Below are 57,671 nucleotides of genomic sequence, written 5' to 3' on the forward strand. Positions count from 1 at the left end.
TGGCGAGCACAATGTTCGGGTGAACTGCATCGCACCGGGCCTGATCAAGACGGATTTTGCTAAGGCGCTATGGAGCGATGCGGACAATCTGAAGGCGTCAACGTCGCGTTCACCCCTGTTACGCATTGGAACTCCGGACGAAATCGCTGGAGCGGCGGTGTTTTTAGGATCGCCGGCGGGCAATTTCGTGACCGGCCAGACCGTGGTGATCGACGGTGGCGCCACGATCAGTTGACGCTTGCTCAAGCACGAAAACGGAGGTGATCCTGGCGCCCGTGCGACGCGAGTCCTCCAGTTCACACAAGGCAATCTAAGACAGCAAGTGAGGCGTGCGGCAAAAATGGAGTCTTCCATGCTCGAGAAACCCTCTGATACATTGCAGACCGGTACCCACCGCAATTTCTTGCTGGAGCGGGTCGTGCATGGACGGCCGGCGGCAGAGGTCATCGTCCAGGAGGCCGAGAAGCTCGGCAAATCCCGCATTTTTATTACCACCAGCGGCTCGCTTAGCGCTGACGATGCGTTGCCGCGAGAGATCGGCCGCGCTTTGGGCGAAAAATTCGTTGGCCTGTATTCCGGCATCACGGCCCATACGCCACGCCAATGTGTGATCGAAGGCGCTGCCGCTGCACGTGCTGCGCAGGCTGATCTTCTGGTTGCAGTCGGCGGCGGCTCGGTTATCGACGGGACCAAGGCGATGCTGCTATGCCTGTGGCACGATCTGAAAGATCCGAAGGAGATGGACGCCCATCGCGGCGAAATGAGCCAGGATCCCAGCGTTTGGCCCGCAAACGCGGCGAGCCGCATCCGCATGCTTGCAGTGCCGACGATGTTTTCGGCTGCCGAGTTCACCTGGTTTGCCGGGGTTAGCGAGCCGGCGCATCATGTGAAGGAACCCTTCGCCCATCCGCTGCTGGTGCCGCAAGTGGTGGTGCTCGACCCAGTTGCCACCCTGGCGACGCCAATACCGCTCCTGCTTGCGACCGGCATGAAGGCCGTCGACCACGCCGTCGAGCGGCTTTGCGGGCTTGATCCGCCGCCGCTCGCGGACGCCGCTGCATCATCCGCTCTGAAACTCCTGTACACGTCGTTGCCGCAGCTCGGTGGTCCAAATGACAATCTGAAGATGCGGATGGATTGCCAGTTCGGCATGTGGCTATCGATTTTTGGCGCTGGCAGTGGCTCTCCAGCGGGAGCGAGCCATGCCATCGGACACGTGATCGGTGGCTATGGCGTGCCACACGGACATACGACAGGAATCTGCCTGCCCTCCGTACTGCGATGGAACTATGATGCAAATGCCGCCCGGCAGGCACATACGGGCCGGGTCATCGGTGTGACCGGTGACAAGCTCGCGGACGCGGTGCGCGCGTTCGCGACGAAGCTCGGTGTGCCTACGCGGCTGCGCGATGCCGGTATCAAGCGCGACCAGCTCGATGATATCGCGCTTAAGTCTCTGCATGATGGGCCCATGAAAACCAACCCGAAACCGGTTACGTGCACGGCGCAGGTCATGGAGATATTGGAAATGGCATGGTGACCCTCACCTCCGTCGTGACGCATCGCCGCGCGCGTCACCGGCCGTCATGAGGGAGCTGTGAGCGACGTCATTGGAGAGAGCATGATAGTCGGCCGCGACCGTGGCCAGTTTGACGAAATCCGAGCCTAGGGCTGCAATGCTCTGTTGATCTGACGAGTTGTCGGAGCTGGGTCGGACGCAGGCAATCCAAGGCAAACACTACTATCGGTTGGGTTCGGCTTTCCCGGGTACTGGACTGCCTGACAGCAATGATCGAGGATGTATGAACCAAAGGATCTCAGAATACGCAGCTCTGGTCACTGCGTTGGTGGGGCTTCTCATTTCCGAGCCCGCACGAGCCCAATCGTATCCAGCCCATTTTGTCACTTTCGTCGTCCCATCCCCGCCGGGTGGCGTCACGGATATTGACGCGCGCATAATTGCGAAAGTGCTATCCGTTAAAATAGGGCGCCCGGTCATTGTTGAACCCCGGCCTGGGGCGGGAGGCATGATTGCGACGGAATTCGTCGCGAACGCGAAACCCGATGGATACACATTATTGTGGGCATCGTCAGGAGCGATTGCCACCAGTCCGTGGATCTACAAGAAAAAACTCGCCTACGATCCCTTCAAGTCGTTTACCCCAATCCATACGCTACAGGAGGCTTCTCCAATTCTTCTGGTTTCGGCATCGAGCCCCTTCAAGAGTACAGCGGATCTTGTGAAGTATGCAAAGGAGAATCCAGGTAAGCTCAATTTCGGATCAGCGGGGAACGGCACCGGCCAACACATTGCATTGGAGCTGTTCAAGCTTGCTGCCGGCTTCGAGGCGACCCATGTCCCGTATCGTGCCTCTACGCAGGCGATGACCGATCTGCTCGCTGGTGTCATCGACGCTACGTTTGACTACTACAGCCCTGCAAAGTCGCAGCTTGAGTCCGGCAAGCTACGGGCGCTATCAGTGACAGCTTCGTGGCGCCTTCCGGTGTTGAACGATGTCCCCACCCTCTCTGAACTTGGCTATCCGGTGGAATGGACAGGCTGGTCTACGGTCGTCGCGCCGGCCGGCACACCGCCTCAGATTGTGGATTTTCTGGCAACGGCGTTTGCTGAAGCATTGGCTGCTCCGGAAGTGATCTCGCACCTAGAGGCGACGGGTACACGAGTGTTACCGCCAAAGGCGAAAGAAGGAGTTGAAGCCTTTCATCGTAGCGAAAGTGAAAAGGTGCGTCGCTTGGTTCAAGACTCGGGCATAAGCGTCGAGTGAGTGAAGAAGACACTTTCCGGATCATTCGCCTATTTGGTTCTATCGGCGGTCAAACCGTCGCATTTATTGGCCTAACCGGGTAAGGCTGGATGACGAACCCCGAACAGATTGTGGGCTATGATCGCACCACGCTGGCCAACAGCTATGCGGTGCGAACCGGCCGAGACCTGTCGCATATCGCTTATTCGATTGGCTTCAACCTTGGAAGAGCGCGGTGATCTTGCATGCGTCTACGCCCGCTACATGGTGGGACGAAGAGCGCGGATGGGATCGACCTGGACCAAACACGCAAAAGGATCATCGAACGCCGCGACTTGGCCGAACAAGCGGTAGGAGCAGCGGTCTTTCCTCGTAACCCCGGCAAACGCACCTGGCCAAGTAGTCCGACGGAATGCTTGTGTGTCAGTCGGCAATCACGGCAAGCCAATGCGTCGGGGCATCGAATTGAGTTGGGCCATGCCCACGCTCGAGGATATCCAACACCATGACAAATGTGAAATGTAGGGCGACCGATGCGTGTGTGCGAATATGCGGTTGAAGAGGATAGGAAGCAAAAAAAGGCCGGAATCCTTCTGAGGATCCCGGCCAAGTCTAGGGAGAACCCGATTGGCTTGCTGCCACTCGCTTAGAAAGCTCCATTCTGCGCCCGAGCCGACGTTACCTCCGACCACATCGGCATTACGCTGCATCAAACTGGAAGGGACGCACTGTGGTTTGGGACGACAGGGTGACGGTCGGTGACCGGCCCTAAGCTAGCAGCACCGTATCCGCGCAGGTTATCGCGTCGGCACCTTCCATCACTGTCAGTTCCAGCGAGCCGGCCTGCACCGCGATGTTCTCCGCGAAGAACCGCGCAAGGGCTACGTAACGCCGAGACTCACCGTCACCCTGCCCTTTCACGGCAAGCGCTTCGCCGGCCAGCAAGCAGCCGCCGAGTGTCACACCGAACAAGCGCAGATAAGGTGTTGCCCCCGCCAGTGCGTCGTCCGATGCAGTCGAAATCCGCGCCAACAGCCACCTGCTTGAGCGGTCGAGCGAGCCGATTGCCTCGCGCAGTTTTCGGCCAGCGGTGCCAAAGGCGGGGTGGTTGGAAGCCTCCACCTGATCAACGATCTCGGAGAGATCGTTGATCACTTCCCAAACCGACGCGCCGCCGTTTGCACCGAGCTTGCGCATAACAAGATCGATCGACTGAATGCCGTTGGTGCCTTCATAGATCGAGGTGATGCGAGCATCGCGATAATGCTGCGCGGCGCCGGTTTCCTCGATGAAACCCATACCGCCATGGATCTGCACGCCGAGATAAGCTACTTCATTGGCGATATCGGTGGAGAAGGCCTTTGCGATTGGCGTCAATAGTGCACCGCGCGCAGCCGCCTCGGCCCGTACTTTTGGCTCTCTTGCACGAGTGGCGATATCAAGTGCAACTGCCGTTGAGTAGCAGACGGTTCGAGCGGCTGCCGTCAGCGCTCGCATCTGCATCAGCATTCGCTTCACGTCGGGATGCACGATGATCGGATTGGAACAATTGCCATTGTTCCCGACGGCACGGCCCTGACGGCGCTCTTGCGCGAACGCCAGAGCGAGTTGATAGGCGCGTTCTGCAATGCCGACGCCCTGGAGGCCAACCCCGAGCCGGGCCTGATTCATCATCGTAAACATGCTGAACATGCCGCGATTTTCTTCGCCGATGAGATAGCCGATGGCACCACCATGGTCGCCCATGGTCATGGTGCAGGTGGGAGAAGCGTGGAGGCCGAGCTTGTGCTCGACGCCAGTTGGATAGATGTCATTGCGCGCGCCAAGTGTGCCATCCGGGTTGACCAGGTATTTCGGAACCAGAAACAGTGAAATGCCTTTGCTACCGGCTGGGGCGTCCGGCAGCCGGCCGAGCACGAAGTGCACGATATTGTCGGTCATATCGTGATCGCCGTAGGTGATGAAGATTTTAGTGCCCGTAATGCGATAGCTTCCATCGGCAGCGCGTTCGGCGCGGGTGCGCAAAGCGCCCACGTCCGAGCCAGCCTGCGATTCAGTGAGTTGCATGGCGCCAGTCCATTCGCCCGACACCAGTTTTCCGAGATAGATCCGCTTCAATTGCTCGCTGCCATGGGCATGGAGCGCGTCGATCGCGGAGAGCGTCAACAGCGGGCAAAGGCCGAAGGAGACGTTGGCTGCGCTCCAGATCTCCGTGCAAACAGCGTTGATCGCCAGCGGCAAGCCTTGGCCACCGAACGCTTCCGGTCCGGACACTGCGCTCCAGCCCGCTTCACTCCATCGCTTATAGGCATCCCGCCAACCTGGTGCGGTCGTGATCTTGCCGTTCTCCAGCCTAATTCCGTGCTTGTCGCCGACGCGGTTCAGCGGCGCCAGCACGCCCGCCGCGAACTTTCCGGCTTCTTCCAGCACGTCTGCAACGGCGGCGCCGTCGAAATCGCCGTAATTGCCGGCCTTTATCGCCGCCAGGAGCCCGGCACCATGGTTGAGCGCAAGCAGGATGTCGCTAATCGGCGCGCGGTAAGTCATGCGAAACCTCGTCTAAGGGGGTGCCAGGGGAAGTGGCCTTATTCACATGGAAATCGTATGTCTTCAAGATTTATTTGTTATATGATCAACAAATTAGCTCGCTTTCGAGTTTTTCAGACAATTGGGGGGCCGCTGCGGAATCCCGGGTGATTCCTGCAAAACGCCCAGAATGGGGACCCGGCTTGCTCGTCGATTCTCGCGATCTCGAAAAACCACGCCACGTTCCACCTTCGTCGCAACCAACGATCCGCGGCATCGACGTGCAGTGGCGATCCGGCTGAGAAAACTGCCACCGTCTGACATTCGCCTGCTCGCCGGATTGGGTGACGCAGCCTACGACCACGCCGCCGACCGTGACGGGGTCTAGCTCATTTCGACTGATCAGCGCCTTTGGAAACAGTCGCGAACAGATCAACTGGGTGAATGTTCGAAAGAAATCCGTCCTCCCTTCCCCTGCCCATTGGGTTCGGACGGCGTCAAGGATCCTGCGTTACGTCGTCGAAGGCCACTCCATCAATTACAAGCTGCCATGTTCAAGCTCGGAGTTTTAAGTGGTCTATCTGCATTGTCAGCCTGCAACCATGTGTTTCCTCACCGGGTCCTGTCAAAGACCTTCGAAGCGCAATATTCGTGAGTCGGCCGCGGCGTGGCGGTACTTGACGAGCTCTCGATACTCTGGGCTATTCCAGAAACGCTCTGCGGCCTCCCGGTCAGAAAACTCGAGGAGGACTAGACGCTCGCCATTCGCTTTGCCTTCGAGAGTTACTGGGGCATCGTCGACTGCAAGAACCCGGCCGCCAAACTTGGCGAACACGGCGGGAAAGCCCGACGTGTACTTCTCATAGAGCTCAGGGTCTGAGAATCTGACTTCGCCAAGGATATAGGTAGCCATGCGATGATGCCTCTCAAACTTGTACGCGAATAAAGAGTGAGTTCGGTCAGCAAGCGATGCTATCGCCGACGTCCGATGCGATCAACATCCGGCAGTCCCCCGCCTCCAGCTAAAGTGAGGCGCTTGCTGACATGCCGCAGGTACCTTTAACAACACTTGTTATGTGAAAAGCAAGTCCTATTTTAACCGGACCTCAAGATTGCACGACTGACGTGTCCGTCGGAATATTTGGCCTGTGCGTCGCGGGCGACGTGCAGCGCCCGCTGCGCTCCGACCCCGCTGCGACGGCCAGGACAGCAATCAAGGCGACAACTGGCGTCGGGGGCCGTTCAGACTTGTTCATCATCAGTGGAACATCCGCACGGTTGTCGGTTGATAACCTCGCCCTTGGGTCAGGAAGCGCCGCAGCTTGTCACGATCGGATACGAAGCCAATGCATATTTCTGCTCTTGCGGCAGGTAGATCAATTGACCGATCCGCGGTGAAGGTGAACGTGAGGCGAGAGACCGTCGATCGAGGAAGGCCACAGCGGTCGGCGAATTCCCGATTGCCCAGGCGCATGCTTGGACGCTCAAAGCAGCGCAGGATGTCGAAAGCGCGCGATATGACTTGGATCACCTGCGCGCTTTCAATAGCGGCCGCAGTCCCCTCTTGCGTCATCAGCTTCTCAGATCGGCGTCCCATCGCTTGCATCCCACAAAACCAAGTCCTGGTTGCAGAACGGTGAACAAATGCCTCGCTGCCGACCTGCGAGGAAGCGATTCAGCTTGTCGTCAGCCGGCTGCGCACGACGCCTCCGAGGAGCTCATGATGTGCTCGCGCCCCGCTTCTTGCGCAACCTTCAATTCTGACACCGCGGTGAGGTGCGCGGCGGCAGGCGACGCCGAGGATGTGGACGTCGTTCTTGACCGCCCGGCGCGCCACCTCCTCCGCGGTGGCGAACAGCGGCCCGTCGGATGGGTTCATCTCAGCCTCTTATAAACTCTTCGTCGAAAGCTGCGAACTTCGTCCCCTCGGCGAGCTTGCCAGATCGACCCGACGGCTTCTCTCTAGTTAAACTCCACAATCAGCGCGTCCACCGCCAGCGTGGCGCCGGCACTGGCGTGGACCTTCTTCACGATGCCGCGATGTACCATCATTTAGCGCTTGCTTATTGACTAGCAAGTGATACCCTGCACGTACTCTTGCTCGGGTGCAGTTCGTTCGTGCCCGGCTCGTCAGCGTAAAGAGGTTTGCAATGCCGGCCTACTTCATCGTTCAAAGCACAATCACGGACGAAGCGCAGTACCAGAAATATGTGCAGTCCGTTGTGCCGCTTATAACCAAATTTGGCGGAAAACTTGGAGCTAGAGGGGCGAAGGTGGAAGTGTTGGAAGGCCAACATGACCAGCGCCAGGTCGTCATGTTTGAGTTTCCAGACATAAAGGCCATCGAAGGGTTCTGGAATTCGCCGGACTATGTTCCTATTAAGAAGCTGCGCCAAGGCATAGCCACCATGAACATCTGGGCGTTTCCGGGCGTCTAGACGGCTGAGCGATGCATATGAGGGTCTACCACTCGTGTGGTCCGTCCTTAAAGTTCCTCGCAGCTGCCGCTCAATGGGCCCGTCAGAGTTTGATCAGGGCGGTGCGAGATCGGCTCGAGGAAGCGCCATCGGAATGAGACCATCTGGATCCTTGTCCCTGCCATCAGGGTCACAGTGTTAATGACTACTGATCGGAGGGTAAGGGCCGCCTATCTAGCACTTTTCCGGGCGCTGATCTTGTGGCTGAACCGCGCCCGGGAATTATTGAGTGCACGGCCTTGCGCTCGGTCTCCGACTAGGGCGTGTACTCTTAAAGACCGAGATGCCAGAGCGTATCCCGCTTTTTTGGGCAAACGCTCATAAACTCAGCCGGCCGGAAAAAGTGGCTCGCTGCATCATCTTGGAGTGGCGCCTCCGGCCGACAGCGCCAATCGTACTCACCGCCCAGTAGAGGAGCGCGCTATGTCCTGGAAATCGAAGGCGAGTTGTTACCCCGTGGAGGGTGAAGGGTCTATGGAGACCCCGGCGGAATTTGTACGCTCCTATGGTGCCATCGTGGACGCGCTCACAGCGACAATCCTTAATGCAGAGGCCGGGATAAACTGGCTAAGAGTTCAACCGCCAGATCTGGAACAAGTCCGGCGAGTTCTCAATGGCATTGCCGACGACGGTATGCGAGTGGGCGAAATCGTCGTTCGACTTCGAGCGTCCATGAAACGGTTCCCCAGAGCGGATAACGCCGTTGATCCTGGAGCTGATATCTCCGACGTGGCCTGAGCGACCCTCCACAAAGCGGACATCAAGCGCGCGCTTATCCGCAGCGTCCCGACTATGAATACATGCCCTAACGTTCGTTGAACCGCGGCGGGATTCCGCCCCCGTACAATGCGTTGCCGAAGATGACGGCGTCGATCCCCTCCGGCGCGATGCCGGTGTCGGCCAGCACGGCCCGAATTGGCGCCGCGCCAAGTTCGTCGACCTCTACCGTCTTGAACGCGCCGCCCCGAGGCGCGACCGCCGTCCGGCGTGCGGCGACGAGATAGGCGGCGCTCATCGCAGCACTTCGCAGGCGTCGGATTCCCAGAGCCGGCGCAGTGCATGGAAATCGGTCTTGCCGGAGGAGGTCATCGGCCAGTGCGGTGGCACGGCAAACCGGCGCGGGATCTTGTAGAGCGGCGGGCTCAGGCGGGCATGCCTAATCAGATCGGAAGACGCTATGCACCCACCCGGACCCGGCCTCAGCAAAGCCACCAGCCGCTCGCCCCAACGTTCGTCGACGGCGCCAAGAACCCCGCCTCGGCTAGGCGATACTCCCTCGAGTACACGCTCGATCTCCTCGCGATGGGCGTTCTTGCCGGCCGTGATGATCATGCGGCTGGCGCGGCCGGCGGCCTGCAGGAAGCCACGCTCGTCGAGCATGGCAATCACCGCCAACACGCCCGCCAGAAGTCGCCAGTCGCCGACCGGCACACGGTGCAACCAGGTCGGTGGCGCGGTCATCCTGACGTCAGGGAGTCCCCTGCCCCAACGATCGTTGCATGGGCCCGGTAGGCAGGCAGCACTTCGGCGGGCCGGCCATCGAGGCGGATGTAGCCCTGATCCAGCCAGATGATGCGATCGAATTCCGCGAGCAGCTCGAAATCATGACTAGCCATCACCGCCCGCTCCGGAAGCGCCATGATCCTGCGGTATGTCGGCAAGTCCAGACAGGAGAACGGCTCGTCCATCAGCAGAAATGACGGCTCCGTTGCGAGCAGTGCCAGAACGCAGACCAGCTGCTTCTGGCCGCCGGACTGCTCGTTGACGTTGCGTTCCGCACATTGAGTGCAGCCGTGCCGCTCCAGCAGTGCCGCGCCCGTTGGCGTGCCTGCAGCGCCGTAGTCCCCGCTCCGCAGGTCCAAAAGCGACCTCCTCGACAACCGTGGGGAAGATGAGCTGGTGGTGGTCGGGATTCTGAAACAGAAAGCCGACCCTGGCTGGAAGGTCCTTGCGATCCCGCACCGTATCGAGGCCCACCACCTCGACGCGACCGCGTGTTGGCAGGAGCAACCCGTTCACGAACCGCAACATCGTGCCCTTGCCTGAACCATTGTCCCAATCAGGCCGATCTGGCGCTCAGCTCGGGAATGGCAAGAACCTGAGGTCCGCAGCCCGAAACTGTTCGAAGATGACCCTTCAGCCGCCCCACGGAGGTGAGGACGGCTTGCCGGAGCGCTTCGCGTCGGAGCAGCATCAATCAAGACGATTCTTTCGCCCCAGTCGCGCTACGGAGTTGGCTGAAGTACGACGTTGTCGATTAGCCGCGTCGACCCGACATAGGCCGCCACGCACAGTGCCGCGGGGCGATGCAGCGGACTTGCGGCGGGCTTGAGCGTGTCGCCGTCAACAAGCTCAAGGTACTGCAGACTATCGACCGTTTCCAAATGCCTCCGGGCGATTGCAATCAGCAGGTCCACGTTCCGCTCTCCCAAGCCGAACTCCTCTGCTGCGGCGAAGAGCCCACGACTGATGGCGAGGGCTTGCCTCCGGTCTTCCTCGCTGAGATACCGGTTGCGGCTGCTCATTGCGAGACGGTCCCATTCCCGAACGGTCGGCACGACAACGATCTCGATCGGCAGATTCAGATCAATGGTCATGCGACGCACGACCGCACACTGCTGAAAATCCTTTTGCCCGAAGAACGCTACGTCCGGCTGCACCATGTTGAACAGCTTGCTTACGACCGTCGCGACCCCGCGAAAATGTCCCGGCCTGAACGCGCCGCAAAGCGGTTTCGCGAGTTCGCCCGGTTCGACGAAGGTCTCGAATTGAGCAGGATAAATTTCCTCTGCGCCCGGAGCGAAGATGATCGCAACGCCCGCATCGCGGCAAAGTTTTTCATCGCGCGCGAAGTCGCGTGGATAGGTGCTGAGATCCTCGTTTGGCCCGAACTGAGTGGGGTTGACGAAGATGCTAACCACGGTGAAGTCGCATTGCGCCCGGCTGGCCTCGATCAGCGCCAGGTGGCCGTCGTGCAAATAGCCCATTGTCGGTACAAATCCGACACGCTTATCTGCTCTGCGAGCCGCCGCGAGAACGCCGCGAAGCTCGGCGACAGTCGTGATTGTCTTCATTGTTGCGCTTCACATCGGGTTGGGTTTGAAGGCGTCCAGTTTGCGATCGTCTCACCGATGCCTTCGGGAAGCCGATAAGACTCCTGCGGTGCCGGAAAGGCACCGTCACGGACATCGGCAACCCAACGCGACAGCGCCTCCTGCAACACGCGAAAGCCGTCGGCGTAGGTGCGAACGAATTTTGGGACATGGCCTTCGATCAAGCCAAGCACGTCGTGGAACACCAACACTTGCCCCGAACAGCCAGGACCTGCGCCAATCCCGATGGTAGGTATGGTCAGCGTTTCTGTCGCTCGCGCAGCGAGCTCGGCCGGAATGCCTTCCAGGACCAGAGCGAAACAGCCGGCCTCCTGCAAACGATGGGCGTCGTCGAGCAGACGCACGGCGTCATCGGCCTTGCGGCCCTGCACCTTGAATCCACCCATCGCATTGACGCTCTGCGGGGTCAGGCCGAGATGACCCATCACCGGGATCTCGCACTGGACCAGGGCACGTATCATTTCGACGCGTTTGAATCCGCCCTCGAGCTTTACGGCGTCGGCGCCACGCTGCAAAAAGCCTCCGGCGTTGCGGATCGTGTCCTCCGGGCTGAGGTGAAAGCTCAGAAATGGCATATCGGCCACGAGCATGGCGCGAGGTTTCACACGCGCAACCGCTTCAAGATGGTGATTCATCATCGCGATGCTGACCGGCAGCGTATTGTCGAATCCGAGGCACACGTTGCCAACGCTGTCTCCGACAAGGATCATATCCACCATCGGATCCGCAATGCGGGCAGTAACCGCATCATAGGCGGTCGTCATCACGAGACGCCGCCCCTCCTCCTTCCACCGTTGCAGCCTGGGAAGCGTGACCCGCTCGCCTGCGGCTTTTGAGGTGTGGCTCATTCCCGCCCCCTGTCTCGTCAGCCGACCCAGTTCGATTCCGCGGATCGAAGTGGTACAGTTTTCACGTCCCCTGCCTTACCTAATATCTCGAAGCCATAACGCCCAGTTGCATCGCGAGTGACTGAGTAGGTCATGCGATCGGAAATGTGATTGTGGCGATCGAACGTAAGGATTCGTGGCCTCAGCCGAGCGAGTTCCCTCTCATCTACGTAGGTCGAACTGCAGACGATGATTTGATCACCTGCCTGGCAGGTGCGCGCGGCGGCGCCGTTGAGGACACAGCAACGCGAGCCGCCCGCGCCGAAAATGACGTAAGTCGAAATTCGCGCCCCGGAGTTCTTGTTCCAGATATCCACGAATTCCATCGGCAGGATCCCGGCCTCATGGCACTGATCCGGATCGAGCGTGATCGAGCCGTGATAGTGAAGATTGGCTTCCGTAACGTGGATGCCATGCAGCTTTGCAGCCAGCACTTTTCTCATCTGAAAGTTCCTTTGAGCCTGCCTCGCGTCCCTAAAACCGACTCTCCTATGGAGCACGAGATGAAACTGTCAACTCAGAGATACAAAAAGAAAAATCTCTCTCAAAACCAACAGCTAGACGCGAAGGAACGACCAATGGTCGCGCGATCATCGCGCAAGAACTTCCCAACTATTAGTCATACGAAAGGCTGCGTTGCCACACGCCAGGCGCCGATATTTCGAACACATTCAGGCGCTCCACTTGTTCAATCGAGGAAGTTGGATCTTGTTGGACCACACGGACCGTCAGACAACTCGTTTTTTGAAGTGGACAGCCATTTCGAAACCCCGATAGGTCGCCTGGCAACACTCATCGCGCACAGCCAGGGCCGCCATGAGTCGTCACATCGTTTTCCTCACTGCAAACAGCAACGCCTATATCGATCGGATAATCGATGGCACCACAATCCCGCATGCGCGCCGGCTCGAGGTCGCCCGCAACCCCAAGACTGACGAACTCGGGAACGACATCGACATCGTAGTTTGTGGTCAATTCGACAATGAAGCTGAGCTCGCAACTTACAAAGGCTCGATCAGGCGGCTGCGACCACTGAGAGAACTGGGTTTCGATCGTCTATAGTTTGGCTGATGTCCCCCCGTAAGTCCGATGCAGGTCACAGAGCTGCCCTGATGGAGCCGACCGCGGCGAGGCAATGTCTCGCGGGTCGACCATAGGAGGGAACTTTGCCACGTATTCCGGCAGAGCTATGGACGAAGGGCTGGCACTGCAATCTCGACTGCGCCAGCTCTCGGAGTCACCATTTCCGATGACCGACCCGACCCTTTGTCGGACTCGGCTGCATCTTTCTCAGCTCATCTCTTTCAGAGCATAATTCTTGAAGTCTCGCCTGTATCTTGCCGATGAGCACTTCCGTTGCGCCCACGTCTATTCCTGCATGTCGCAGTCGAGATGCGTCCCTACGGTGACGTCCGATCTGAACGCGCATGTGATCTATCTCATGACGAATTCGGTCTAGAGTCGACATGATTGCTGCCTGCTAGTCATATTCGGACGAGCGTTCGGGTGAGCTTTGTATTCAGGCGATGCCGCCCCGTTGTGCCCGAGCCGGGCATTCAGCTTGCGGATCAGCTCTTCGGCGGCGTCCGCGATCACGGTGCCAGGCGGGAAGATCGCCTCGGCGCCGGCGGCATAGAGCGCATCGTAATCCTGCGGCGGCACCACGCCGCCGACGATGATCATGATGTCGCCGCGGCCCTGCTTCTTGAGCGCGGCCTTCAGCTCCGGTACGGCGGTGAGGTGAGCGGCCGCCAGGGAAGAGACGCCGAGGATGTGGACGTCGTTCTCGACGGCCTGCCGCGCGGCCTCGTCGGCGGTGGCAAACAGCGGCCCGATGTCGACGTCGAAGCCGATATCGGCAAACGCCGAGGCGATCACTTTCTGGCCGCGGTCGTGGCCGTCCTGGCCGATCTTGGCGACCAGGATGCGCGGGCGGCGGCCTTCCGCCTCCTCGAAGGCGTCGATCAGCGCCTGAACCTTCTCGACCTGGGTGCCCATGCTAGACGCCTCCCGCTTGTAGACGCCGGTGATGGACTTGATCTCGGCGCGGTGCCGGCCGAACACCTTCTCCATCGCGTCCGAGATCTCGCCGACGGTCGCCTTGGCGCGTGCCGCGTCGATCGCGAGCGCCAGCAGATTGCCGTTGCCTTCGCCGGCCGAGCGCGTGATCGCGGCGAGCGCAGCATCGACGTCCTTCTGGTTGCGCTCGGATTTCAGCCGCGCCAGCTTGTCGATCTGCAGGCGACGAACATTGCTGTTGTCGACCTTCAGGATCTCGATTCTGTCCTCGTCGGTCGGCTTGTACTTGTTGACGCCGATCACCGCCTGCCTGCCGGCATCGATGCGCGCTTGTGTCTTCGCCGAAGCTTCCTCGATGCGCAGCTTCGGCACGCCAGCCTCGATGGCTTTCGCCATGCCGCCGAGCTCCTCGACCTCCTGGATGTGGCCCCAGGCCTTGGCCGCGAGGTCGCGCGTGAGCCGCTCGACGTAATAGGAGCCGCCCCAGGGATCGATGATCCTCGTGGTGCCGCTCTCCTGCTGGAGGAAGAGCTGGGTGTTGCGCGCGATGCGCGCCGAGAAATCGGTCGGCAGCGCCAGCGCCTCGTCGAGCGCGTTGGTGTGCAGCGATTGGGTGTGGCCCTGCGTCGCCGCCATCGCCTCCACCGTGGTGCGCATCACGTTGTTGAAGACGTCCTGCGCGGTCAGCGACCAGCCCGAGGTCTGGCTATGCGTGCGCAGCGACAGCGAGCGCGGATCTTTCGGATTGAACGGCTTCAGCAGCTTCGCCCAGAGCAGGCGCGCGGCGCGCAGCTTGGCGACTTCCATGAAGAAGTTCATGCCGATCGCCCAGAAGAACGACAGGCGCGGCGCGAAGCGGTCGACGTCGAGCCCCGCGGCAAGGCCGGCCCGCAGATATTCGACGCCGTCGGCGAGCGTATAGGCGAGCTCGAGGTCCTGCGTCGCGCCGGCCTCCTGCATGTGATAGCCGGAGATCGAGTTCGAATTGTATTTTGGCATCCTCGTGGAGGTGTAGGCGAAGATGTCCGAGATGATCCGCATCGAGGGCGCGGGCGGGTAGATATAGGTGTTGCGCACCATGAACTCTTTCAGAATGTCGTTCTGAATGGTGCCCGACAGCTTCTCCGGCGGCACGCCCTGTTCCTCGGCGGCGGCGACGTAGAGCGCGAGGATCGGCAGCACCGCGCCGTTCATGGTCATGGACACGCTCATCTGGTCGAGCGGAATCCCCGCGAACAGCGTGCGCATGTCGTAGATGGAATCGATGGCCACACCGGCCATGCCGACGTCGCCGCCGACGCGCGGATGATCGGAGTCGTAACCCCGATGGGTGGCAAGATCGAAGGCGACCGAGAGGCCCTTCTGTCCCGCCGCGAGGTTACGCCGGTAGAACGCATTGGAATCCTCCGCCGTGGAGAAGCCGGCATATTGCCTGACCGTCCAGGGCTGGTTGACATACATGGTCGGGTAGGGGCCGCGCAGGTAAGGCGCGATACCCGGATAGGTCTCGAGGAAATCGAGCCCGGCGATATCTGCTTCTCCGTATGCTGACTTGACCGGAATGCCCTCCGGAGTGACCCACGGATCGACGGGAACAGAAGAGGCGACGACCGAGCACCTTTCGAAAGTAACATCTGCAAAATGCGGGATACCGCCGATGGATGACATTTGAGTGCTCGCGTTTCGATTAGCGATTATCCGAAGGAAATCTTCGGGTTTTGGATCCAGTCGTAAGCGGCATTTAGCGTCGCCAAGGCGTCGCAACCGACGTGAATGAAGCTGCCGATGCCAGCCCGCCGAAACGCGGCCTCGAATTGAGGGGGAGGTCCCGCCAAATAGATGTGCCTAGCGCCGACTTGCTGAAGCGCTTGGGCGGAGATCTCGGCGCGTTCCGCATAGATCTTATCGCTGGAGCAAAGGCAGGCGAGTGCGGCACCAGAGCCCGTGAATGCGAGGGCGAGCTCGGCTGGGTCGGCGACGCCTGCGCCGTCGATAGCCTCAATTCCTCCGGCTTCGAAGAAGCTCCTCGCAAAGCTCGCGCGGGCCGTAAAGTCGGTCGGTGTGCCCAGACTAGCAAGAAACACTCGCGGCCGCACGCCGCATAGCTTCAGTATGGCATCGGACTTGTCGCGGAGCGCTTCAAATGGTTCTGAAAGCCGGATCGGCGGTAGTGCATCGAATACGAATCTCTGGCCAACCTCAGGCGGAAGAGCCACCGGTGTTACGTTCAGTACCGACGCTGCGCCTTCGCCAAGGGTTGCGAACTCGCTTACTCCAGTCAGCGGCTCGCGGCGCTTCGCGAGATTGGCATCGCGCGCTCTGCGCGTAGCTATGATCTTCGCCTGAAGCGTTCCCTGTTGGAGAGTGGCAAAGATGCCTCCGGCATCTTCAGTCTCCTGAAAGCTCCTCCAGGCCGCCTCGCAAAGCTCTATTGTTAGCGCCTCAATGCCGCCAGCACCTGCGGCAGGATCGCTAACCTTGGCCAGATTGCTTTCCTCCAACAGCAGAAGCTGCGTGTTACGCGCCACGCGCCGCGCAAACGCGTCCGGAAGGCCTAACGCCAACGTGTGCGGGAGAATCGTGATCGCATTGGCACCGGCGATTCCCGCACAGAATGTCGCCAAGGTAGCGCGCAACATGTTTACGTAGGGATCGCGCCTGGTCAACATGCGCCAGGAGCTGTCGGCCGCAATGAACAGCGGCTTTGGCTCAAGACCACACGCCGATTCGATGCGCGCCCAGAGTAGTCGTAAGGCGCGGAATTTGGCTATAGTCAAAAACTCGTCTGCGTCAGCAGCGAGCCGCGCATAAATCATACTTCGTGCTTGATCCAGCGGAATGCGCCCCGCTTCCATAGCGTGCAGATATGCCACCCCGCAGGCAAGCACGAAGGCAAGCTCCTGCACTTCCGAGCCGCCGGCATCGTGAACGATACTGCCATCGCTCACGGCGAACGGCCCCTTGAACCCCAGCGCTACAAGCCCTTTTATCGTGCTGGCAACGGTCCGCGCGATTTCGTCCCAAGTGTATGGACTGCGTCCGCGAAGGGCGCACGCGCCCAGCGGATCGAGCCCGAATCGAATGTCGCAGATGGCTGGATCGAGGCCGACCGACCTCACATATTCCGCGACATGGATCGCGGTCTTACGCCCTTGTGTACCAATCTGAAGTTCAATCCCAATGCCGGCATCAAGGTGGACGTCCTCTAAAGCTTTGGCGACGGCACCCGCCGTTTGATCTAGACCGAACCCGCGGCTGCAGTTAGCCCCGGCAAAGACGAGCGCCAGGCCCGTCGCTCCATTCTCCAGATCCTGAAGGGCTTGCCTGTTTGCCGTTGCCGCGTCTGGATGATCGATGCGCTGCATGATCTGCCAAGGGGCCGCGGGTGCCCGCCCCACGATCGGCGTGACGTCTTTCGCGCGGCGGTAAATCGGCTCGATTCTCAAGTCGTCGTACGTCTTGCCAATCAGCGTTTCGAACGGTGCTCCCTTTAGCACGCCATCGACCAGCTTGCGCCAGTCCTCGTGTGAAGCGGGCGCAAAGCCCGATGCCAATGCAAATAGTTCGGTATTCATCAACTCCACCCCGTCCCAAGTGAGCCGAGCCGCCCAACGTCACTTCTGTCTAGAGCTAACCGGAAGTCCTGCAGGCGGCTGCCCATCTCAGGTCGCGATCTTTGCGGTACTCAGGAAAACTCCAAAATCAGCGCGTCGACCGCAAGCGTCGCGCCGGCGCTGGCGTGAATCTTCTTCACGGTGCCGTCCTGCTCGGCGCGCAGCACGTTTTGCATCTTCATGGCTTCGACCACCGCCAGCGTCTCGCCGGCCTTGACCTCCTGCCCCTCGGTCACCGCGATCGAGACCACGAGGCCCGGCATCGGGCACAGCAGCTTCTTGCCGGTGTCGGAGGCCGTCGTCACCGGCATCAGTCGCGCCGAGGTCGCTTCGGTTTCGGTCCAGACATAGACCGGCACCTCGACGCCCTGATGCGCCAGACGAATGCCGTTCGGGATCGGCCGCGCCTGCACCGCGACGAAGTGGCCGTCGATGGTGCCCTGCCAGACCGGATCGCCCGGCTCCCACGGCGACTGCAACAGATGCGCAGCGCCGGCCTTGCCTTCGGCGTCGACGAAGCGGATCGCGATCGCCTCGCCTTCGCGGCCGACCTCGAGCAAGATCTCCTGGCGGTCGAGCCAGACTGCGCGATGCCGCTCGCGCTGCACGACGCGGCCGCCCATCTGGCCGGAGATCTGCCGCTTGCGCGCCCCCAGCACGTGATCGATCGCGGCGCCGACCGCGGCGATACGACGCGCAACCTCGCCTTCGGGCACGCGCACCGCAAAACCCTTGGGAAATTCCTCGGCGATGAAGCCGGTCGAGAGCCTTCCCTCGCGCCAGCGCGGATGATGCATCAGTGCCGACAGGAACGGGATGTTATGCCTGATCCCGTCGACATAAAACGAGTCCAGCGCGGTCGCCTGCGCCTCGATAGCGGCAGCGCGCGAGGGTGCATGCGTGACCAGCTTGGCGATCATCGGATCGTAGTGGATCGAGATCTCGCCACCCTCCTGCACGCCGGTGTCGTTGCGTATGGTGATGCCCTCGTGGCTCACTTCCGCCGGCGGACGATATTTCACGAGCCGTCCGATCGAGGGCAGGAAGTTGCGGAACGGATCTTCGGCGTAGAGTCGCGACTCGACGGCCCAGCCCGTCAGCGTGACGTCCTTCTGCGCGATGGCGAGCTTCTCGCCGGCGGCAACGCGAATCATCTGCTCGACCAGGTCGACGCCGGTGACGAGCTCGGTGACGGGATGCTCGACTTGGAGGCGCGTGTTCATCTCCAGGAAGTAGAAGCTCTTGTCCTGGCCGGCGACGAACTCGACCGTGCCGGCGGAATCGTAATTCACGGCCTTGGCCAGTGCGACCGCCTGCTCGCCCATCTTGCGGCGGGTGGCCTCGTCCAGCAGCGGCGACGGCGCTTCCTCGATGACCTTCTGGTTGCGGCGCTGGATCGAGCACTCGCGCTCGCCGAGATAGATCACGTTGCCATGCTTGTCGCCGAGCACCTGGATTTCGATGTGGCGGGGATCGACGATGAACTTCTCGACGAAGACGCGGTCATCGCCGAACGAGGCCTTGGCCTCGGCCTTGGCGAGGTTGAAGCCCTCGGCGACCTCGGCTTTCGAATGGGCGATGCGCATGCCCTTGCCGCCACCGCCGGCCGAGGCCTTGATCATGACGGGGTAGCCGATCTCGTCGGCGATGCGGACCGCGTGCTTGTCGTCCTCGATGACGCCGAGATAGCCCGGCACGGTCGAGACTTTTGCTTTTGCGGCGGCCTTCTTGGACTCGATCTTGTCGCCCATCGCCGCGATCGCGCCGGGGTTCGGGCCGATGAAGACGATGCCGGCGGCTTCCAGTGCGCGCGGAAACGCTTCGCGCTCGGACAGGAAGCCGTAGCCGGGATGCACGGCCTCGGCCCCGGTCTTGCGGCAGGCCTCCACGATCTTCTCGATCACCAGGTAGCTCTCGGCCGCGGCCGGGGGGCCGATCAGCACCGCCTCATCGGCCATCTCGACATGGAGGGCATCGCGGTCGGCCTCGGAATAGACCGCAACCGTCTCAATTTTCATCTTGCGGGCAGTCTTGATGACCCGGCAGGCGATTTCGCCGCGATTGGCGATCAGAATGCGTTTGAACATGCTTTTCACAGAGGCAGATTGTCGTGCTTCTTCGCCGGCGCTTCGACCTTCTTGTCCTTCAGCATCGCCAGCGCCCTTCCGATCCGCTTCCGCGTCGAGTGCGGCGTGATGACATCGTCGATATAGCCGCGCTCGGCGGCGATGAACGGCGACAGGAAACGGTCCTCGTATTCCTTGGTGCGCGCGGCGATCTTGTCGGGATCACCGATGTCGGAGCGGAAGATGATCTCGACCGCGCCCTTGGCGCCCATCACCGCGATCTGGGCGGTCGGCCAGGCGTAGTTCATGTCGGCGCCGATTTCCTTGGACGCCATGACGTCGAAGGCGCCGCCATAGGCCTTGCGGGTGATGACGGTGACCAGCGGCACGGTGCACTGCGAATAGGCGAACAAGAGCTTCGCGCCGTGCTTGATCAGGCCGCCATATTCCTGTGCGGTGCCGGGCAGGAAGCCCGGCACGTCGACGAAGGTGACGATCGGGATGTTGAAGGCGTCGCAGAAACGGACGAAGCGCGCCGCTTTCCGCGATGCGTCAGAGTCGAGCACGCCGGCCAGCACCATCGGCTGGTTGGCGACGAAGCCGACGGTGCGCCCCGCGATGCGGCCGAAGCCGGTGACGATGTTCTTGGCGAAGGCTTCCGCGATCTCGAAGAAGTCGCCCTCGTCCACGACCTTCAGGATCAGCTCCTTCATGTCGTAGGGCTTATTCGGATTGTCGGGGATCAGCGTATCGAGCGACATGTCGACGCGACCGATATCGTCGAAGCTCGGCCATTCCGGTACGCCGTCGGTGTTGTTGGACGGAAGGAAGTCGATCAGGCGCCGCATCTGCAAGAGCGTCTCGACGTCGTTCTCGAAGGCGCCGTCCGCGATCGAGGAGCGCGTGGCGTGCACCGAGGCGCCGCCGAGTTCTTCCGCCGTGACGACCTCGTTAGTGACGGTCTTCACGACGTCCGGGCCGGTGACGAACATGTAGCTGGTATTCTTCACCATGAAGATGAAGTCGGTCATCGCGGGCGAATAGACGTCGCCGCCGGCGCAGGGGCCCATGATGACTGAGATCTGCGGGATCACGCCGGAGGCGAGCACGTTGCGGCGGAACACGTAGGAATAGCCCGCGAGCGCGGCGACGCCCTCCTGGATGCGGGCGCCGCCCGCGTCATAGAGGCCGATGATGGGCGCCCTCGCCTTCATCGCCATGTCCTGGAGTTTCGTGATCTTCAGCGCGTGCGTTTCGGACAGCGAGCCGCCGAACACTGTGAAGTCCTTGGCAAAGACAAACGTCTTGCGGCCGTTGACGGTACCCCAGCCGGTGACGACGCCGTCGCCGGGGATCTTATTCTTCTCCATGCCGAACTCGGTGGAGCGGTGCTCGACGAACATGTCGAATTCCTCGAACGATCCCTTGTCGAGCAAGAGCTCGATGCGCTCGCGTGCGGTCAGCTTGCCGCGGGCATGCTGCGCCTCGATGCGCTTCTCCCCGCCGCCGAGCTTGGCACCGGCACGGCAATCTTCGAGCCTGTTGATCACAACGAACATTAATTTCGGCCTCTTCTGAGCAGTCTCGGAGAGCGCAGACGTGTGAAATGCCTTCGTGGCCTGCCAAAGTGCAGTGGTTGGATCGAGCTAAGCTCTGGGCCCCGGTCACTCATAATCTTCGGACTGAAAAGGCAGTCCGGGAGGGCTTGATTAGACACAATCGGTTTTCCCCATTGGAGATGTCGGGCCGCCGCGCGAGACGCTCCGACGCGTTCGATCCCGACGGCACCGGTGGACAATAATCCACATGACTTGCTGTTTGACAAGCAAATATCGTCACCTATGATCGGACCAACGGCGGTCAAAGACTGGGAGATAGGCCCGCATTGGGTCCAGGGAGCGAGATATGGATCTCGATAATGCCGTGGTGTTTGAAAGGCTTGTACGGACACGAAGAAGCATTCGCGGTTTCTACCGGAACCCGGTTCCGCTGCAACTGATCGATCGAGTCATTGCGTTAGCGAAACGCGCCCCTTCTTCGATGGACGGCCAGCTTTGGCATGTGCAGGTTCTGACAGGCGAACCATTGGCGCGCGTGCGCGCCAGCAACATGGGAGAGATGATGGCTGGCGCTCGGGCAAAGCGAGATACTTTCACCCATCATGAGTACGCAGGTCGCCACCGAGACCGTCAGATCGGCGTGGCGAAGAAGCAGTTCCGGGCGATGGGCATCGAGCGGGACGACAGGGCTCGACGTCAAGACTGGACGCTACGCGGTTTCAGGCAATTCGACGCTCCGGTGTCACCTACCGACAAGGTCCTTGATCCGGGCGCAACCTGTCACTTCGATCTCGGCGCCCTTTGCTATGGGATCGTACTTGCCGCCTGGGATCAGGGGCTCGGAACGGTTGTCAACGGTCAAGGGATTGCGCGCTCCGATATCATCCGAGAGATTGCCTTTATCCCGGAGGGCGAAGTCGTGCTGACCTAAATCGCGATGGGGTATCCAGACGATAGCTTTCCCGCAAATACGGTCGAGTCAGATCGCGAGCCGAACTCGAATTCGTTCGCTACATAGGATTTGCGACAAATTGACAACGCTGGGTCGTCGACGGGGCCTGGCGCCGACCTTCCCAGCATAGAACTGGCGGCCTGTTCGCACCGGAACAGCACATCCAGAACAAGATGAGGCTACCAATCATGACCAAACCACATATTATCGATATGAGCGGAAAGGTAGCGCTCATCACAGGGAGCAGCCGCGGTCTGGGCCGCGCGATGGCGCTGGGCTTTGCCTCGGCGGGAGCGGATATCGTCGTCACCAGCCGGAAACTGGATGCGTGCCAAGCGGTCGTGCGGGAGATCGAGGCGCTGGGACGGCGGGCGATGGCCGTCGACTGCCATGTCGGCCGATGGGACGAGTGCGATAGATTGGCAGACGCTGCGTACACGCGCTTTGGTAAGGTCGACGTGCTCATCAATAACGCCGGCAAATCGCCTACCTATGATCGTCCGGTAGATATTGACCAACGGCTTTACGACAGCGTCTTCGACGTTAACCTGAAGGGCCCCTTTCGCCTCTGCTCTCTGATCGGCCAGCGCATGGTGGACGATGGCAGCGGGGTAATCATCAACATTTCGAGCACCGCCTCGATCCGGCCGCGCAAAAGCGTCATCACCTATGCGGCTGCAAAGGCCGGCGTGAATGCAATGACAGAGGCATTCGCAAACGCCTATGGACCGACCGTACGCGTAAACTGCATCATGCCTGGCCCTTTTCTCACAGACATCTCAAAAGCATGGGACATGGACGCATTCGCCCAGCGCGCGAAGGATGCGATAGCGATGAAACGCGGCGGGCAGCCGGAGGAGATAGTCGCTGCGGCGCTCTATCTTGCGTCTGACCACGCTAGCTTCACGACGGGTGCGACGCTGCGCATCGATGGCGGCGCGCAGTGATGGCTTACCTTCGGGCGGTATCCGCACCGATCTGCATGATTGCGATGAGCGGCGACACGTTCGAACCCCTGTTCGTGTCTTGAAGCTTGCACCGGCCGCGGAAAATTTGCACTGCGTCGCGATCACATGGCCAAGCGCAGGCCCCCGCTTTTGACTTTGCTGTGAGTTGAAGACCGGACTCCAATCCACTCGCTCAAGAGGACATTTTGTATGCTCACGAACGGAAGAAGAACAAAGACTTTGACGAAAAAGGTCGCTTTCGTCACTGGCGGCACAAGCGGCGTCGGGTTGGCCGCCGCAAGTGCTTTAGCGGCAGCCGGTGCATCCGTAATGGTATGCGGTCGCCGCCTCGAAGCGGGGGCCGAGGCGATTCGCCAGATTCAGTCGCAAGGAGGCGAAGCTGCATTCGTGCAGGCGGATGTGACGGTCGCTTCCGAAGTCCACGCCGCAATAGAAGCTACGACTTCGCGCTTCGGCAGACTAGACTTGGCATTTAACAATTCCGGAATCGCTGCACCCGGCGGCCGGCTTGCCGATCTCGACGAGAGTGACTTCGACAGGGTGATGACAACCAATGCAAAGGGCGTTTGGCTTTGCATGAAGTACGAAATCAAGCAGTTTATCAGGCAAGCCAGCGGCGGCTGCATCATCAACAATAGCTCGGTTCAGGGACGGATCGCGCTCGGGCTATCGGCGCACTACACGGCGTCAAAGCACGCTGTCGAAGGTCTGACAAAGGCTGCCGCCGTCGACTACGGTCGTAGAGGGATCCGGGTGAATGCAATTGCGCCCGGGATGTTGGATACTCCTTTGACCGAGCGACTGATGTCAGACGCGACCGCTCGAGAAGCACACTTCAGGCAGTATCCGATCGCGCGTCCGGCCAAATTGAGCGAAATTGCAGCGGCGGTCGTTTTTCTGGCGTCCGATCAAGCTGTATACATCAACGGTGTTTCCTTGCCGATTGATGGCGGTTATCTTTGCGGCGGCGAAGTGAACCGCCTCAACCAATGATCCTTCGCACCCGAAGACGACTGGCTTCGCAGGCGCCAACCTTGACTTCCTGCATCCCGCGGCACTCCAGGATCGATGCAGGTCACACAGGTGAGGCACGCTTGCGGGGCACAAGAGCTGAACGCACTACAACAGCGTGTATCCGCCATCCACTGTGAGTTCGGCACCCGTCATGAATTTGGATGCGTCAGACGCAAGAAACAGAATGACGCTTGCGATGTCGTCGACTTGCCCCCATCGTCCCATCGGAAAAAGTGTCTTCCCTTGCTCTATTCCCGCCTCGACGCTGGGATACGTCCCTTGCTCAACTGCTTGGTGCAGTCCGCTGGTGCCGAGGTCCGTCTCAGTCGGTCCCGGGTGCACGGAATTGACCCGGATCCTTCCCAATGGAACGCGAGCGAGCTCAACTGCAACGGCCTTCGTCAACAGCCGAACCGCCCCCTTCGAAGCTGCATAGGCCGAATGAGACCTGCCCACCACCTGGCCATATATCGATGACAAGTTAACGATGGAGCCACCATGCGGTGTCGTCTTTGCGGACTGCTGCATCAAAGGAACAGCGGACTGCATACCTATAAAGGCGCCTTCGACGTTAATCGCGTTGACGCGACGGAACTCCTCCAGAGTCGTCTCGAGAAACGGTCGGCTCAAAATGATGCCGGCGTTGTTCACTAGAACGTCTAGCCGCCCTTCATTCTTCTCCACGCTCGCGACGACCTGTTTCCACTCCTGCTGTGAAGTGACGTCATGGCGAATTGCTCTCGCCCTATCACCGAGCTGCGCAGCAACTGCCTTGACGCCCTTTTCGTCCACATCGGTCAGAACGACTCGAGCTCCAGCTTCACTAAGTCGCTCTGCAGTTCTCTTGCCGATTCCCTTCGCCGCACCTGTAATGATGGCAACACGGCCATCCAACTCAAATGCCACCTTGAAACCTCCCATGCTTGCAGTTCGGCCCGCCATCCGACCGACAAAATCTTCGACCAGCCAGACACAAACGCCATGCTGTGCACTTTGCGCAGTAGTTAGCCTTTGAATCGCGGAGCGCGCTTCTCGATAAAGGCCTGAAGTCCCTCCCTGAAGTCTTCAGTTTGGCCCGAAAGGTACTGGTTGCGGTTCTCCATCGCGATCGCCGCCTCTAGAGATGGTGCATCGACAGAGAAGTTGAGTCCCTCCTTCGTAAGACGCAGCCCCATCGGAGCTGTCGTGAGCATCTCGTCGATGTATGGCTGAGCGGCTTGCTCCAATTCATCGTCGGGGACAACCTCAGACACAAGCCCGACCGCCAGCGCCCGCTGTGCATAGATGAACCGCCCCGTCAGCATGAGTTCGGAAGCCAGTGAATACCCTGTCAATCGCGGCAGAAAATAACTAACGCCCATGTCGCACGCTGATAAGCCAAGGCGGATAAACGCGGCATTCATCCGAGCGGTCGTGCCGGCAATTCGAATGTCGGAAGCCAAAGTGAAAGCGAAACCGCCGCCACAGGCGGCACCATGAATCAGTGAAATGATCGGCTGAGGGCACCGCCGCATTTTGACATAAACATCGGCGAGGTAGCCCTGGAAATTGAAGCCGCCCGCAAACGGAATTCCCTCCTTCTCTCGCGCGGCCTTGATATCTAACCCGGCACAAAACGCGCGACCGGCTCCACGCAGAACGACAACGCGACATGATCGATCGTTGTAGAGCGCGTCGAAATAGTCACGAAGCTCCGTCACCATTAGCGTATTAATGGCATTCAGTGCTTCTGGCCGGTTCAGGGTAACCCACTGTGCCGCGCCCCTCACGTCTACTTCGATCGTTTGATAAACTCGTTTCAATCGAATCTCCTCTCGCTCGCTTGTTTCGATTGGCGAGGCGAACGTGCCGCATGGCCCTAGCGCACCCCCTAGTCAGGGCCGCGGCTCCTGGCGCGCTACATAACTGTTCTCAAGGTGCTGCATTGGGACGCCCCTGCGCGTTTATCGTCGGGCACCTATGCATCCGCTGGGCACTGAAATCGTCTTCCGGCGCTCTGGGCTGCTCCCAGCGCACTTGGTCTTGTGCACTCAATCCGCATCTACGGCCTTGTCTGCCCCGAAGCAGCACTTCGCGAGAAGCCGACGCCCGGCAGCATTCAGTGCATCTTGTAACGGATAGGTACCGACTTCGGCCCCGAGACGAAATTCGCCTTCGTCCGGGTCGGCGTCCCGGCAAGTTCGAGGCTTTCCAATCGGGGAAGAAGCTCTTCCCAGAAGATCTGCATCTCCAGGCGCCCAAGGTGTTGGCCGAGGCAAATATGCGCCCCGTAGCCGAAGGCAACATGCTTATTCGGTGTTCGGCTGATGTCGTACCGATAAGGATCTACAAACGCCGCTTCGTCGCGGTTGCCGGAAAGATAACAGAGCATTAGCCAGTCGCCCTTCGATATCTTTTGACCACTCAGTTCCGTATCAGCCGTAGCAGTACGCATGAAGTGCTTTACAGCGGTCTCCCAGCGCACCGATTCCTCGACGTGACCTGGGATCAGGGCTGGATCGCCTTTGAGTTTGGCGAACTGTTCGGGATTCTCGGCCAGCGCCCAAGCACCACCGGCAGTCGTATTGGCAGTCGTATCGTGACCGGCAGTCGCGACCAGTCCATAGTAAGATACCAATTCATAGTCTTGCAGATGCTGGCCCCCGATCTTTGCATTGGCTAGCACACTGGCCAAATCGTCACGCGGACACTTTCGCCGGTCGTTCACGACGGACGTGAAGTACTCACTAAGGTCACCCCGAAGCCGGTGGAGGTCCGCGATCCGTTCGGCTTCTGAAACTTGCTTGCCGGAGCGGTTCAAGTCCGGGTCAGTTGAGCTGAATGCCTGCTGCGTTAGCCTGAGCATCAAGGGTTCTTCGCTCTGGGGAAGCCCCATGATCTCCATAAGAACTCGCAGTGGATAGAGGAAAGCAATGTCTCGCGCAAAGTCGCAGCTCCCCCCTAAGTCCGCCATTTTGTTCACAAATTCGCGGGCGATCTCACGGATGCGAGGTACACGCTCCCTCAATTTCTGCGGAAGCAACACCCCCTGCGCGATCCGGCGATGAGCAAAATGATCCGGGTTGTCCATCCGCGTTAAGTTGCGGTTCAGATGCGGCGAACCACCCGTAATCTGCTTGATGTTCCTTTCAGCCTCCTTGCTAATGATCGTCACAGACCTATCCGCGTTATGGAACAGATCATTTTGGCGCTCGACTTCCAGAATGTCGGCGTGCCGGGTCACCGTCCAGAACGGCTCGTACCCACGAGGCTCGATACGGGTTAGGGGTGCTTCCTTGCGCAGCCAGCGGAGCGCCTCGTCAACCCGCTCGACTTCTGCATAAGCAAGCGGATCCACGATCGCATCGGCGAAATTCTGCGGAACCTGCATTTCACCGCCCTCCCTTTATATTTGCTGACCCGGAAAGACATCTCCTTCCGGCATTTTGATGCGCCTACTTATATCATTTACTTGTTGGCTGGTCAACTAATATGTTGTGGTATTCCAAGCGGTAGCAGAGCCCTGCAGAGCTTGGGCTTTTCCGCCAAGATCTGATGCGGCTCCGATCATGCGGATGTCATGGATCATCGCAATGGACGGGGCACATTGCGTCCCGGGCGCCCGTCAAGGGTTACAGGCGCCAAATGACGCAGCGGACTTCGTCACTCTGGTTTCGATGCGATTCGTTGCCCACGAAGACCCCGTTTGACCATGATCACAAAGGGCACCAGAAAGGCCGGAAGCGTCCGACAAAGCAACGGCCCGCAGCATCCAAATGTCAGACTTAGGTGGGATCCACTTCGACCATGTCGAAGTCGCTCTTTGGGGTACCGCACCCCGGGCAAATCCAGTCCTCTGGGATATCCGTCCAACGCGTACCGGGGGGGAGACCCTCATCAGGGGCTCCGACCTCCTCGTTGTACAAGAACCCACAAGTCAAGCACTGATACACCTTAAATGGTGCAGACACCTGGTCTAACTCAGCCACGAGTGCTCACTTTCCTCTTAAGACGCCCCATATTTGTCCCCGAAGTTGGGAACGCTCTCCATTGCCCGGCGCAGTCCAACCCTGTTGCCGCAAATCGTGCGACGCGCAGTGATGCGACGGCGTTCGTGTCATTCGCGGGCCAACTTTATCGAGCAACACTTATGACCTGCAGCTGCGTGAACTCCGCCAATCCCTCTTCGCCGAACTCAATACCCATTCCGGATTGCTTGCTGCCGCCAAACGGAATGTGCGGCGCCAGGCTACCGTGGCTGTTGATCCACACTGTGCCCGATTCGATGCGGCTCCCGACTTCTACTGCTCGGCGCTCGTCCCTCGACCACACAGATCCCCCGAGGCCCCAGGGACTGTTATTCGCCCGCTGGATCGCGTCATCAAGATCGGTGAATTTCATTACAGGCAGCACGGGCCCAAATTGCTCCTCATCCACGATCCTGACCCCGTCTTCGATGTCGCGTATGATCGTCGGACGAACGAAATATCCGGGGCCTTCGGTAATCGTGCCTCCCGCGATTACTTTTCCATGCAGCCGTGCGTCCTCCAGAAGCTCTTGAACGCGCTCGAACTGCACCTTGTTCTGTACTGGGCCGATCTGAACGCCTTGTTGCAATCCATCTCCGACGACGGCAGCATCCGCCAGTTTCGCGAGTTCATCGCAAAGCTCATCATAGACAGCTTCATGAGCATAGACGCGTTTCACTGCCACACAGATCTGGCCACTGTTGCGAAACGCCTGCTGGAAGATCTTCGGAGCGGCGGCCTTTGGATCCACGTCATCGAGGACGATCGCCGCATCATTCCCACCAAGCTCGAGGGTTACGCGCTTGAGCGTATCGGCAGCACTGGCCATCACCTTTTTGCCCGTCGCGGTAGATCCCGTAAAGGACACCTTGCGGACGTCGGGATGCGCAGAAAGCGCACCACCCAAATCATTTGCATCTGCGATGACATTAATAACGCCCGCAGGAACAACGTCACAGATCAGCTCTCCCAGTTTGAGTGTGCTGAGAGGCGTGGTCGCAGCCGGTTTGACCACGATAGTGTTGCCGGCCAGGAGCGCTGGAGGCATCTTGAAAGCCAGAAGAGCGATCGGGAAATTCCAGGGAACTATTGCTGCCACCACTCCCAGCGGTCGTCGGTGCGCTTCGACACGACGGGATTCACTTTCCTCGAGCAACTTCATCGGCAATTCCATCGGCGCGATCCGCCGGAATAGTCCGGCCGCACCCCGAATCTCCTGCATAGAGTCCGGAAACGGCTTGCCTTGCTCCTGGGTCAAAATGCGTGCCAACATTTCAGCGTTCTGATCGATAACATCTGCAATCCGCATCAGCACCTCGCGCCGCCGCTCAATTGGCGTGCTGCTCCACAGCGGAAATGCCACTTTTGCGGCTCCGACCGCGGAGTCGAGCTGGCGGTGTGAAGCTCGCGGGCATGACGCGACAATTCCCTCGGTTGCCGGATTGACAACGTTCATACTCAGATCGCCCGGAACCATTTTTCCGTCGATCAATAGCCTGAATTCGCTCATCAACCCTCTCCAGTTGGAAAAGCGGAGGCAGAGACCGAAAATCCCTCCCACCATGCCTGACGATGACTGTACCGATTGCTACCAGAGGCTCAGTACCTGCGCAAGATACTTGCTTATTAACCAACAATGATGCAAGGAGGAGCGACACCCGTGTCGCAGTTTCTTGACACGCAATGTTGGACGGTCTCCGAACCTCGTCGCCGGAGCTCCCCAAGAAATGAGACGGTCGCACGAGACGACCCTAGTGGGTTCGCGCTCGCATCTAACCTGCCAAGCCAGTAGCGGTCGGAATGATCAATAGGGAGGGACGTAGGATGAGAACGCCGCGCGAGCTGATCGTGATGTATTGGGATCGAGTTTGGAATAACGGCGAGCTCGAGCTCGTGCGCGAGATTTGTGGCGACCCAATAACACGACACGACGCATCGACCGTCATCAAGCTTAGTCACGATGAGCAGATTGAGCGTATTCGCTACCGACGAACTCAAAGCGAGCCTTATTTCACGCACGAAGTCGTCCTGGCTGATGATACCTTTGTCTGCTCGGTCTGGAATGCTCATACGCGCAAAGGCACGCCGATACAAAGATGCGGAATCGAGGTATTCCAGGCCGAAAACGGCAGACTTACACATTGCTGGAACTCGCCTTACATCTCAGGCCGCTGGGGCCGCGAGGGCGATCCCGCAGTTCCGGCGAACTTGAAAGCGCCGGAGATCCTGGACTCATTAGAGCAAATATCGCCAGAGTGGCTGCAACGATTGTTCGCCCATTCCGGCACCGAAGTCCCGCTCGTGACGATCGCCCGCAACGAGCAGATCGGACAAGGCACCGTCTGTAGTACAGCCAAGGTCAATATCGCTTACAACATACCGTCCCCCGCTCCCCAAACAGTGTTCGCGAAATTTCACCCGGCGTCACCTCACCTCGGTGCGAAAGCTGTGCGCTTTGGCTACTTCCCACGAGAGGTCGCAGCGTACAATCTGCTGAGCTCCGACCCGCCGGTGCAAATCCCCCGGGTATATCTAGCCCAAACAAACAAAGAAGGCACCAAGCTCAACCTGGTGCTCGAGGACTTGTCGCATCGTTGCCGTCTTGGAAATCAGCTGGACGGCTGCAACACCGCCGAGGCCGCCGCAGTCGTCGAGCAGCTTGCCCGGCTGCATCGCCGATTTCTAAATTCAAAGGAGCTCAACCAGATTACCTGGGGCGTCGAACAATGCTTCGACAAATCCCATCTAGAGACTTCATATTCCAGTGGCGCAACGATCTGCCACGATCGATTTGCGAATCAGCTTGGAAAGGCCGAGTTCAGCATCATTGACGAATTCGGGCCGCTGGTTGGCTCATGGTGGGACCGCAAATCCGACTTTCGAACTCTGCTTCACGGAGATCCGCGCGTGGATAACATCCTTTTCGAAATGGGGGCCGGCGGCAATCCATCCGCATATCTGGTAGACTGGCAACTAGCTCGTATCGGCGACCCGCAGATCGATGTCGCATATTTCTTGACCGGAAGCCTAAGCGCGCAAGATCGTCGTACCTGCGAGCGCGACCTAGTCAAGCGGCATGCAGCTTTGGTTCGCGAGATAGAGCCCTGCTACACCGACGAGATCGCAATGCACTCCTATCGCCTAAACACGGTGGCCGGACTACTTTACACCGTGGGTGCGGCCAACAAACTCCCGGAGAACCCGTCCATCGCCGCGCTCCTCCTTGCGCTCGTCAAGCGCAACTGCACTGCAGTCGAAGATTGGGGCTCACTTAACGGGTTACGGAGTCGATAAGTCTTGTCGAGCAGGCTTGCCGTCTACGGAGACAGCCCCTGGCCGTGTAACGGGGCTGTTACCGGCATTGGCGCGAGCTTTGGCGGCGAACCTCCTAAAGAAATCCGAGCCTCACATGCTCGAACAAAGAAATAGGACTTACGGGACCACGCGGACCACGCGTTCGGCGATCCCATCTGGGTCCACGAGATGAAGCTGGCCGAACTCACGCCCCCGGCCAGGAGCTGCTGAAAAGAGCGCGCGGGTGTACTCGTGCTGCGGATGCTCGAACAAGCTTTCCGCCGTACCGAATTCGACCACGCGCCCTTGCTTCATCACTGCCACCCAATCGCAGATTTGTGCGGCGACGCGCAGGTCGTGGGTGATGAATAGAACGGCAAGGTCAAGCCTTCGTCGAACCTCGTCCAACAGCTGAAGTACCTGCTTCTGCACGGACACGTCCAGCGCTGAGACCGCCTCATCGGCGATGATCAGCTCAGGCTCCATTGCAAGCGCGCGTGCAATACAGATCCTTTGGCGCTGTCCTCCCGAGAATTGATGCGGGTATCGGTTGAGCGCCGAACGCTCGAGCCGCACCGTCTCAATGAGTGTCGCAGCGCGTGCAAGCGCCTCACCCTTGCTCATCCCAAAATTCATCGGACCTTCGATTATGGACGCGCCGACAGTCATCCGTGGGTTGAGCGACCGATAGGGATCCTGAAACACGATCTGGACCCGGCGTCGATAAGGGCGGAGCTGTGAAGACGACATTTGCGTGATGTCCGCCTCGCCAAGCATGATCTTGCCGGCGCTGGGGTCAATCAATCGCGCAATGCAACGAGCCACCGTCGACTTGCCGGAGCCGGACTCGCCTACAATCCCGACCGTCTGTCCCCTGCGAAGTACGAAATCGACGTCTTCAACAGCATGGACCGCCGCTCCTCGTCTGAAAAGGCCTTTCCTCTCGTAAGTCTTTCCAAGCCTCTCTGTTCTTAGCAAAATAGGCCGCTCCTGCGCGACTTGCCGGACCGGAGGTTTGATAGAGGGAACGGAGGAGATCAGCATCTTGGTATATTCGTGCCGAGGACTCGACAATACCTGGTCCGCCGGGCCCATTTCAACAAGTTCGCCAGTTCGCAAAACGGCCACGCGGTGCGCAATTTCCGCGACCACACCAAAATCATGGGTAATAAAGAGAACACCTGTCCCGTTGCTGCTCTGCAATTCAGAGATCAGCTTGAGGATCTCTGATTGCGTCGTCACATCTAAGGCCGTGGTGGGTTCGTCCGCGATCAGGAGAACGGGATCGAGAATCAACGCCATGGCGATCATGATGCGTTGACGCTGACCGCCCGACAACTGGTGTGGAAACGACGCATAGATCCGCTCCGGATCAGACAACCGCACACGAGCCAGCATTGATATGATCTTTGCTCTTCTCGACCTCGAGTCAAGCTCAGTGTGAGTCTCGAGGACTTCGTCGATTTGCCTTCCACATGTCAAAACCGGGTTGAGCGCTGTCATCGGCTCCTGGAATATCATCGACATGCGAGCGCATCGAAGCTGCCGGAGCCGCGGCTCATCGGCATTCAGTAGGTCTTCCCCCTCCAGCAAAATCTGACCGCCCGATGGCTTCAGAGCTTTGGAAAGCAGGCCCATCGCAGCGAACGCCGTCACTGATTTGCCAGATCCCGATTCACCTACGAGACAGACGACCTCACCCGCATTGATGGTGAAACTGACATTCCGGATAGCGTAGGATCGGTCCCCTCTAGCTGGAAGATCAACGGTGAGATCACGCACCTCTAGGATCGGCTTGTTCTTCGGTGCGGTAGGTCGAGCCAACGGCACCGGCTCTACCGTCGGAGACAGCTCCGTCATGCGCCCTCGCTCATTTTCGGGTCGAGTGTATCGCGTAGCCCGTCACCCATCATGTTGACTGAAAGGACCGTAATGGCCAGGAACAGGCCCGGAAATAGGATGTTATGAGGATAGATGCGAAATAGAGCGCGTCCTTCGGACATGATGTTGCCCCAGCTTGGGATCTCAGCGGGCGTTCCGATGCCCAGGAACGACAACGCCGCCTCGATCAAGACAGCCGATGCCGCCAGGAACGTGCCTTGGACAATCAACGGGGCAATGGTGTTAGGCAAAATATGGCGCAGCATAAGAATCCATGTTGGTGTACCGACAGAAACCGCACTCTCCACGTAAGGCTCTTCGCGAACGCTCAGAACGATTGACCTCACAAGCCTTGTGACTCGTGGCACGTCGGGTACAACGATCGCAAAAATCACGGTCATAAGCCCTCCTCGCCAGATCGAAACAAGCGCGATGGCGAGCAGGATACCAGGAAAGGCCATCAACCCGTCCATGATCCGCATGATGGGACCGTCGAGCCGCCTGACGTAGCCCGAGACCAGTCCGATCACCGTCCCAATTGCGATGGCAATGACCGCGACCGCCAGGCCGACGAACAGCGACACGCGCGCGCCGTAGATGACCCGACTGTAGACGTCTCGGCCGAGCGTATCCGTGCCCATGATGGCCGTCCGCTTAACTTGAGTACCATCCTCCAAGCGTACTGAAATCTCAGCTCCGGGCCTACGATTGCGTTCTCCCGGATCGATCCTTGTGGGATCGACGGTTCCAAGTGCGGGCGCAAGAATTGCAACTCCGAGCACCAGCAGTAGAGCCAACCCTCCGATTGCCACAGCAGGATTTAGGATTGCGAGACGCCAAAGTGGCTTGTTCGGCCATTCCGCGCGCGGCGAACGGTCTCCACCCGGAACGTTTTCAACCAGTAGGCTCAAAACCGTATCCTCGGATCGCAGATCGTATAAAGGATGTCGATCGCCAGATTGATCAGGACGTAAACAACTGAGAACATCAGGATGACCGCCTGAATTGTCGGGAAGTCACGACTGAGCACAGCCTCGACCGTGAGCCGACCAAGCCCCGGCAGACCGAACACGGTCTCGGTCACCACCACCCCGCTAATGAGGACGGCAATGCTGGTGCCGATTATGGTGAGCACTGGAACTGCAGCGTTGCGCAAGGCGTGGCGAACGAGAATGACACCCTGGGACAGCCCCTTTGCGCGCGCGGTGCGGATGTAATCCTCTCTCAAGACCTCGATCACAGCAGCACGCGTCATGCGAGATATGAGTGCAATGAACCCGACGGATAGCGTCACCGACGGCAATATGAGATGCCGCAGCGATGCCCAGAAGTCTTCCTGCAATCGCACATAACCTTGAACGGGCAGCAAGTTGAGCACTATTGAAAACATGTAGATCATGCAGTAGCCGACCACGAATCCGGGAACGGAAAAGCCAACAACCGAAAGCACCATCACTATCCGATCAAAAAGCGAACCATGACGGTAGGCAGCCAGCACGCCTATCGGCACCGCGACGGCGATCGCGAACAGAAGAGTGCAGAGAGCTAGCGCCAGCGTTGGTTCGATCCGCTGTAAAACGAGCTCGGCGACGCTGCGTTTAAAGAAAAAGCTTTCGCCGAAATCGCCCCTCAGGACATGGCTGATCCAGATGCCGAACTGCGACCAGATTGCGTCGTTCAAGCCAAGCCTTTGTCTGATGAGTTCGATCTGCTCGGAGCTCGCATTGTCTCCTGCAATGACAGCGGCCGGATCGCCAGGAATCAGCCGGAGCATAAGAAACACGAAAAGAGTTACTATGGCCAAGACAGGCAGCGTGCCCGCGAGGCGGCGTGCGATGAACTCAAGCATTCAAATACCGTCGACGATCAGCGGCCGTTTGCTGGCCTGCGATCAGAGCGAGTGCGGTTGGAACGCAAGCGACCAACCTACTTGGTACCGTAGAAGATGCGCACGTCGTATGGATGCCTGAAGCCACCGGCCATTTCCTCTCGTTTCCTCGCTCTGATGGCGGGTAGCCTGATTGTGACACACGACTTGCTTTTTGTCTAGCAAGTGATATGGCGAAGACAGTTCGGCTTTTGATAATGAACGAATATAGGGGAAACAGAGATGGAATGGATCCGCAATCTCGTCATCCTGGCATCTATCCTCGGGTTTTTGCCGCCGTCAGTAGCGGCCGAGCCCACCAAGCTTCGCGTGGTCATGTCAGGCGATTTGAAGATCATCGATCCGTACTGGACGTCGGCGTATATTGTGCGCAACCACGCTTACATGATCTACGATACACTGTTCGCGAGGGACGCAAATCTGAAGATCCAGCCGCAGATGGTCGATTCCTGGAGCGTTTCGGAAGATCAGCGTACCTATACGTTCAAGCTGCGAGAAGGGCTTGAATGGCACGATGGGCAACCAGTGACGAGTGCGGACGTTATCCCCTCGATTAAGCGCTGGGCGGCGCGCGACGTCGCGTTGGGACCGCCGCTGATGCGGCTGGTCAAAGAAATGGCCCTCGATGACGACCGCACTTTCCGGATAGTGCTCACCGAGCCGACCGCGCTGTTGATGACCGCTCTGGCCAAACCGTCACTCGCCGTTTTCGTGATGCCGAAGAGGGTTGCTGACATCGACCCCAACACGCAAATAAGTGATACGACTGGCTCCGGCCCATTTATCTTCAAGAAGGACGATTGGAAGCCTGGAGAGAAGGCGGTCTACATCAGAAATCCCAAATACAGGCCCCGCGCTGAAGCTCCGTCGGGCCTCGCCGGCGGCAAGCTTGCAAAGGTCGACCGCGTGGAGTGGGTCACGATCGGCGACTCACAAACCGCCGTGAATGCCTTGATAAACGGCGAGGTCGACATGATTGAGTCCCCGCAACCTGATCTGTTCCCGCTCCTTGAGCACGACCCGAAGATTGAACTCGTCAAACTGAACAAGCAGGGTTCGCAATACTTGCTTCGATTCAACGTGCTTCATAAGCCGTTTGACAATCCCAAGGTTCGGCAGGCTGTGCTCTACGCACTTAACCAGAAGGATTTCCTCAACGCTGCGGTGGGAGATCCGAGGTTCTATATGGAATGCAAGGCCGTCTTTATCTGTAATACTCCGCTCGGATCGACGGTAGGTTGGGATGACAAGCTGAGCTCCAATCTCACCAAAGCGAAGACGCTTCTCAAAGAAGCGAATTATGACGGTACGCCTGTTGTTCTCATGGGAACCACCGATCTTCCCATTCTCAACAACCTGGCGTCGGTCGCCAAGGCTCAGCTGGAGCAGGTCGGATTCAAGGTCGATCTGCAGCGGATGGACTGGTCCACTCTGGTTGCCCGGAGAGCGAAGAAGGATTCTCCTCCAGCTGGATGGAATGCGATGTTTACAATGCCCGATGCGTCGGACCTGTCCAATCCTTTGGTAAACGGCATGACAAATGCTTCATGCGACAAGGCGTGGTTTGGCTGGCCATGCGACCCACAATTGGAAGAGCTGCGACAGGAGTTCAGCAAAACGACCGATCCGGAACAACAAAAGACAATTGCTGAAGCGATCCAGAGTCGTTTAACGGAATACCCGACCCATGTCCCTCTCGGTCAGGTCAACATTCCCATTGCACGCCGAAAAGGGGTCAGTGGAAACCTCGAAGCTCCAGTAACAGTTCTCTGGAATGTCCACAGGACGCAGTGATTGCTGACGACGGTTTGCCGCGGTTGTTGGCAGCAGCGTCTGGTCTTCTGCTGCCCCGCATGGCCTTGAGCAACAGGAGGGCGTGAATGGATCTCGGAATAAAAGGGCGCAAAGCGATCGTAGCAGGCGGAAGTGCCGGAATGGGTCGAGCAACGGCCGCCGCGCTCGCGAAGGAAGGCGCTGAGGTCTTGATCAGCGCCAGAAACGAGGAGCGTTTACGAGAAGCTGCGGGCGCTTTGAGCCGCGACATTGGTCGGGAAGTGAGGTTCGTCCGGGCCGACCATTCAACGCCCGAGGGCAGAGCTGCGGTGTTGGCAGCCTGCCCAGCTCCCGACATCCTGGTGACGACCGTTTCGCCGCCGCCCTACACGCCAGACTTCCGTCAGATCACATCAGATGATTGGATGAACGCGTACCGGACAGGGACTGTCGGACCGATTGAACTCATGCGCGGTGTCCTGGACGGAATGTCTGAACGCAAATGGGGCCGCATAATCAACATCGTTACGGTAGCTATAAAATTTCCAGTGGAGCGACGGCTGCTCTCCGGTGCGCCGCGCACGACGCTGGCCAGCTATACAGCCGTGGTGGCGCGGAAAGTGGCGAAGCACAACGTCACAATCAACAATCTCTTGCCCGGAATGTATGCGACGGAGTCGTTCCTTTCGCGCGACAATCTGGCTCAAGCACCAGCGGATGTGGTCGACCAGGCGAAGAGCGAGGTGGCGCGGCAGTGGCGTATTCCAGCGGGCCGGATGGGGGAGCCCGAGGATTTCGGTCGATTTGCGGCCATGTTCGCCTCTGAGTGTGCGAACTTCATTGTCGGCCAGAATGTCGTCATCGACGGCGGTTCCGGCGGGGGCATGTTCTAGAGGGCGATCGGTATTGGACATGGAGCGAGCGACGCGCTGCCTGGTGGGCGAGTCCACCAGAGCGTAGACAATGGTTGCGGACGTGTTACCTGTCGTTTTGAATAGCCGGCCTCCAGTTCATTATAGCGTTCGATACCGGCGAGAGGTCTTGCCTCCTCAGGCGTAAGCCGCCTAACGCGACGAGATAACGACATTTTCCCCATGCTCTGCCAACCGATCAGCGATGACGCGGCCAATGCCACGTGATGAGCCCTTGATCACTGCGACCTAGCCGGACATGTCGAATAGGATCATCAATAGACACTCCCTCTTCAACGGGGAGCAACGTTCTTCTGTTGGCGGCTCGTGCGCGGATCGTTCATTGCGCACCCGCCACCATGGCATAGCGCCATGCTAGTTTGGCCATTGGCGCGACGCGCTCTGTGGCTTCGAGCGCGCGCGCGCTCGAAGCCGTGCCATCGCGAAGGCGGCCCGCAATTCCCTGCGCAATACCGGCTAGCCGAAACAGGTTGTAGGCGAAGTACCAGTCCAGGTTGGCGACTGCCCCCATTCCGGTAGCGGTGCCGTAGATCTCGATCGCCTGATGGACATCGGGAATGTTGAGCTCACTGACGTTTGCACCGTACAAGCTTACTCGGCCGGGAGAGGACGAGATCCACTGCAACAATAGATAGGTAAAATCCGCCAGGGGATCGCCAAGCGTCGACAGCTCCCAGTCGAGCACGGCGACAACCTCGGGCCCGCCTGTGGCAAAGACCATGTTGTCGAGGCGATAGTCACCATGAACCACCGAGACACGGGCCTGCTTCGGAACGGTCCTGGGCAACCATTCGATCAACCTCTCCATCTCCGGTATCGGTTGGGTTTCCGACGCCCGATACTGTTTGGTCCAACGGTCGACTTGCCGCGCGAAATAGTTTCCCGGCCGGCCGTAGTCTCCCAATCCGATACTTGCCGGTTCGAAATTATGCAGCTTGGCCAGCGTCTGGATTTCGCCGAGGTAGATCGGCCAACGTTCCTGCCGCTCGACGGAAGGCAATTGCTGATTCCAGAAGATCCGGCCTTGAACGAAGGCCATCACGTAGAAATGAGCGCCGATAACCTCCTCTGACGAACACAAGCCAAAAGTCGGTGGGACTGGAAAGCCTTGTTTGTACAAGGCATTGATGACCCGGTATTCGCGATCAACAGCGTGCGCCGAAGGCAGCAGTTTACCAAACGGCTTGCGACGAAGCACATAGGAGCGCGTTGGCGTGTCAAGGCGGTAGGTTGGGTTCGACTGTCCTCCTCTAAACTGAGATAAACGGATGGGCCCTTCGAAACCCTCGACATTCGCCTTCATCCAGTCTGCGAGCCGGACTTCGTCGATCCTGTGCGTTGCCTCGACGGCTTTGGTTCCGGAGTACTCGTCATCCGGATTCGCAAGGGATGCCATCGGTACTAGCGCCGCGGTTCCGCGGCTTCGCGTTGCCGCTTCAACTCGAGACGGGCAATAGCCCGGTTATGAACTTCATCCGGTCCGTCCGCGAAACGCAGGGACCGAATTGCAGCGTACGCGCTCGCAAGGCCCGGATCCTCCGTCACTCCAGCAGCTCCCCACGCCTGGATGGCGTTGTCGATGATCTCGATAGCCATCCGCGGGGCGGCGACCTTGATCATTGCGATTTCAAGCTGGGCCCCCTTGTTGCCCACTCTGTCCATCATGTCAGCCGCCTTCAATGTTAAAAGTCTGGTACGCTCGATGTCGATGCGAGCCTCGGCGATCCTCTGCTCCCAGACCGAGTGCTCTACGATACGTTTTCCGAAAGCCACGCGTTCCGTGAGACGCTCAACCATCTTCTCCAAAGCGAACTCGGCCACCCCGATCGTTCGCATGCAATGGTGAATGCGTCCTGGTCCGAGCCGCCCCTGAGCGATTTCGAATCCGCGTCCCTCACCGAGGAGCATATTCTCCACCGGGACCTTCACATCCTCCAGAAGAACCTGGGCGTGTCCATGAGGCGCTTGGTCATATCCGAAGACGGGCAAAATGCGCTCAACTTTCACCCCGGGCGTATCCATGGGCAGCAACAGCTGGGATTGCTGCTGATGCCGAGCCGCCGAAGGGTCGGTCTTTCCCATCAGAATTCCCAATTTGCAACGAGGATCAGGCACTCCTGACGAAAACCACTTTCGGCCATTGATCACATAGTGATCCCCCCGTCGCTCGATCCTGGTTTCGATGTTAGTCGCGTCAGACGATGCAACTGCCGGTTCGGTCATCAAGAACGCCGAACGGATCTCGCCATCCATCAACGGACGCAACCATTTGCGCTTCTGCTCCCTGCTTCCGTAGCGGATCAGAACTTCCATGTTGCCAGTATCCGGCGCGGAGCAGTTGAAGACCTCTGAGGACCACTTGATCCGGCCCATTTCTTCAGCGAGCGGAGCGTATTCGAGATTGGTCAGACCCGCGCCACGGAACTCATCATCTTCATGATCGTTGGGCGGCATGAACATGTTCCAGAGGCCTTCGGCGCGCGCCACCTTTTTGAGGTCCTCGATGACAGGTATCACCTTCCAGCGCGGCCCCTCGGACTCCTGGCTGTGATAGATTGAATCCGCAGGCTTCACATGCTGGTTGAGAAATCGAACCACGCGATCACGCCATTCCCTCTGACGGTCGGAGAGTTCAAAGTTCATGGCAAGACTCCGCTGGTTATAAGAATTGTGGCACGGTTTTAAAGTTTGATCGTAACCCGAGGCGGGCGCGTAATCAGAGTGCGAAGGTAAACCCGCCGTTCACAGGATAGGTCTGTCCCGTGATCCAGGGGCTCGCGTCTGACGCAAGGAACAGCACCATATTCGCAACGTCGACGGGATCACCGCGCCTGCGAATGATGTACTTCTCGAGAATGCGCTTCTCGATCTCCGGATTCGGATTCACCCGCGAGTTCGTATCCGTAGAAACCGCAGCAATAGCTACCGAGTTGGCCGTGATCTGATAGCGACCGAGCGTACGCGCAACGGCCCGCATGAAGCCGGCCGCGCCAGCTTTCGCTCCCGCATAAATTTCCAGGCCAGGGTCCCCCCACCGTCCGGCATCTGAAATGATCGTGATAATCCTTCCGGGCGCCTGACGCTCGATCAGGCTGGGAATGATCGCCGACGTGCAATTGATCACACCGTAGAGATTCACTCCGATAAACTTGTTCCAGGCCTCAGATCCCACTTCCCAAAAGGGCTTCTTAAGATCAGCCGTCGGGTTTGCACCCGCATTGCCCGCATTGTTGACGAGAATCCCGATCTTCCCAAATTCCTTTTCAGTGCGCCCAACTGCATCCTTGACGCTCGCGAGATCCGTCACATCCGCCTGTACAGCCAACGCTCTACCGCCCGCCGACCTAATCTCCTCCGCGACGGCCTCAGCCCGATCCAAATGGAAATCGTTTACAGCCACTCCGCCGGCATTGTGCGCAGCAAAGTGCAGCGCAATTCGCCGGCCAACGTTCTGGCCCGCACCGGTAATGAAAGCGACTCGTCCGCCCAAATCCAAAACCTGACTCACCGCTTCCTCCCGGCTTACTGGCTGTCACAAGCGCAGCCCACGATGCGCGCATCGACGCGGCAGCAGACCTATCCACGCCGCGGATTCCTTCTCGAGGGTGACCGCGCTGGGCTTTGTAACTCATAATATTTGCTTGTCAACTAGTAAGTTTTAGTTACACTGCGTACCAGCCCGAACTGCCAAGCCGAGCGCCGCTTGCCCATCTTGCAAGCTTCGCTCTCAAGACCAGCGGCGAAGAGTAATTCGGGCAGCGAGAACGACCTGCTTGCAACGTTGGGGCGTCTCGTAATCAAGCAGGACCATCAGGGAGGAATACGAGGGCGATGCGTCATTCAATCTTCAGCACGGTCTTTCTCGCGGCTTTGAGCATATCGGTGGGACCATCGCATGCGCAGAACGCGACTCCGCCAGGCGTCTCCGATACAGAGATCAAGATCGGAAACTTCTCGCCCTACAGCGGTCCCGCATCTGGATACAGCACGATCGCAAAGGCACAGGCAGCCTACTTCAAGATGACAAATGCCTCAGGAGGGGTGAACGGCCGCCGCATCAAATTTATCTCCTACGACGATGGCTACAGCCCGCCTAAAGCTGTCGAACAAACTCGGAAACTTGTGGAAGGCGACGAGGTTCTGCTGCTCTTCAGCACCTTCGGCACTGCCAGCAACAGCGCGATCCAAAAATACGTCAACCAAAAGCGCGTTCCCCATCTTATGATCGGAAGCGGCGCCGCAAAATGGGATGACCCGAAGAACTTCCCGTGGTCACTCGCTTGGCCCCCGAACTACCAGACTGAGGGACGACTTTACGCGCACTATATTCTCAAGAATTTTCCCGGCAAACGCGTTTCCGTTCTTTATCAGAACGACGATTTGGGTAAGGACTATCTGAAAGGGTTGAACGCTGTCTTCGGATCGGAAAGGTCGCGAATCGTTGTGAGCGAAGCGGCCTATGAAGTCACATCTCCGAACATCGATTCGCAGATCGTCCAGCTCCGCAACCAGAATGCGGATATCTTTCTCAACTTCAGCACGCCCAAATTCGCTGCACAGGCGATTAAGAAGATCGCCGAACTCGATTGGCACCCGGTGCACATCATGAGTAACATATCTGTGTCTGTGTCGAGTGTTCTCAAACCGGCGGGTTTTGAGCAATCCAAAGGTATCATGAGCGCCGCTTACATTAAGGATCCTAATGATCCGCAATGGAAGGATGATCCCGCGATGAACGAATATCGCGAGTTCATGGCGAAATGGTATCCCGAGGGCGATGTGACCGATGGAGCCAACATCCAAGGCTACGTGACGGCTGGCGTCATGATCCGAATCCTCAACCAATGTGGAGATGATCTCAGCCGGGAAAACATCATGAAGCAGGCTACGAGCCTCGACCTCCCAATTCCCCAATACCTTCCAGGCATCGTCGCGAAAACCAGTCCGACCGATTACACCCCCATCGAACAGCTTCGCATGATGCGGTTCAATGGCCAGTCATGGGAGCTGTTCGGACCGATGCTCTCGGGCGACGGAACCGAATAGCGGTTCCGTTCCGTGCGTAGCCGGAGCTTCTTTAGGGCCGGAAGTTGATCCGCAAGGAGTGATGAGGAAAATGGCGATCTCCAACAAGGGCGGAGCGCAAGTGTTCGCCACAGCTCCTGGCCAAGACGGCGCCCATCTCACCTACTGTAGGCTGTGCGAGGCCCAGTGTGGCCTCGTTGCCCAGGTCAAGAACGGGATGATTGTCAAGGTCCGTCCTGACGAAGAACATGTAACCTCGGCGGGGCATCTATGCGTGAAAGGGCCCGCGATGGCCTCCGTGACGCATGATCCTGATCGCGTGTTGTCGCCGTTGCGTCGCAAAGGCGGTCCTGGTGATTTCGAACCAGTGTCGTGGGAGGAGGCGCTGGACGATATCGCGAAGCGCTTGCACAGCGTCCTAGAGCTCTACGGTTCCGGAGCCGTGGCAACCTACTCCGGTAACCCCGCCTCGTTCGCGACCATGCACTATTCCTATACGAGGATGTTCGGCGCGGCGCTCGGGTCCAAAGCCAAAGCGTTCAGCGCAATGCACACCGACACCGCATCCAAGATTCTGGCGCAGGAGCTTGTTTATGGGACCCCAGTTCCGGTTACCTTTCCAGACCTCGAGGACTGTGACTTCCTGATGATGCTCGGCGCCAACCCGATGGTATCGCATATGTCACTTGTGTCCGAGCCTCGCGTTCGTCAAAAGCTTGCCGCCATTCATCAACGTGGTCGGGTTGTCGTAGTGGACCCGCGCCGGACAGAGACGGCGCGCTTGTTCGAACATCTGCCCATCCGTCCCGATACAGATGCCTGGCTCATAGCGGCGATGCTGCAGCACATCTTTGCATCTGGCTTGGAAGATAGAAAGACGCTGGAGCAGAGGAGCGAAGGGGCTGAACAACTTCGGGAAGCAGTCAAGCCAATCACGCCTGAACGTGCCTCGTCCTACTGTGGAGTACCGTCGCAGGCAATCCGTAGCCTGGCTGTTCGGTTCGCCCAAGCGCGTACTGCGGCGTGCTACGGCCGGGTGGGAGTATGCCGCGGACGCTACGCGACGCTCGTCAACGTATTGATCGAGTTGCTAAACGTGGTCACGGGCCGCTTTGGCCAGGCCGGAGGCTGGGTATCCGGGATGTCGCCGCTGCAAGCGGACGGCGGTCCAAGGACCTATCCAGCATACGGTAGTAAGCGGTCGCGCATCGGTGACTTGCCTCTGATCATCGGCAGCTCACCCGGCGGCAGCCTCGCGGACGAGATCACGACAGGCGGCCCGGATCAAATGCGGGTACTGTTCATGGATTCTGGCAATCCGGTCGCCAGCTACCCACAGGGCGACCAGCTGGCTGGCGCTCTCGAGCAACTCGACATGATGGTCGCGCTCGACCTTTACATCACGGAGACCACCCGCCACGCCCACTACATTCTTCCCTCACCGACCTTTTATGAACGCGACGATCTCACCGACATGTGGGTCGCCAATGCTCCCCGCCCATGGATTCAGTACGTGGGGGCAGTATTACCGCCATTGGGGAAGGCACGACTGGAGTTCGACGTCTACGATGCCATTCTACAAAGGCTGGGACTACCAAGCCTGCTCTCCAACTTCGCCTCATCCGATACCCCCCGACCAAGGCTCATGGAAGCCGTCGACAGAGCACTTCGCGCTGGCGTATACGGCGATCGCTTTGGCGAACGATCGTCCGGCCTTTCGCTTGCGCGGCTGCGAGACGAATTTCCCCACGGCGTCCGTCTCTCAGACCGGGTAGATGCGGCAGCCTCATGGGCGAGGCTACGCACACCGGATGGCAAGATAAGACTGTGGCATCCTGTTTTTGGTGCCGAGTTTGCCCGGTTGCAAGGCGCAGCAACAGACGAGGACGGCCCCTTGCGCTTGATTGGCCGTCGCAAGCTCCCGTCCATGAATAGCTGGATGCACAACGTCGAAAGGCTTGTGCGCTCCGATAGACCGACCTTGCTGATGAATCCGCTTGACGCAGAAACACGCGGTATTCACGACGGGACGCGCGTCAAGATCACCAGCTCATTTGGCAGCATCGAGGTCGAAGTCGAACTCTCCACCGATATGATTGCGGGTGCCGTAAGTTACCCACACGGGTGGGGTAATCGGGGCGGCTGGACGCACGCCGCAAGCCTTCCAGGAGCGAACGTAAACCTGCTCGCCTCATCGCGACCGCAAGATTGGGAGCAGATTTCCGGAATGATCCACCTCGACGGCGTGCCGGTCATCGTCCTGCCTGTCTGAGTTCAGCCCGGCCGCGTGGCCGGACTCCCTGACGTCTCGATATCGCCAAGGCCGCCGGCGCCAGACACAACGCTCCAGCGTCCCAGCCGCGCTACATGGCCGCCCCCTTCGTCCCGGCCGAATGTCCCGGCTGCACGGGATCGAATGCTTTCATGAACGGCAACGGCGTCTCGTTAGCCAACGAGCACACCCTCTTCTGCCAACGCTCCAACACTTCTTCGCGTTGTGCGGGTGTCATCGATGCGGGACCGTGTACTACGTGATGATCGAGTACCTCAAATCCGCAAAAATTGAGTGTGCCGACGCGAAGCGGATGGAGAACCCAGTTCAAATCGCCATAGAGGGCGGACGGTCCGAACCGGTCTTCTGCAGCTCCCATCGACAGCGACAGCAAAGCCCGCTTGCCATAGAGCGGCGCCTTCTCAAAAAAGCGGCCTCCTCCATAGGCGAAGCCGGCAGCCAAAACGCGATCAAACCACCCCTTTAGTATTGCCGGGACCGAAAACCAGTACAGCGGGAACTGGAAGATGACCAGATCTGCGCGCAACAACCGTTCTTGCTCACGTAGGATATCTGCTGAGAACCCGTGATCACCACCAGCTGCAGCATCCCTCTGTTCTGCCTGATATTTAAAAAACTTCGGATTCGAACGCCTCGTAAAATCTTGCGCGGTTGCACGCGCTTCGAACCCTTCAGCGTACAGGTCACTCACCGCAACTTCGCATCCATTCTCGGTCAGAGTGCGAACTGCGATATCCCGTAGCGCGCCGTTGAACGAGCGCGGTTCCTGATGAGCAAAGACAAGAAGCACATTCATCCAACTTCTCCAGCAAGTTTGCACAAAGCAACTACACCGCCGTCGAATGCGGGGTCAGCGCCCCTTGAAGACGGGCGCTCGGCGCTCAGCAGTTGCCTCGACACCCTCTTTAAAGTCATCGGTCTGACGAAGCCGGCTCTGCTCTGCAAGCTCGTGATCGGTCGCCTGCCGCACGCGCTCCGCCAGTCCTTCGCGCATCGTGGCGCGAGTCGCGAGCAAGCCCAGAGGCGAGCACTCCGCAATCTCTTCCGCGAGCTTGAGCGCTGCGCTTCGTACCTCGTCCTGAGATACCAGGATGTCTGCGAGTCCCATCTCATAGGCTTCTTTGCCCGTTACACGGCGGCTCGTGTAGAACATCAGGGCGGCCTTGGTGCTGCCGATCAACGCCGGGAGTGTAACGGTCAGCCCGAAGCCAGGATGAAAGCCCAACTTTGTGAAGTTGGCCGAAAAACGCGCCTCGGCGCATGTCACTCGGAAATCCGCCGACATCGCAAGTCCAAGACCACCGCCGATTGCCGCGCCGTGCACCGCTGCCACTATCGGCTTCTTGTTCCTGAAAATACGAACCGCCTCGACGTAGAGATGAGCTGCACCTTGCGAAGCCCGCTCCTCGCCGGTCTTCGCTGCCGCGGAACCAAAATCGGCGCCGGCGCAGAAGGCCTTGCCTTGAGCGGCAAGCACGACCGCACGGACCGCGGGATTCGCGTCGATCGCGTCAAGCGCATCTGCAATGCTCCTGATCAACTCAAGATCAAAATAGTTCAGTGGCGGACGACGAATTTCGATCGTTGCGACGTGGCCCGCATGCGATACATCGATATCCCGGCTCATTCAAATTCCCTTGCTCTTAATCACAATTCTACCTGAGGCCCAGGCCACGTGCGATGATGCCCCTCAGGATCTCGGTAGTGCCGCCCTGGATCGTTACCTTTGGCGCGATCTTCAGGTAGAATGCTAACTTCTCGTCAAATGTGACGTTGGGCCCGGTCTCGTGAGCGACGAGTGCGGCCAAGTCGCGAGCACGATGCGGCAAGCCCTGCTCCCAGACCGTGCCCACATCTTTGACGATGGCTGCTTCGACGACAGGCTCGCGCCCTGCCTCCAACATGCCGGCGACCGATACCGACATCCGACGCAAGGTGTGCAGCTCGGCCACGAGACGGCCAATCCCTGCTACGACCGTAGCGGGCGGCTGCGTGCCAACTGCGTCGACGAGCTCGCTGAGGGCTCCGTACGTCTCCAAGAATCGTTCTGGACCACTACGCTCATAGGCCAATTCGCTGGTCGCCTGTTTCCAGGCGCCGTCGATCTCTCCTATCGTATGATCGTCCGGAATAATGACGTCGTCGAACACGACCTCATTAAACTCCTTCTGGCCGCTCATCTGGCCAATGGGATTGCAGCTCACACCGGGAGCTTTCATATTGACCAGGAATGACGTCAGCCCGTGCCGCCGATTCTCTCTCGTAGAGGCAGATGTGCGGAACAGTCCGATCATGTAGTCTGAGTTGTGAGCGTTGCTCGTCCAGATTTTAGTTCCGTTGATCCTCCACCCGTGATCGACGCGAGTCGCCTTGGTGCTAGCCGCAAACAAGTCGGAGCCAGAATTCGGCTCGCTCATGCCAATGCAAAAGCAGATCTCACCGCGGACAATTGCTGGAAGTATCTTGCGCTTGATAGCCTCACTCGCGTATCGGATCAGCGTTGGCCCGCTTTGACGATCGGCAACAAAAAAATGGCGGGTCGGTGCATTGGCGACGCGCATTTCCTCCGTCACGACATAGCGCTCAAGAAAACTCCGCTCTTGCCCTCCGTATTGCTTGGGCCACGTCATTCCAATCCAGCCCCGCGCCCCAACGCGCTTGCTGAACTCTTTGGCAGTCGAGGACCCGCTCTCTGGATCACGCGGATCGAACGTCCCCGCCGCAACCTCTGCGGCCAGAAACTCACGAACTTCATGACGGAGTTCATTGCAGCGCGGGGGAAGGCGGACCGGATCAAACCGCAATTCAAGCATATCGAGTTCTCCCCGCTCAACGCGAAGCTAGAAGCGGCCACAGTCCTCGCGCGCCAACGCGAGCCACCATCGAGCCGAGCTCCGTGCTCCAAAACACTTCATTTCCGAAGTCATCTCGCCAGCTGAGCGCACGTAAACTGAAGCGGTGGAGCACATGTTCGTCGGTAAAGCCGATGGCGCCATGCACCTGGTGCGCGATCGCCGCGCCAACCTCAGCGGCCTGCCCACAGCGGATCTTCGCCGCCGAAATCTCCAGGATTGAGGCATCGCTCGCTAGGCCCTCATGTAAGATGGCGTCGGCAGCCGAGACGGCAGCAGCGACCGATGCCGCCACTTCGCCTCCGAGTTTCGCAAGGTTGTGCTGAACGGCTTGAAATTGCCCAATCGGCTTTCCGAACGCAATTCGCTCTGTGGCGTAGCGAACCGAAATTTCCAGCATTCGCTCGAGTGCTCCAGCAATCTGTTGAGCGCGAACCGCGGCTCCCATTCTCAATACAGCGGCATGGTTGAGGCCGGCCGGAGCTTTTGCATAGGCCAATGGGAAGACGCCGTCGAAGTCGATCGAAGCTCTGAGCTCGCCCGCAAGATTCGGTCTCCCATTGATCCGACAATCGGTGGTCCTCACGAGAGCCACATGCGGCCCCTCGTTCGAAGCAACGAGAACAGCCAAACGCTCGATCTCTGTCGCAATGGCGACGCAAGTCGCTTTGCCTGCCAGCCGCCCATCCCTTCCAACTAGGATCTGGTCGTGCGGGCCGGATGGCACAATGCTTGCCGCCTCAGGGGGCGGAGTAATGCCAGCTTGCGCGAGCATCCATGCTCCGAGCATGGCTTCTGCGAGCGGCAAAGCCAACGCCACGCGTCCTGACGCCCGCAATATGGCGAAGCCTTCATCCAGCGGAACATCGGGGCCACCGAGCACTTCCGGCACCCATGCCAGTGGGAGACCCGTTTCCAGGAGAGCGGCCCAAGCTGGCGCGCGCCAGGAGTCGTTGCGCAACTGGATGACCGATTGGGGATCGGCCAGATCAGCGAAAACCCTTTCTGCGGTCGCAACGACGTAACTCTCCTGCTCAGGCATGATGCATCCTCAAATCGTATCCTTCTTCCTGGAACGAACACTCCTGACCGCGACGATCTGGCCGCTCCAGGGGCTGGCGAGACACCTTCCGGAATTCGCCTCATGTACGATCGACCCCGTCGCCCACAGGTCCAATTCGTCGAGAGCAGTCCGAAGCCAGTTAGGTCCCCGGCGGAGACGAAACTTTCTTGGGCTCCAAAAACTTGCTTGTCAACTAATAAGTTTGCGCAACAAGCTTTCTTCAGGATCGGAAGAGCCCCGACGCTTAGTTGCAAGCGCCCCAGCGGGCTGGAAACAATCTACTCGTCTCAGGCGCACGCAGATACAAACCCGCCATTCAAAAGCGGAAATGGGGCGCTGACCATCGCCGAAAGAGCCAGCGCCCCTTCGGGCCGCTTCCAATTGCTCTGCCCGAACAGAAGCAGGCGGCCGCGGACTAACACCTCAACAATAGTCCACCATCCACCCGCAACCCGTGTCCGGTGACAAAACTGGCGTCCTCGGATGCGAGGAAGAGCGCCGCCCGCGCGATGTCGATAGGTTGACCGAGGCGCTTTAGCGGAGATTTCCTCGACCATACTGCCGAGATTTCCGGATTAGAGAACGACTTTTGAGTAAGGCCCGTCACAATCGCGCCGGGTTCAATATAGTTTGCGGTGATTCCGTGCTTTCCGAGTTCGAGTGCCAAGGTTCGAGTGAGTCCGCCAATGCCCGCCTTTGCAGCGCAATAGGCTGCATTGCCATAATCCGTCACCTCAGCCATCACAGATGCGATATTGATTATTCGCCCGGCGCCGGATCTCTTCAGGTGAGGGATTGCTGCTCGCGCGAGAAGAAACTGCGCGCGAAGATTAATCGAGTGCACGCGATCCCACTCCTCTTCCTTCATGTCTTCGACCAAAATCCGAAGCGATACCCCGGCATTGTTCATGAGAACGTCCAACCGGTCGAATCTATCTATGGCCGCGTCGATGATGCGACCTGGCGAGTCTGGTGCAGCGATGTCTGCTTCGAAAAGCCGAATCGCAGGATTAAACGATGCTGTGCCCTTCAAGTCCGATCCAGGACGATCAACGGCGAGCACCCGTGCACCATTTTCTGCAAACAGCACTGCTGTCGCTCTCCCAATTCCCGATGCAGCGCCCGTCACAATCGTCGCCTTCCCATTCAGCCGCATTGAGCCCCCTGCATTCTTGTATTTAGACGCGAAACGGCATCACACGGAATCGCTTATTTCATGATCAATGCGACCCGGCCAACCGCTCTACGATCGGTCCGCAACTTCATCGCTTCTCGCCATCGTTCGAATGGGATTCGATGCGACACATGCGGGGAAATGGCGCCCGACTCGGCCAGTCGTGCCAGCGCGCGCCATCGAAACCCAGCATGTCTGGGAGCGCGCCGGAGCGCCTCGCCTGCGCGGATTCCGTGCAGGGTGGCGTTTTTCATCAGAATCAAGTTCGTCTTGGCCATTCCGATTCCCCCGACGAAGCCGACGACCAGAATACGCGCGCCGAAATTTATACAGCGTATCGACTCTTCGAAGACGCTCCCTCCGACAGGATCGAAGACCACATCGGCTCCGCGACCAGAAGTAAACTCCTTGACTTGCTCCCGAAACGGTAGACCCGAGAGCAGAATCCGATCCGCCCCTCGGTCCTTAGCCACGGCGAGTTTTTCCGGTGTCGAGGCGACTGCGATGACCTGGGCACCATAAGCTTTTCCAAGTTCCACTGCCGCAAGACCGACGCCACCTGCAGCGCCGTGCACCAGCAAGGTTTCGCCAACTCTGAGGCGTGCCCGCTCTGCCAATCCGTAAAGGGCGGTGCCATAAGCCGTCAGGAATGTCGCGCCTTGTGCGTAGTCGAACCGTACTGGGAGAGGTCGGACGGCTTCGAGATCTGCCACAATCTCTTCGGCAAACGTACCGAACTTGGATTTGACTATCACTTTGTCGCCGACGGACAGGCCTTTTACGTCTTTGCTCACTTCGATAACATCGCCCGCCGCTTCAAGACCGGGAACAAACGGCAAGGCGGGTTTGTGCTGATACCGCCCCGCAACGACGAGAATATCGGGATAGTTCAGACCGGCAGCCCGGACGCGAACCCGAACCTGGCGCCGATGTAGCGGTGCCGAGGCAACTTCCGCTAAGTCGAGTGCACTCGGGTCCCCAGGGCTCTGCAAATCAGCGCTCGCGGCATCTCACTCCCCTGCCTCCCGGACGTGTTCACCCTCACACCTGGACGGCTAACGGTACTAGCGCGCATTTGCTTGTCAAACACGAAGTATGTGTTGGCGCGCGGACTTTGAGTTATTGCGCCCCCTCGCCGGCTGGTTTGCGATCAACTCTGGCTCGGCGGCGCCCGCGATCTTGCCGTTTCGTATTCAAGCGTAGTCTTCATAACGAGTTCCGAGACGGAGAGTATCTCGGCGACACCAGATACCGAGTGACCGGCACTCCAGATGTCCCGCCATGGTTTGGGGCGCTTCTCTCTTGCCAAGACATCGAGGTCGTCAGAGACGTCGATCGGTCCCCGCAATGGCAAGTTAGAGGGATCTAAGCCCGCGGCCACAATCGACGGGGTCAGGACGCTCGTCTGCAGCCCGGTGAAGGCGGTGGTCGCCAGGATGTCATCCGCCGTGCTGTCGACGAGCATGCGTTTGTGGTTGTCGGAGGCCATGCTTTCGTGTGTCGCGATGAATTTCGTTCCCATGTAGGCAAGGTCGCAACCAAGCGATTCTGCCGCCGCGATCGCAACTCCATCGCCGATACCGCCAGCGAGCACGAGAATGCCGCTATAGAATGAGCGAACGGCCCGAACGAAAGCAAAGGGATTTAGCCATCCTGTCTGACCACCCGCGCCAGACGTCAGAAGGACCAATCCATCCGCCCCCGCCCGCGCCGCAAGCTCGGCATGCCGGATCGATGCAACATCCGCGAGGACTATCGCACCAGCCTCCTGGAGCTCTCGGAGGACCGCAGTGGGAGATCCAACAGACGTCACGACAATCTGTGGCTTGTGGGCCACGAGCACAGTCAGATCTTCCCGGAGCCGCGTATTGGTACGATGAACGATGAGATTTGGACAAAGCGGAGCGGGTTTCCTACCGGTCTCTCCTTCGATCTTCTTCAGACGTTCTGCTATGATCGACAGCCATCCGTCCAGCTCTTCAGATGTCCTGCAGTTTGCAGTCGGAAACGCGCCGAGGACGCCATTCGCGCACGCGGCCGTGACCAGGTCGATCCCCGAGACGCGAAACATGGGCGCCGCGATTAACGGCAACGCCAGTCGCGACCGATAGCGGGCCAACCTGTCTGATGAAGCCGCTATCATGTCTTACCCGACCATACGGTCGCGTCCGCTCCAGAACTTTGCACGCAATTGTTTCTTGTCCACCTTTCCCACGGCCGTCAATGGCAGTTCCTGCACGAAGTAGAGTTGCTTGGGCGCATGCGCCGAACCCTTACGAGCTTTAACCCGCGCGATCAGATCTTCGGCCTGCACATCCGCACCGTCACGCAGCACGACGGCAGCCGTGACTGACTCGCCCCAGCGCTCATCAGGGATTCCGAATACCGCCACTCGCGCGACGTCAGGGTGCTCGCCGAGCGCGTCCTCAACCTCGCGTGAAAAGATATTGAAGCCTCCGCTGACGATCATATCCTTCTTGCGGTCGAGGATAAACATGTAGCCCCGATCGTCGATTCGGCCGACATCTCCCGTATGAAGCCATCCTCCTTTTAACGCCTCCGCAGTGAGGTCAGGCTGCTTCCAATATTCGAGCAACACACCGGGAGAGCGAACGCAGATCTCGCCCTCTTGGCCGGTATCGACTTCGTGACCCACCTCGTCAAGGATTCGGACTTGGCAACCGGTGGCGGGGAAGCCGCACGAGGACAGCAGTTCGGGCTTTAGAGGATCATGATCACCTCGTCGCAATACCGAGATCGGATAACACTCGGTCTGCCCATAAAGCTGCGAAAAGACTGGACCGACGCGCTCCAGACATTCCGTCAAGCGCGCGGGGGACATTGCAGAAGCGCCGTACAAGACGAGCTCGAGCGACTTGAGTGCGGCTCGCTCAAGCGCGGGCTCGTCAAGCAGACGGTAGATCATCGTAGGAACCAGAAGAGCGAAGTTTATGTGTTCCCGAGCGATAGCGTCGAGGACCATCGGAGGCTCGAACCTGCTCTGCAGGTACACGGTTCCACCCCGAATCAACGTTGGCAGGATATTGCTGCCGGTTACATGACTGATGGGACCCACAGCGAGATATCGAGGCCGCTCTGGAATCTCGAAGTTGGCCAGTATGGACGAGGCGTATCCCCCCATATTGGCATGCTTGCGCACGGCTCCTTTTGCTTTGCCGGTGGTTCCTCCCGTGTAATTGATGGTCGCTATGTCCCCCGGCTCGGCTAGTGCGCGAGGGGAACTCTGACCAGCGTCTTCTGCCAGATCGAGCAGGTTGCGCCCGTAATCCGCCGGTCCGAGCGTCAGAACCGCCTTGGTGCACGATGACGCCGCGGCGAGCTGGCCTCCCCGTTCACGAAAGGTCGCCGCATCGACAATAAGAATTTCGGCCTCTGCATCTTCGACCTGAAAAAGGTGGTCCTGCAGCGAAGCCATGGGATGAAGCCAAAGCGTCGAGAGTCGCGCGCATTGAGCCGCTACCGCCGCACACCATGCATCCGCCCTGTTTGCAGAGAGCAGTGCTACTCGCGTTCCCGGTTTCAAGCCGAGGCGAAAGAACAGGTGCTGCATGCGCCCGATCAGTTCGTACGTTCCACGGTAAGTCAATGCACCGCCAGACCAAACAAATGCAGTGCGAGATGGGTAGCGGCCCAGCGCTGTGAGCGTCTGGTCACATAGACTGGCAAAAAGACGAATGGTTGCGGACACGCTTGATCCTCCAGCACTTCATTAAAAGAGCTATCAGGCAAAGAACGTTCAATTTGTCGAACAGCAGTCGCCCTTCGAAGCCAGCACAATCTGACTGATCGTCAATGGATTGCTTGCTCTGGGCTCCCTGCAGCAATTGCTCCTTCTCTCCGCCGCGACTAGTCGGTTCATTCACGTCCCCGATACATCATTATTTGACTTGCCGCTGAGCGAGATGGAGAACGAACTGGCCGACGTGGCACGTTCGGCAAAGACGCAATCCGCCAGCTTCTCATCTATCGGTGTCGATTGGCTGCCAGCATCGCACGCTCATCCAATTCCGCTTGCACAGTTCGGCGGCGCTCGATCGAAATAGACAAACGCGACGGTTGGATCCGAATGGCTGCGAGCGCCTTAAGATCAGCCGACGCGCAGAGAAAAAAAGCGGCTTCGTTGACCGTAGATCAAACGAGGCCGCTAAGGTTGCCACCGCCTCGGGAGTTGTCGGCGCTGGCGTAATAGCTTGGTGGCGACGTCCTCAGGCCCAGCTCAGGCAGGTTCCAAGTTGGCAGCCAATTTGGTCGACTTGCCGCCGAAGAAACCCTCGAGACGCTGACGCACCAAGCGCTCCGCATCGGTCATGATCCGATCGACCAGCTCTTTGACGCTAGGGATGTCGTGGATCAAGCCTGCAACCATGCCGCAGCTCCATACCCCTCGGTCCACCAACCCCTCGAGCATCACCTTAGGATAAACTCCTCCGACATGCTCGTGAAGCTCTTCAATCGTGACAGCGCCCTGCTTCTCTCTCTCAATCTCAAGAACTATGTCGGCGGCCTTGTTCTTCAACACCCGTACGGAATTCCTCAACGGCCGCATGACGAGTCGCGTGTCGAGCTCGCTGGCAGCGAGCAGCGCCTGTTTCACATTGTCGTGGATTGGCGCTTCTTTCGTGGCCATAAACCGCGTACCCATGTTTATCCCGTCAGCACCCAGCGCGAGCGCTGCTACGAGGCTGCGGGCGTCCGCCATTCCGCCGGATGCAATAAATGGGATCTTCAATTCATCCGCGGCCCTTGGCAGCAGAATCATATTTGGTATGTCGTCCTCGCCAGGGTGTCCTCCGCATTCGAAACCATCGACGCTAACAGCGTCACAGCCGAGCTTTTCGGCTTTCAAAGAGTGTCGTACGGAAGTGCACTTGTGAATTACGACGGTGTTCGCCGATTTCAGTGCGGGGATATAACGTTCCGGATTGCTCCCAGCCGTCTCGACGATCTTGACGCCGCCGTCGATGATCGCACTGATGTATTCCATGTAAGGCGGAGGATTGAATGATGGCAGGAACGACATGTTGACGCCGAACGGCTTGTCCGTCATTCCCCGGCATCGAGCGATTTCTTTTGCCAGCAGGTCTGGCGTCTTTTGGGTAAGACCGGTGATGATCCCTAGGCCACCCGCATTCGAGACTGCTGCAGCGAGTTCGGCAAATCCTACGTAATGCATCCCTCCCTGCACGATGGGATGTTCGATGCCCAGCAGTTCCGTGATTCTGGTTTTCATCGTTCCTCTGCAAAAGTAGGCGTGTTTCCAAAGAGCATATCCACTTGTTAGCGACTAAGCAAGCGAAAAGCAAAAATCGTCTCGGAGTGCGGTAAGATTTCCCGGCATGGGTTTACAGCGACTGCGGCTCGGCGGATGGTTCCGCTTTGATCTTTTCGATGGTGGCATTGCCGACTGGCCGAATGGCGCCCATCTGGCAGCCGCCCTCGCGGTCGCCCTTGAGGCTGGCAAACCCATAAGGTATATCGACCTTTTCGCATACTTTCCCACGCTCGCGCGCGACCGCTCGGCCGAAAATGGTCGGCACATGGACCTCTGCACTTCTGTGTGGTGATCAGAACAGGGCGAGGCGGTTGGGTTTAAGAATGGGGAGGCCGGATCGGTAGTTCAAAGTGCTCTGAAACCAGCGGTTCTCTTACGCGTAGCAAATGGCGCCAATACGAGTGTGCGCCAGAGCAGCTTAGCCTCGTTTTCCAGGCTTTCTACGCCTTCGTCCTTCGCTTCAAGCCCGGCGCCTTCAGTCTTTGTGCCGAAGCCTGCGTCGACAAAAGAAACGCAAATATCGCCGCCAAGACTTCAGTCGGCAGATCGGAAGGGCGGCAAGTCAGGGAATCATGACCCGCTTCAAACAGCTTGCAAACACCTTCCGAACGGTCTCAAGGTTGACGTCCCTAGGATCGATCAGCCACATGGCCACCAATGCGCGAAGGGCGCCTAAAATGATTATGGCTTCTCGTTCGGGATCGACCCCTGCGCGAATTTCACCCGCCGCGATCCCCGTCCGGATCATTGCAGCCAGCCGCTCCAAGGACCGATCGTTGACGTGAGAGACCGAGGAGCGCAAGGCCGGTTCAGTGAGGGATTCGGCGATGAGAGACTGGAGAGTAACCGTGTTTTTGCGCGTTCGCGGAGTACCTGTCAGGTAGTTTTCCGCAGCCCCCAAAAGGGTCGGCAGCCCCGGCTTGAAACGGGAACCTTGGTCCAAGCGGTTTGCGAAACCGTCGGCTATGTAGCTGGCTACTGCTTCGAGCAGCCCGTTCTTGTTGCCATAGTAGTGCGCCGGCAGTCCTCGGCTGTATCCGGCTGCGACGCCGACGTCAGCTAATGTAAGCCCCTCAACACCGCGCTCAGCAATGATTTCTGCAGCCGCCGTGAGCAGACGTCGCTCTGCTTCTTCGCGACGTTCCGCATGCGATCCCAGTTCCTCCGACGCCTTAGTCCCTTTTGACTTCCTGGCGGTCACTGGCCTACCCATTAATGTCCCCTTTTGGGAGAGAGGTTGGTACGTACAAAATCGGCCATTTCAGTTTTCATTTTCAGCAAGTTCAACTTGTCGGGCGCCAATATCCACTGGGTACGGAGCCCACGAGTGAGCGCCAGTAATACAATTGCTTCGGCCTTCGGATCAGCGTCTTTTCTGATCTCTCCATTCGCAATTCCGGCACGTATCTCGCTCTCAAGCCGTTTCACAGCTCGTTTGTTGTACTTCCTGAAGACATCGGCCAGCCCAGACGTGTTGAAGAAGGCCTCCTTCTGCATCAGATAAATCGCCCGCGAAAGTTCAAGCCGGAGCGGCGCGCACGACATCTCGACAAATCTCATCAAGGTCTCGAGGCCCGGCTTGGCGGATGTCTCGACCAAAAGCTGCGCATACACCTCATTGACGTATTCAGCAGCGGCTTGCAGCATCCGATCCTTGGTCTTGAAATAGTGCGCCGCAATCCCCTTGCTGTATCCTGCTGCCTCCCCCACCTCGCCCAAAGTAGTCCCTTTGACCCCCCGAACGGAAATCAACGACAATGCGGCATCCAGCAAAGCTGCCTCCGCAGTTTCACGACGATGTGCTTGTGTTCTACGGGGGGGCCGCTGAATGTCGTTTACGGAGGCCATGCCTCTTCCTCGAAGCTTGCTGAAGCTACAATAAGTACGGATAAGGTGCTCAGCGCGCAAGCCCGGGGCGGCAGCTTTCACCAACTCAGAGGCGTAAAGCCAGCCGTTTTTACTTTTCGCCTGGGCCTTCGTCAGGAAGGAATAGAATCCCCGCCGCCAGTGCCAGGAACGCCAGCCCGAAGATCAGGGAAGTGGTCATGCCTTGATACCTCCATGCCTGACTAAACGCCGGCACGGCGAGTGGCCACTTCGGCAGTGGCAGGCCCGTGCGGAAGAAGATGCAGTCAATTTACCTTCCCGGACGCCTCATGAAGCGATTCGCCGCCGGGAGCCGCCGCGGCTCTCTGAACCGATCAATGGATGCGGACAGGCATCCTTCGGATACCCC

At 58.8% G+C, this 57,671-nt stretch carries 51 protein-coding genes and 3 pseudogenes (2 of these 54 only partly in view); 14 read left to right on the forward strand and 40 right to left on the reverse strand.

From position 1 onward, the window contains the following. The 4 genes from EAV90_RS02070 to EAV90_RS41135 all read left to right on the forward strand — a co-directional run. A protein-coding gene (locus EAV90_RS02070) for an SDR family NAD(P)-dependent oxidoreductase (RefSeq protein ID WP_129142435.1) crosses the window boundary here: on the forward strand, positions 1–235 show its end. It extends 533 nt beyond the left edge of the window; the window shows 235 of its 768 coding nt (coding positions 534–768); its start codon lies beyond the left edge, outside the window; the stop codon is at positions 233–235. A gap of 117 nt (positions 236–352) precedes the next feature. After that, positions 353–1,540, forward strand: coding sequence for an iron-containing alcohol dehydrogenase (locus EAV90_RS02075; protein WP_164936733.1), 1,188 nt, complete (start codon positions 353–355; stop codon positions 1,538–1,540). Between the two features lie 262 nt (positions 1,541–1,802). Further along, positions 1,803–2,786, forward strand: a complete 984-nt coding sequence (locus tag EAV90_RS02080; RefSeq protein WP_129142437.1) for a Bug family tripartite tricarboxylate transporter substrate binding protein — start codon at positions 1,803–1,805, stop codon at positions 2,784–2,786. An 89-nt stretch (positions 2,787–2,875) separates the two neighbouring features. Next, positions 2,876–3,004 carry a hypothetical protein gene (locus EAV90_RS41135; RefSeq protein ID WP_283810420.1) on the forward strand — a complete coding sequence of 43 codons (129 nt, stop codon included), beginning with the start codon at positions 2,876–2,878 and terminating at the stop codon, positions 3,002–3,004. Positions 3,005–3,533: 529 nt separating this feature from the next. Here the strand turns inward: EAV90_RS41135 and EAV90_RS02085 are convergent. The 4 genes from EAV90_RS02085 to EAV90_RS39220 all read right to left on the reverse strand — a co-directional run bounded on the left by EAV90_RS02085 (position 3,534) and on the right by EAV90_RS39220 (position 7,170). Continuing rightward, positions 3,534–5,312 carry an acyl-CoA dehydrogenase family protein gene (locus EAV90_RS02085; RefSeq protein WP_129142438.1) on the reverse strand — a complete coding sequence of 593 codons (1,779 nt, stop codon included), beginning with the start codon at positions 5,310–5,312 and terminating at the stop codon, positions 3,534–3,536. Positions 5,313–5,916: 604 nt separating this feature from the next. After that, positions 5,917–6,204 carry a DUF1330 domain-containing protein gene (locus tag EAV90_RS02090; RefSeq protein WP_129142439.1) on the reverse strand — a complete coding sequence of 96 codons (288 nt, stop codon included), beginning with the start codon at positions 6,202–6,204 and terminating at the stop codon, positions 5,917–5,919. A 345-nt stretch (positions 6,205–6,549) separates the two neighbouring features. Continuing rightward, positions 6,550–6,888, reverse strand: coding sequence for a helix-turn-helix domain-containing protein (locus tag EAV90_RS02095; protein ID WP_430644706.1), 339 nt, complete (start codon positions 6,886–6,888; stop codon positions 6,550–6,552). 78 nt (positions 6,889–6,966) lie between these two features. After that, positions 6,967–7,170 (reverse strand): hypothetical protein, encoded by a 204-nt coding sequence (locus EAV90_RS39220; RefSeq protein ID WP_164936725.1) that lies wholly within the window; start codon positions 7,168–7,170, stop codon positions 6,967–6,969. Between the two features lie 271 nt (positions 7,171–7,441). Between EAV90_RS39220 and EAV90_RS02100 the strand changes: the two genes are divergently transcribed. Further along, entirely contained in the window at positions 7,442–7,729 is a 288-nt protein-coding gene (locus tag EAV90_RS02100) for a DUF1330 domain-containing protein (protein WP_164936734.1), read from the forward strand. Positions 7,730–8,573: 844 nt separating this feature from the next. Here EAV90_RS02100 and EAV90_RS02105 read toward each other — a convergent pair. The 7 genes from EAV90_RS02105 to panD all read right to left on the reverse strand — a co-directional run bounded on the left by EAV90_RS02105 (position 8,574) and on the right by panD (position 12,211). Next, positions 8,574–8,783: a thiolase family protein gene (locus EAV90_RS02105; protein ID WP_129142441.1), complete on the reverse strand. Its 210-nt coding sequence runs from the start codon at positions 8,781–8,783 to the stop codon at positions 8,574–8,576. Next, positions 8,780–9,229, reverse strand: a complete 450-nt coding sequence (locus tag EAV90_RS02110; protein ID WP_129142442.1) for a class I adenylate-forming enzyme family protein — start codon at positions 9,227–9,229, stop codon at positions 8,780–8,782. Before EAV90_RS02110 ends, EAV90_RS02105 begins: the two co-directional genes overlap by 4 nt. After that, on the reverse strand, positions 9,226–9,492 hold the full coding sequence (locus tag EAV90_RS41140) for a P-loop NTPase family protein (RefSeq protein WP_430644709.1): 267 nt from the start codon (positions 9,490–9,492) through the stop codon (positions 9,226–9,228). The genes EAV90_RS02110 and EAV90_RS41140 overlap by 4 nt, the downstream gene beginning before the upstream one ends. After that, positions 9,377–9,799, reverse strand: a complete 423-nt coding sequence (locus EAV90_RS41585; protein WP_430644710.1) for a hypothetical protein — start codon at positions 9,797–9,799, stop codon at positions 9,377–9,379. Before EAV90_RS41585 ends, EAV90_RS41140 begins: the two co-directional genes overlap by 116 nt. A gap of 194 nt (positions 9,800–9,993) precedes the next feature. Beyond that, positions 9,994–10,842: a pantoate--beta-alanine ligase gene (gene panC / locus EAV90_RS02120; protein ID WP_129142444.1), complete on the reverse strand. Its 849-nt coding sequence runs from the start codon at positions 10,840–10,842 to the stop codon at positions 9,994–9,996. After that, positions 10,839–11,729, reverse strand: coding sequence for a 3-methyl-2-oxobutanoate hydroxymethyltransferase (gene panB / locus EAV90_RS02125; RefSeq protein ID WP_129142445.1), 891 nt, complete (start codon positions 11,727–11,729; stop codon positions 10,839–10,841). Before panB ends, panC begins: the two co-directional genes overlap by 4 nt. Before the next feature lie 17 nt (positions 11,730–11,746). Continuing rightward, a complete protein-coding gene (gene panD / locus EAV90_RS02130) occupies positions 11,747–12,211 on the reverse strand; it encodes an aspartate 1-decarboxylase (protein WP_129142446.1) in 465 nt (154 codons plus the stop codon). A gap of 373 nt (positions 12,212–12,584) precedes the next feature. Between panD and EAV90_RS02135 the strand changes: the two genes are divergently transcribed. Continuing rightward, the gene (locus EAV90_RS02135; RefSeq protein ID WP_129142447.1) at positions 12,585–12,830 is read left to right on the forward strand and encodes a Dabb family protein; all 246 of its coding nucleotides are present in this window, start codon (positions 12,585–12,587) and stop codon (positions 12,828–12,830) included. 393 nt (positions 12,831–13,223) lie between these two features. On the opposite strand, the gene scpA is transcribed toward EAV90_RS02135, so the two are convergent. The 4 genes from scpA to EAV90_RS02155 all read right to left on the reverse strand — a co-directional run bounded on the left by scpA (position 13,224) and on the right by EAV90_RS02155 (position 21,026). Continuing rightward, the gene (gene scpA / locus EAV90_RS02140; protein ID WP_245509444.1) at positions 13,224–15,446 is read right to left on the reverse strand and encodes a methylmalonyl-CoA mutase; all 2,223 of its coding nucleotides are present in this window, start codon (positions 15,444–15,446) and stop codon (positions 13,224–13,226) included. Between the two features lie 35 nt (positions 15,447–15,481). Next, entirely contained in the window at positions 15,482–17,362 is a 1,881-nt protein-coding gene (locus EAV90_RS02145) for a methylmalonyl-CoA mutase family protein (protein WP_129142448.1), read from the reverse strand. A gap of 110 nt (positions 17,363–17,472) precedes the next feature. Next, positions 17,473–19,488: an acetyl-CoA carboxylase biotin carboxylase subunit gene (locus tag EAV90_RS02150; protein WP_129142449.1), complete on the reverse strand. Its 2,016-nt coding sequence runs from the start codon at positions 19,486–19,488 to the stop codon at positions 17,473–17,475. Positions 19,489–19,493: 5 nt separating this feature from the next. Further along, the gene (locus EAV90_RS02155) at positions 19,494–21,026 is read right to left on the reverse strand and encodes an acyl-CoA carboxylase subunit beta (protein WP_129142450.1); all 1,533 of its coding nucleotides are present in this window, start codon (positions 21,024–21,026) and stop codon (positions 19,494–19,496) included. Positions 21,027–21,390: 364 nt separating this feature from the next. Here EAV90_RS02155 and EAV90_RS02160 point away from each other — a divergent pair. From EAV90_RS02160 to EAV90_RS02170, 3 genes and pseudogenes are all read left to right on the forward strand, one after another. Then, positions 21,391–22,061: pseudogene (locus EAV90_RS02160) on the forward strand (nitroreductase). Between the two features lie 105 nt (positions 22,062–22,166). Further along, positions 22,167–22,925: an SDR family NAD(P)-dependent oxidoreductase gene (locus tag EAV90_RS02165; RefSeq protein ID WP_129142451.1), complete on the forward strand. Its 759-nt coding sequence runs from the start codon at positions 22,167–22,169 to the stop codon at positions 22,923–22,925. A gap of 240 nt (positions 22,926–23,165) precedes the next feature. Further along, complete coding sequence (locus EAV90_RS02170; RefSeq protein WP_208738457.1) at positions 23,166–23,939, forward strand: SDR family NAD(P)-dependent oxidoreductase; 774 nt, start codon at positions 23,166–23,168, stop codon at positions 23,937–23,939. A 126-nt stretch (positions 23,940–24,065) separates the two neighbouring features. Here EAV90_RS02170 and EAV90_RS02175 read toward each other — a convergent pair whose 3' ends face one another. From EAV90_RS02175 to EAV90_RS02195, 5 genes are all read right to left on the reverse strand, one after another. After that, a complete protein-coding gene (locus EAV90_RS02175; RefSeq protein ID WP_129142453.1) occupies positions 24,066–24,881 on the reverse strand; it encodes an SDR family NAD(P)-dependent oxidoreductase in 816 nt (271 codons plus the stop codon). A gap of 83 nt (positions 24,882–24,964) precedes the next feature. Next, positions 24,965–25,762: an enoyl-CoA hydratase/isomerase family protein gene (locus tag EAV90_RS02180; RefSeq protein ID WP_129142454.1), complete on the reverse strand. Its 798-nt coding sequence runs from the start codon at positions 25,760–25,762 to the stop codon at positions 24,965–24,967. 296 nt (positions 25,763–26,058) lie between these two features. Continuing rightward, positions 26,059–27,330, reverse strand: a complete 1,272-nt coding sequence (locus tag EAV90_RS02185) for a cytochrome P450 (protein WP_129142455.1) — start codon at positions 27,328–27,330, stop codon at positions 26,059–26,061. A 394-nt stretch (positions 27,331–27,724) separates the two neighbouring features. Next, positions 27,725–27,928 carry a rubredoxin gene (locus tag EAV90_RS02190; protein ID WP_430644707.1) on the reverse strand — a complete coding sequence of 68 codons (204 nt, stop codon included), beginning with the start codon at positions 27,926–27,928 and terminating at the stop codon, positions 27,725–27,727. Positions 27,929–28,073: 145 nt separating this feature from the next. Continuing rightward, a complete protein-coding gene (locus tag EAV90_RS02195; RefSeq protein WP_129142456.1) occupies positions 28,074–29,477 on the reverse strand; it encodes an aldehyde dehydrogenase family protein in 1,404 nt (467 codons plus the stop codon). Between the two features lie 314 nt (positions 29,478–29,791). On the opposite strand from EAV90_RS02195, the gene EAV90_RS02200 reads away from it, so the two are divergent. Continuing rightward, positions 29,792–31,261: a phosphotransferase gene (locus tag EAV90_RS02200; protein ID WP_164936736.1), complete on the forward strand. Its 1,470-nt coding sequence runs from the start codon at positions 29,792–29,794 to the stop codon at positions 31,259–31,261. 138 nt (positions 31,262–31,399) lie between these two features. Here EAV90_RS02200 and EAV90_RS02205 read toward each other — a convergent pair whose 3' ends face one another. From EAV90_RS02205 to EAV90_RS02215, 3 genes are read right to left on the reverse strand one after another with little or no spacing between them, the layout of a single operon-like run. Beyond that, positions 31,400–33,121, reverse strand: coding sequence for an ABC transporter ATP-binding protein (locus EAV90_RS02205; RefSeq protein ID WP_129142458.1), 1,722 nt, complete (start codon positions 33,119–33,121; stop codon positions 31,400–31,402). Next, the gene (locus EAV90_RS02210; protein ID WP_245509436.1) at positions 33,118–34,053 is read right to left on the reverse strand and encodes an ABC transporter permease; all 936 of its coding nucleotides are present in this window, start codon (positions 34,051–34,053) and stop codon (positions 33,118–33,120) included. Before EAV90_RS02210 ends, EAV90_RS02205 begins: the two co-directional genes overlap by 4 nt. Then, entirely contained in the window at positions 34,050–34,991 is a 942-nt protein-coding gene (locus EAV90_RS02215; RefSeq protein ID WP_129142459.1) for an ABC transporter permease, read from the reverse strand. Before EAV90_RS02215 ends, EAV90_RS02210 begins: the two co-directional genes overlap by 4 nt. A 261-nt stretch (positions 34,992–35,252) precedes the next feature. Here EAV90_RS02215 and EAV90_RS02220 point away from each other — a divergent pair, with 261 nt between their 5' ends. After that, the gene (locus EAV90_RS02220; protein WP_129142460.1) at positions 35,253–36,824 is read left to right on the forward strand and encodes an ABC transporter substrate-binding protein; all 1,572 of its coding nucleotides are present in this window, start codon (positions 35,253–35,255) and stop codon (positions 36,822–36,824) included. A gap of 86 nt (positions 36,825–36,910) precedes the next feature. After that, positions 36,911–37,696 (forward strand): SDR family oxidoreductase, encoded by a 786-nt coding sequence (locus EAV90_RS02225; protein WP_129142461.1) that lies wholly within the window; start codon positions 36,911–36,913, stop codon positions 37,694–37,696. Positions 37,697–37,870: 174 nt separating this feature from the next. Here the strand turns inward: EAV90_RS02225 and EAV90_RS02230 are convergent. The 4 genes and pseudogenes from EAV90_RS02230 to EAV90_RS02245 all read right to left on the reverse strand — a co-directional run. Then, positions 37,871–37,957, reverse strand: a pseudogene (locus EAV90_RS02230) (short-chain dehydrogenase); the annotation flags it as partial. Between the two features lie 97 nt (positions 37,958–38,054). After that, entirely contained in the window at positions 38,055–39,131 is a 1,077-nt protein-coding gene (locus EAV90_RS02235; protein ID WP_129142462.1) for a phosphotransferase family protein, read from the reverse strand. A 5-nt stretch (positions 39,132–39,136) separates the two neighbouring features. After that, the gene (locus EAV90_RS02240) at positions 39,137–40,378 is read right to left on the reverse strand and encodes an acyl-CoA dehydrogenase family protein (protein WP_129142463.1); all 1,242 of its coding nucleotides are present in this window, start codon (positions 40,376–40,378) and stop codon (positions 39,137–39,139) included. 73 nt (positions 40,379–40,451) lie between these two features. Further along, on the reverse strand, positions 40,452–41,243 hold the full coding sequence (locus EAV90_RS02245; RefSeq protein WP_129142464.1) for an SDR family NAD(P)-dependent oxidoreductase: 792 nt from the start codon (positions 41,241–41,243) through the stop codon (positions 40,452–40,454). A gap of 323 nt (positions 41,244–41,566) precedes the next feature. On the opposite strand from EAV90_RS02245, the gene EAV90_RS02250 reads away from it, so the two are divergent. Continuing rightward, on the forward strand, positions 41,567–42,781 hold the full coding sequence (locus EAV90_RS02250) for an ABC transporter substrate-binding protein (protein WP_129142465.1): 1,215 nt from the start codon (positions 41,567–41,569) through the stop codon (positions 42,779–42,781). 70 nt (positions 42,782–42,851) lie between these two features. Beyond that, a complete protein-coding gene (locus tag EAV90_RS02255; RefSeq protein ID WP_164936737.1) occupies positions 42,852–45,032 on the forward strand; it encodes a molybdopterin-containing oxidoreductase family protein in 2,181 nt (726 codons plus the stop codon). A 91-nt stretch (positions 45,033–45,123) separates the two neighbouring features. Here EAV90_RS02255 and EAV90_RS02260 read toward each other — a convergent pair whose 3' ends face one another. The 13 genes and pseudogenes from EAV90_RS02260 to EAV90_RS02320 form a co-directional block, all read right to left on the reverse strand. Further along, positions 45,124–45,849 (reverse strand): NAD(P)H-dependent oxidoreductase, encoded by a 726-nt coding sequence (locus EAV90_RS02260; protein ID WP_129142467.1) that lies wholly within the window; start codon positions 45,847–45,849, stop codon positions 45,124–45,126. A gap of 54 nt (positions 45,850–45,903) precedes the next feature. Continuing rightward, positions 45,904–46,680, reverse strand: coding sequence for an enoyl-CoA hydratase/isomerase family protein (locus EAV90_RS02265; protein WP_129142468.1), 777 nt, complete (start codon positions 46,678–46,680; stop codon positions 45,904–45,906). Positions 46,681–46,708: 28 nt separating this feature from the next. Beyond that, positions 46,709–47,866, reverse strand: a complete 1,158-nt coding sequence (locus tag EAV90_RS02270) for an acyl-CoA dehydrogenase family protein (RefSeq protein WP_129142469.1) — start codon at positions 47,864–47,866, stop codon at positions 46,709–46,711. Between the two features lie 16 nt (positions 47,867–47,882). Then, on the reverse strand, positions 47,883–48,947 hold the full coding sequence (locus EAV90_RS02275; RefSeq protein WP_129142470.1) for an acyl-CoA dehydrogenase family protein: 1,065 nt from the start codon (positions 48,945–48,947) through the stop codon (positions 47,883–47,885). A gap of 436 nt (positions 48,948–49,383) precedes the next feature. Beyond that, a complete protein-coding gene (locus EAV90_RS02280; RefSeq protein WP_129142471.1) occupies positions 49,384–50,124 on the reverse strand; it encodes an SDR family NAD(P)-dependent oxidoreductase in 741 nt (246 codons plus the stop codon). 53 nt (positions 50,125–50,177) lie between these two features. Further along, positions 50,178–51,151 (reverse strand): annotated as a pseudogene (locus EAV90_RS02285) (NADPH:quinone oxidoreductase family protein). 141 nt (positions 51,152–51,292) lie between these two features. Next, positions 51,293–52,285, reverse strand: coding sequence for an NAD(P)H-dependent flavin oxidoreductase (locus EAV90_RS02290; protein WP_129142472.1), 993 nt, complete (start codon positions 52,283–52,285; stop codon positions 51,293–51,295). Positions 52,286–52,288: 3 nt separating this feature from the next. Then, positions 52,289–53,851, reverse strand: a complete 1,563-nt coding sequence (locus EAV90_RS02295; RefSeq protein WP_129142473.1) for an AMP-binding protein — start codon at positions 53,849–53,851, stop codon at positions 52,289–52,291. A gap of 528 nt (positions 53,852–54,379) precedes the next feature. Further along, positions 54,380–55,393 carry an NAD(P)H-dependent flavin oxidoreductase gene (locus tag EAV90_RS02300; RefSeq protein WP_129142474.1) on the reverse strand — a complete coding sequence of 338 codons (1,014 nt, stop codon included), beginning with the start codon at positions 55,391–55,393 and terminating at the stop codon, positions 54,380–54,382. A gap of 112 nt (positions 55,394–55,505) precedes the next feature. After that, the gene (locus EAV90_RS02305; protein ID WP_129142475.1) at positions 55,506–55,700 is read right to left on the reverse strand and encodes a hypothetical protein; all 195 of its coding nucleotides are present in this window, start codon (positions 55,698–55,700) and stop codon (positions 55,506–55,508) included. A 297-nt stretch (positions 55,701–55,997) separates the two neighbouring features. Then, on the reverse strand, positions 55,998–56,636 hold the full coding sequence (locus EAV90_RS02310) for a TetR/AcrR family transcriptional regulator (protein ID WP_208738458.1): 639 nt from the start codon (positions 56,634–56,636) through the stop codon (positions 55,998–56,000). 11 nt (positions 56,637–56,647) lie between these two features. Further along, positions 56,648–57,283 (reverse strand): TetR/AcrR family transcriptional regulator, encoded by a 636-nt coding sequence (locus EAV90_RS02315; RefSeq protein WP_129142477.1) that lies wholly within the window; start codon positions 57,281–57,283, stop codon positions 56,648–56,650. Positions 57,284–57,636: 353 nt separating this feature from the next. Then, positions 57,637–57,671, reverse strand: partial view of a cytochrome P450 gene (locus tag EAV90_RS02320; protein ID WP_129142478.1) — the 3' end only. The gene runs 1,219 nt beyond the window's last position; 35 of the gene's 1,254 nt are visible here — the last part of the coding sequence; its start codon lies beyond the right edge, outside the window; its stop codon occupies positions 57,637–57,639.

The organism is Bradyrhizobium vignae, assembly GCF_004114425.1.
Lineage (GTDB): Bacteria > Pseudomonadota > Alphaproteobacteria > Rhizobiales > Xanthobacteraceae > Bradyrhizobium > Bradyrhizobium vignae.

Coding starts and splice junctions, on each gene's coding strand:
- EAV90_RS02075 (WP_164936733.1), top strand. CDS start 353: ATGCTCGAGAAACCCTCTGATACATTGCAGACCGGTACCCACCGCAAT.
- EAV90_RS02080 (WP_129142437.1), top strand. CDS start 1,803: ATGAACCAAAGGATCTCAGAATACGCAGCTCTGGTCACTGCGTTGGTG.
- EAV90_RS41135 (WP_283810420.1), top strand. CDS start 2,876: ATGACGAACCCCGAACAGATTGTGGGCTATGATCGCACCACGCTGGCC.
- EAV90_RS02085 (WP_129142438.1), bottom strand. CDS start 5,312: ATGACTTACCGCGCGCCGATTAGCGACATCCTGCTTGCGCTCAACCAT.
- EAV90_RS02090 (WP_129142439.1), bottom strand. CDS start 6,204: ATGGCTACCTATATCCTTGGCGAAGTCAGATTCTCAGACCCTGAGCTC.
- EAV90_RS02095 (WP_430644706.1), bottom strand. CDS start 6,888: ATGGGACGCCGATCTGAGAAGCTGATGACGCAAGAGGGGACTGCGGCC.
- EAV90_RS39220 (WP_164936725.1), bottom strand. CDS start 7,170: ATGAACCCATCCGACGGGCCGCTGTTCGCCACCGCGGAGGAGGTGGCG.
- EAV90_RS02100 (WP_164936734.1), top strand. CDS start 7,442: ATGCCGGCCTACTTCATCGTTCAAAGCACAATCACGGACGAAGCGCAG.
- EAV90_RS02105 (WP_129142441.1), bottom strand. CDS start 8,783: ATGAGCGCCGCCTATCTCGTCGCCGCACGCCGGACGGCGGTCGCGCCT.
- EAV90_RS02110 (WP_129142442.1), bottom strand. CDS start 9,229: ATGACCGCGCCACCGACCTGGTTGCACCGTGTGCCGGTCGGCGACTGG.
- EAV90_RS41585 (WP_430644710.1), bottom strand. CDS start 9,799: ATGTTGCGGTTCGTGAACGGGTTGCTCCTGCCAACACGCGGTCGCGTC.
- panC (WP_129142444.1), bottom strand. CDS start 10,842: ATGAAGACAATCACGACTGTCGCCGAGCTTCGCGGCGTTCTCGCGGCG.
- panB (WP_129142445.1), bottom strand. CDS start 11,729: ATGAGCCACACCTCAAAAGCCGCAGGCGAGCGGGTCACGCTTCCCAGG.
- panD (WP_129142446.1), bottom strand. CDS start 12,211: ATGAGAAAAGTGCTGGCTGCAAAGCTGCATGGCATCCACGTTACGGAA.
- EAV90_RS02135 (WP_129142447.1), top strand. CDS start 12,585: ATGAGTCGTCACATCGTTTTCCTCACTGCAAACAGCAACGCCTATATC.
- EAV90_RS02145 (WP_129142448.1), bottom strand. CDS start 17,362: ATGAATACCGAACTATTTGCATTGGCATCGGGCTTTGCGCCCGCTTCA.
- EAV90_RS02150 (WP_129142449.1), bottom strand. CDS start 19,488: ATGTTCAAACGCATTCTGATCGCCAATCGCGGCGAAATCGCCTGCCGG.
- EAV90_RS02155 (WP_129142450.1), bottom strand. CDS start 21,026: ATGTTCGTTGTGATCAACAGGCTCGAAGATTGCCGTGCCGGTGCCAAG.
- EAV90_RS02165 (WP_129142451.1), top strand. CDS start 22,167: ATGACCAAACCACATATTATCGATATGAGCGGAAAGGTAGCGCTCATC.
- EAV90_RS02175 (WP_129142453.1), bottom strand. CDS start 24,881: ATGGGAGGTTTCAAGGTGGCATTTGAGTTGGATGGCCGTGTTGCCATC.
- EAV90_RS02185 (WP_129142455.1), bottom strand. CDS start 27,330: ATGCAGGTTCCGCAGAATTTCGCCGATGCGATCGTGGATCCGCTTGCT.
- EAV90_RS02195 (WP_129142456.1), bottom strand. CDS start 29,477: ATGAGCGAATTCAGGCTATTGATCGACGGAAAAATGGTTCCGGGCGAT.
- EAV90_RS02200 (WP_164936736.1), top strand. CDS start 29,792: ATGAGAACGCCGCGCGAGCTGATCGTGATGTATTGGGATCGAGTTTGG.
- EAV90_RS02205 (WP_129142458.1), bottom strand. CDS start 33,121: ATGACGGAGCTGTCTCCGACGGTAGAGCCGGTGCCGTTGGCTCGACCT.
- EAV90_RS02215 (WP_129142459.1), bottom strand. CDS start 34,991: ATGCTTGAGTTCATCGCACGCCGCCTCGCGGGCACGCTGCCTGTCTTG.
- EAV90_RS02220 (WP_129142460.1), top strand. CDS start 35,253: ATGGAATGGATCCGCAATCTCGTCATCCTGGCATCTATCCTCGGGTTT.
- EAV90_RS02225 (WP_129142461.1), top strand. CDS start 36,911: ATGGATCTCGGAATAAAAGGGCGCAAAGCGATCGTAGCAGGCGGAAGT.
- EAV90_RS02235 (WP_129142462.1), bottom strand. CDS start 39,131: ATGGCATCCCTTGCGAATCCGGATGACGAGTACTCCGGAACCAAAGCC.
- EAV90_RS02240 (WP_129142463.1), bottom strand. CDS start 40,378: ATGAACTTTGAACTCTCCGACCGTCAGAGGGAATGGCGTGATCGCGTG.
- EAV90_RS02250 (WP_129142465.1), top strand. CDS start 41,567: ATGCGTCATTCAATCTTCAGCACGGTCTTTCTCGCGGCTTTGAGCATA.
- EAV90_RS02255 (WP_164936737.1), top strand. CDS start 42,852: ATGGCGATCTCCAACAAGGGCGGAGCGCAAGTGTTCGCCACAGCTCCT.
- EAV90_RS02260 (WP_129142467.1), bottom strand. CDS start 45,849: ATGAATGTGCTTCTTGTCTTTGCTCATCAGGAACCGCGCTCGTTCAAC.
- EAV90_RS02265 (WP_129142468.1), bottom strand. CDS start 46,680: ATGAGCCGGGATATCGATGTATCGCATGCGGGCCACGTCGCAACGATC.
- EAV90_RS02270 (WP_129142469.1), bottom strand. CDS start 47,866: ATGCTTGAATTGCGGTTTGATCCGGTCCGCCTTCCCCCGCGCTGCAAT.
- EAV90_RS02275 (WP_129142470.1), bottom strand. CDS start 48,947: ATGCCTGAGCAGGAGAGTTACGTCGTTGCGACCGCAGAAAGGGTTTTC.
- EAV90_RS02280 (WP_129142471.1), bottom strand. CDS start 50,124: ATGCGGCTGAATGGGAAGGCGACGATTGTGACGGGCGCTGCATCGGGA.
- EAV90_RS02290 (WP_129142472.1), bottom strand. CDS start 52,285: ATGATAGCGGCTTCATCAGACAGGTTGGCCCGCTATCGGTCGCGACTG.
- EAV90_RS02300 (WP_129142474.1), bottom strand. CDS start 55,393: ATGAAAACCAGAATCACGGAACTGCTGGGCATCGAACATCCCATCGTG.
- EAV90_RS02315 (WP_129142477.1), bottom strand. CDS start 57,283: ATGGCCTCCGTAAACGACATTCAGCGGCCCCCCCGTAGAACACAAGCA.